The organism is Amycolatopsis sp. NPDC051071 (assembly GCF_040682875.1).
Taxonomy (GTDB): Bacteria; Actinomycetota; Actinomycetes; order Mycobacteriales; family Pseudonocardiaceae; genus Amycolatopsis.
The window spans coordinates 113,858-158,913 of sequence record NZ_JBFBBY010000001.1; the positions used below are offsets into that span (position 1 = coordinate 113,858).

Annotated in this window: 39 protein-coding genes and 1 tRNA gene (1 of these 40 cut by a window edge); 15 read left to right on the forward strand and 25 right to left on the reverse strand. The window is 67.3% G+C overall.

Annotated elements, in window-relative coordinates:
* Window positions 1-900: the 3' portion of a D-arabinono-1,4-lactone oxidase gene (locus AB0M65_RS00565; protein WP_364019146.1), read on the forward strand. Its footprint begins 405 nt before the window's first position; only the last 900 of its 1,305 coding nucleotides appear in the window; the start codon falls outside the window, past its left edge; the stop codon is at window positions 898-900.
* Here the strand turns inward: AB0M65_RS00565 and AB0M65_RS00570 are convergent.
* From AB0M65_RS00570 to AB0M65_RS00590, 5 genes are all read right to left on the reverse strand, one after another.
* Entirely contained in the window at window positions 897-1,844 is a 948-nt protein-coding gene (locus AB0M65_RS00570; protein ID WP_364019149.1) for a ribose-phosphate diphosphokinase, read from the reverse strand. The two genes, AB0M65_RS00565 and AB0M65_RS00570, sit on opposite strands and share 4 nt — an antisense overlap.
* 100 nt (window positions 1,845-1,944) lie before the next feature.
* Window positions 1,945-2,595, reverse strand: a complete 651-nt coding sequence (locus AB0M65_RS00575) for an NAD(P)H-binding protein (protein ID WP_364019152.1) — start codon at window positions 2,593-2,595, stop codon at window positions 1,945-1,947.
* Window positions 2,596-2,639: 44 nt separating this feature from the next.
* Window positions 2,640-3,290, reverse strand: coding sequence for a hypothetical protein (locus tag AB0M65_RS00580; protein WP_364019155.1), 651 nt, complete (start codon window positions 3,288-3,290; stop codon window positions 2,640-2,642).
* 393 nt (window positions 3,291-3,683) lie between these two features.
* Complete coding sequence (locus AB0M65_RS00585; protein WP_364019158.1) at window positions 3,684-5,951, reverse strand: serine/threonine-protein kinase; 2,268 nt, start codon at window positions 5,949-5,951, stop codon at window positions 3,684-3,686.
* On the reverse strand, window positions 5,942-8,188 hold the full coding sequence (locus tag AB0M65_RS00590; RefSeq protein WP_364019161.1) for a serine/threonine-protein kinase: 2,247 nt from the start codon (window positions 8,186-8,188) through the stop codon (window positions 5,942-5,944). Before AB0M65_RS00590 ends, AB0M65_RS00585 begins: the two co-directional genes overlap by 10 nt.
* A 118-nt stretch (window positions 8,189-8,306) precedes the next feature.
* Here AB0M65_RS00590 and AB0M65_RS00595 point away from each other — a divergent pair, with 118 nt between their 5' ends.
* The 4 genes from AB0M65_RS00595 (at window position 8,307) to AB0M65_RS00610 (ending at window position 12,583) form a co-directional block, all read left to right on the forward strand.
* The gene (locus AB0M65_RS00595; protein ID WP_364019164.1) at window positions 8,307-9,377 is read left to right on the forward strand and encodes a CoA ester lyase; all 1,071 of its coding nucleotides are present in this window, start codon (window positions 8,307-8,309) and stop codon (window positions 9,375-9,377) included.
* Window positions 9,374-10,228: a CoA ester lyase gene (locus AB0M65_RS00600; protein WP_364019167.1), complete on the forward strand. Its 855-nt coding sequence runs from the start codon at window positions 9,374-9,376 to the stop codon at window positions 10,226-10,228. The genes AB0M65_RS00595 and AB0M65_RS00600 overlap by 4 nt, the downstream gene beginning before the upstream one ends.
* A gap of 578 nt (window positions 10,229-10,806) precedes the next feature.
* The gene (locus AB0M65_RS00605) at window positions 10,807-11,934 is read left to right on the forward strand and encodes an AAA family ATPase (RefSeq protein ID WP_364019170.1); all 1,128 of its coding nucleotides are present in this window, start codon (window positions 10,807-10,809) and stop codon (window positions 11,932-11,934) included.
* Entirely contained in the window at window positions 11,927-12,583 is a 657-nt protein-coding gene (locus AB0M65_RS00610; RefSeq protein WP_364019173.1) for a DUF4276 family protein, read from the forward strand. The genes AB0M65_RS00605 and AB0M65_RS00610 overlap by 8 nt, the downstream gene beginning before the upstream one ends.
* A 47-nt stretch (window positions 12,584-12,630) precedes the next feature.
* Here AB0M65_RS00610 and AB0M65_RS00615 read toward each other — a convergent pair whose 3' ends face one another.
* The 8 genes from AB0M65_RS00615 to AB0M65_RS00650 are packed head-to-tail and all read right to left on the reverse strand — an operon-like array spanning window position 12,631 to window position 20,986.
* Window positions 12,631-14,010 (reverse strand): amidase, encoded by a 1,380-nt coding sequence (locus tag AB0M65_RS00615; protein ID WP_364019176.1) that lies wholly within the window; start codon window positions 14,008-14,010, stop codon window positions 12,631-12,633.
* A gap of 50 nt (window positions 14,011-14,060) precedes the next feature.
* Window positions 14,061-14,819: an SDR family NAD(P)-dependent oxidoreductase gene (locus AB0M65_RS00620; RefSeq protein WP_364019179.1), complete on the reverse strand. Its 759-nt coding sequence runs from the start codon at window positions 14,817-14,819 to the stop codon at window positions 14,061-14,063.
* Window positions 14,816-16,237 carry an aldehyde dehydrogenase family protein gene (locus AB0M65_RS00625; protein ID WP_364019182.1) on the reverse strand — a complete coding sequence of 474 codons (1,422 nt, stop codon included), beginning with the start codon at window positions 16,235-16,237 and terminating at the stop codon, window positions 14,816-14,818. The genes AB0M65_RS00620 and AB0M65_RS00625 overlap by 4 nt, the downstream gene beginning before the upstream one ends.
* Complete coding sequence (locus AB0M65_RS00630) at window positions 16,230-17,003, reverse strand: ATP-binding cassette domain-containing protein (RefSeq protein WP_364019185.1); 774 nt, start codon at window positions 17,001-17,003, stop codon at window positions 16,230-16,232. Before AB0M65_RS00630 ends, AB0M65_RS00625 begins: the two co-directional genes overlap by 8 nt.
* Window positions 17,000-17,746 carry an ABC transporter ATP-binding protein gene (locus tag AB0M65_RS00635; protein ID WP_364019188.1) on the reverse strand — a complete coding sequence of 249 codons (747 nt, stop codon included), beginning with the start codon at window positions 17,744-17,746 and terminating at the stop codon, window positions 17,000-17,002. Before AB0M65_RS00635 ends, AB0M65_RS00630 begins: the two co-directional genes overlap by 4 nt.
* Window positions 17,743-18,555, reverse strand: a complete 813-nt coding sequence (locus AB0M65_RS00640; RefSeq protein WP_364019191.1) for an ABC transporter permease — start codon at window positions 18,553-18,555, stop codon at window positions 17,743-17,745. The genes AB0M65_RS00635 and AB0M65_RS00640 overlap by 4 nt, the downstream gene beginning before the upstream one ends.
* Complete coding sequence (locus tag AB0M65_RS00645) at window positions 18,555-19,499, reverse strand: ABC transporter permease (RefSeq protein ID WP_364019194.1); 945 nt, start codon at window positions 19,497-19,499, stop codon at window positions 18,555-18,557. The genes AB0M65_RS00640 and AB0M65_RS00645 overlap by 1 nt, the downstream gene beginning before the upstream one ends.
* Window positions 19,496-20,986, reverse strand: coding sequence for an ABC transporter substrate-binding protein (locus AB0M65_RS00650; RefSeq protein ID WP_364019197.1), 1,491 nt, complete (start codon window positions 20,984-20,986; stop codon window positions 19,496-19,498). The genes AB0M65_RS00645 and AB0M65_RS00650 overlap by 4 nt, the downstream gene beginning before the upstream one ends.
* Before the next feature lie 60 nt (window positions 20,987-21,046).
* Here AB0M65_RS00650 and AB0M65_RS00655 point away from each other — a divergent pair, with 60 nt between their 5' ends.
* Entirely contained in the window at window positions 21,047-21,790 is a 744-nt protein-coding gene (locus AB0M65_RS00655; RefSeq protein ID WP_364019200.1) for an FCD domain-containing protein, read from the forward strand.
* A gap of 193 nt (window positions 21,791-21,983) precedes the next feature.
* Here the strand turns inward: AB0M65_RS00655 and AB0M65_RS00660 are convergent, their stop codons facing one another.
* The 5 genes from AB0M65_RS00660 to AB0M65_RS00680 form a co-directional block, all read right to left on the reverse strand.
* Entirely contained in the window at window positions 21,984-22,586 is a 603-nt protein-coding gene (locus AB0M65_RS00660; protein ID WP_364019203.1) for a class F sortase, read from the reverse strand.
* Between the two features lie 4 nt (window positions 22,587-22,590).
* Entirely contained in the window at window positions 22,591-23,259 is a 669-nt protein-coding gene (locus tag AB0M65_RS00665) for a hypothetical protein (protein ID WP_364019206.1), read from the reverse strand.
* A 492-nt stretch (window positions 23,260-23,751) separates the two neighbouring features.
* Entirely contained in the window at window positions 23,752-24,084 is a 333-nt protein-coding gene (locus AB0M65_RS00670; RefSeq protein ID WP_364019209.1) for a hypothetical protein, read from the reverse strand.
* Between the two features lie 17 nt (window positions 24,085-24,101).
* On the reverse strand, window positions 24,102-25,142 hold the full coding sequence (locus AB0M65_RS00675; RefSeq protein ID WP_364019212.1) for a PLP-dependent transferase: 1,041 nt from the start codon (window positions 25,140-25,142) through the stop codon (window positions 24,102-24,104).
* Window positions 25,143-25,167: 25 nt separating this feature from the next.
* Window positions 25,168-28,404, reverse strand: a complete 3,237-nt coding sequence (locus AB0M65_RS00680; protein WP_364019215.1) for a penicillin acylase family protein — start codon at window positions 28,402-28,404, stop codon at window positions 25,168-25,170.
* Between the two features lie 194 nt (window positions 28,405-28,598).
* Here AB0M65_RS00680 and AB0M65_RS00685 point away from each other — a divergent pair, with 194 nt between their 5' ends.
* Window positions 28,599-28,973, forward strand: coding sequence for an FKBP-type peptidyl-prolyl cis-trans isomerase (locus AB0M65_RS00685; protein ID WP_364019218.1), 375 nt, complete (start codon window positions 28,599-28,601; stop codon window positions 28,971-28,973).
* A gap of 65 nt (window positions 28,974-29,038) precedes the next feature.
* Here AB0M65_RS00685 and AB0M65_RS00690 read toward each other — a convergent pair whose 3' ends face one another.
* The 3 genes from AB0M65_RS00690 to AB0M65_RS00700 all read right to left on the reverse strand — a co-directional run bounded on the left by AB0M65_RS00690 (window position 29,039) and on the right by AB0M65_RS00700 (window position 30,941).
* Window positions 29,039-30,082 (reverse strand): XRE family transcriptional regulator, encoded by a 1,044-nt coding sequence (locus AB0M65_RS00690; RefSeq protein ID WP_364019221.1) that lies wholly within the window; start codon window positions 30,080-30,082, stop codon window positions 29,039-29,041.
* Window positions 30,079-30,690, reverse strand: coding sequence for a hypothetical protein (locus AB0M65_RS00695; protein ID WP_364019224.1), 612 nt, complete (start codon window positions 30,688-30,690; stop codon window positions 30,079-30,081). The genes AB0M65_RS00690 and AB0M65_RS00695 overlap by 4 nt, the downstream gene beginning before the upstream one ends.
* 168 nt (window positions 30,691-30,858) lie before the next feature.
* Window positions 30,859-30,941 (reverse strand) — tRNA-Leu (locus AB0M65_RS00700).
* 129 nt (window positions 30,942-31,070) lie between these two features.
* On the opposite strand from AB0M65_RS00700, the gene AB0M65_RS00705 reads away from it, so the two are divergent.
* The 7 genes from AB0M65_RS00705 (at window position 31,071) to pknB (ending at window position 40,554) form a co-directional block, all read left to right on the forward strand.
* Window positions 31,071-32,330 carry a DUF3662 and FHA domain-containing protein gene (locus tag AB0M65_RS00705; RefSeq protein WP_364019226.1) on the forward strand — a complete coding sequence of 420 codons (1,260 nt, stop codon included), beginning with the start codon at window positions 31,071-31,073 and terminating at the stop codon, window positions 32,328-32,330.
* Window positions 32,331-32,488: 158 nt separating this feature from the next.
* Window positions 32,489-32,956 (forward strand): FHA domain-containing protein, encoded by a 468-nt coding sequence (locus tag AB0M65_RS00710; protein WP_364019228.1) that lies wholly within the window; start codon window positions 32,489-32,491, stop codon window positions 32,954-32,956.
* Entirely contained in the window at window positions 32,953-34,344 is a 1,392-nt protein-coding gene (locus AB0M65_RS00715) for a PP2C family serine/threonine-protein phosphatase (RefSeq protein WP_364019229.1), read from the forward strand. Before AB0M65_RS00710 ends, AB0M65_RS00715 begins: the two co-directional genes overlap by 4 nt.
* On the forward strand, window positions 34,344-35,822 hold the full coding sequence (locus AB0M65_RS00720; protein ID WP_364019231.1) for an FtsW/RodA/SpoVE family cell cycle protein: 1,479 nt from the start codon (window positions 34,344-34,346) through the stop codon (window positions 35,820-35,822). The genes AB0M65_RS00715 and AB0M65_RS00720 overlap by 1 nt, the downstream gene beginning before the upstream one ends.
* Window positions 35,819-37,282 carry a penicillin-binding protein 2 gene (locus AB0M65_RS00725; RefSeq protein WP_364019234.1) on the forward strand — a complete coding sequence of 488 codons (1,464 nt, stop codon included), beginning with the start codon at window positions 35,819-35,821 and terminating at the stop codon, window positions 37,280-37,282. Before AB0M65_RS00720 ends, AB0M65_RS00725 begins: the two co-directional genes overlap by 4 nt.
* Before the next feature lie 3 nt (window positions 37,283-37,285).
* Window positions 37,286-38,593, forward strand: coding sequence for a serine/threonine-protein kinase (locus AB0M65_RS00730; RefSeq protein ID WP_364019237.1), 1,308 nt, complete (start codon window positions 37,286-37,288; stop codon window positions 38,591-38,593).
* Window positions 38,590-40,554, forward strand: coding sequence for a Stk1 family PASTA domain-containing Ser/Thr kinase (gene pknB, locus AB0M65_RS00735; protein WP_364019270.1), 1,965 nt, complete (start codon window positions 38,590-38,592; stop codon window positions 40,552-40,554). The genes AB0M65_RS00730 and pknB overlap by 4 nt, the downstream gene beginning before the upstream one ends.
* Window positions 40,555-40,598: 44 nt before the next feature.
* Here the strand turns inward: pknB and AB0M65_RS00740 are convergent, their stop codons facing one another.
* From AB0M65_RS00740 to AB0M65_RS00755, 4 genes are read right to left on the reverse strand one after another with little or no spacing between them, the layout of a single operon-like run.
* Window positions 40,599-41,132 carry an AAA family ATPase gene (locus AB0M65_RS00740; protein ID WP_364019240.1) on the reverse strand — a complete coding sequence of 178 codons (534 nt, stop codon included), beginning with the start codon at window positions 41,130-41,132 and terminating at the stop codon, window positions 40,599-40,601.
* Window positions 41,132-41,776, reverse strand: a complete 645-nt coding sequence (locus tag AB0M65_RS00745; protein ID WP_364019243.1) for a hypothetical protein — start codon at window positions 41,774-41,776, stop codon at window positions 41,132-41,134. Before AB0M65_RS00745 ends, AB0M65_RS00740 begins: the two co-directional genes overlap by 1 nt.
* Window positions 41,764-42,576 (reverse strand): ATP-binding cassette domain-containing protein, encoded by an 813-nt coding sequence (locus AB0M65_RS00750; protein ID WP_364019246.1) that lies wholly within the window; start codon window positions 42,574-42,576, stop codon window positions 41,764-41,766. Before AB0M65_RS00750 ends, AB0M65_RS00745 begins: the two co-directional genes overlap by 13 nt.
* Entirely contained in the window at window positions 42,573-43,217 is a 645-nt protein-coding gene (locus tag AB0M65_RS00755) for an aminodeoxychorismate/anthranilate synthase component II (protein ID WP_364019249.1), read from the reverse strand. The genes AB0M65_RS00750 and AB0M65_RS00755 overlap by 4 nt, the downstream gene beginning before the upstream one ends.
* 110 nt (window positions 43,218-43,327) lie before the next feature.
* Here AB0M65_RS00755 and AB0M65_RS00760 point away from each other — a divergent pair, with 110 nt between their 5' ends.
* A complete protein-coding gene (locus tag AB0M65_RS00760; RefSeq protein ID WP_364019273.1) occupies window positions 43,328-44,647 on the forward strand; it encodes an FAD-dependent oxidoreductase in 1,320 nt (439 codons plus the stop codon).
* Window positions 44,648-45,056 lie beyond the last annotated feature (409 nt).

Here is a 45,056-nt window from a genome sequence, read left to right on the forward strand (position 1 = left end):
GCACTCGAACTCGTCCTCGCCGACGGCACCGTGGTCACCTGTTCGGCGGGCGAGCGCCCCGACTTGTTCGCCGCCGCGAGGGTCGGCCTCGGCGCGCTCGGCGTCATCAGCACGGTCACTCTCCAGTGTGAGCCGTCGTTCCTGCTCTCCGCGCAGGAGCGGCCGGAACCACTCGAACAGGTTCTCGAAGGTTTCGACCAGTTCGCCGACGAAAACGACCACTTTGAGTTCTACTGGTTCCCCTACGGCAAGAACGCGCTGGTCAAACGCAACAACCGGCTCCCGGCGGGCAGCGAACACAAACCGCTGAGCAGGGTAAAGGAATTCGTCGACTACGAGATCACCGAGAACGTCGCGTTCGGCGGCCTCTGCCGTCTCGGCCGCGCGGTACCGAAACTCGTACAGCCGCTCGGCAAGTTCGCCTCGAACATCCTCTCCGCCCGCGAGTACAGCGATACGTCACATCGCGTCTTCGTGACCCATCGCGGCGTGCGGTTCGTCGAGTCGGAATTCGCGATCCCCCGCGAATCGCTGCTCGACGTCTTCGCCGAACTCCGCACGCTGGTGCCGAAGCTGGAGAACCCGGTCGCGTTCCCGGTGGAGGTGCGGGTCGCCGCCGCGGATGACATCTGGCTCTCGACCGCGAACGGCCGCGACTCCGCCTACATCGCGATCCACCAGTTCCTCGGCATGCCGTACCGCGAGTACTTCGCCGGATTCGCGGCCATCGTCGGCGAGGTCGGCGGCCGCCCGCACTGGGGCAAGATGCACGACCTCGACGCCGCGACCCTCCGCTCGCGTTACCCGCGGTTCGACGACTTCCAGCGGGTGCGCAAAGAGGTGGACCCGGCCGGGATCTTCGCGAACACCTACCTCGACCGGGTCCTCGGCACGATTTAGGCCGAGTCGAACAGCGCGCTGACCGACTCACCGTTGTGGATCCGCCGCATTGCTTCCGCCAGCGCGGGCGCGATCGAAAGGACCCGCAGCTTCGGGCTCTGCTCCTCGGGTGGAATCGGCACGGTGTTCGTGCAGACGACCTCCAGCACATCCGGCTGGCTGCCGATCCGTTCGAGCGCGCCGCTGGAGAACAGGCCGTGGGTACAGGCGACCCGGATCGAGCGCGGCTTCAGTTCCCGCAGCTTGTCGAGCAGTTCGAGCACCGTGCTGCCCTTGGCGATCTCGTCGTCGAGGACGATCACGTCGCGGCCGGTGATCTCGCCGATCACCGAGCTGATCTCGACCCTGTCGTCGGCGAAGCGCTGCTTCGCGCCGGCGGCGACCTGAACTCCGAGCAGCCGGGCGAAATGCGCTGCCTCCTTGGCGTTGCCGAGATCCGGCGAGACCACGGTCGTCGAGGAGAGATCGTACTGGCGGAAATGCTTGGCGAGCTCCCGCAACGCGTGCAGGTGGTCGACCGGAACGCTGAAGAAGCCGTGCACCTGCGGCGAATGCAGGGTCATCGCGAGGACGCGGTTGGCGCCGGCGGTCACCATCAGGTCGGCGACGAGACGGCCGCCGATCGAAATCCGCGGTGCGTCCTTTTTGTCCGAACGGGCGTACGAATAATGCGGCATGACGACGGTGATCCGCTTCGCCGACGCGCCACGGGCGGCGTCCAGCATCAGCAGTAGTTCGACGAGGTGTTCCTGCACCGGCCGCACCAGCGGCTGGATCAGGAAGACGTCGCGCTCGCGGCAGTTCGCCCCGAGCTGGACCTCCAGGCAGTCGTTGGCGAACCGCTGCACCCGCACGGGATGCAGCGGGACGCCCAGATGAGCACAGATCTCTTCGGCGAGCGCGGGATGTGCGCTACCGCTGAAAACCGCGATGTCCTCGCGCAAGGACCTACTCCGTTCAGTTAAAGACGGATTACGTCCACACACTAGTCGAGGTACTTTTTCCCGCCGAGGCTTCGTCCGGCAGAGATCGGCGCGGCGGTTTTCACAGCGCGGAAACAGCCTGAGAGATAGCAGTATCACCCGAGATCGTGGTGAGGATACGTCCCGCCGTCGACGGATGGTCGAGCAGCGCGACAAGGATCGCGGCGACGTCCTGCCGGGGAATGGGGCCACGCTCGGTGGATTCGGCGATCAGGATCTTGCCGGTGCCTTCGTCGTTGGTGAGCTGCCCGGGTCGCAGGATCGTCCAATCGAGATCCCGGGCACGCAGATCGTCCTCGGCCGCTTTCTTGGCTTTGAGGTACATCCGGAAATCGTCCGGTACGTCCGCGGTCTCCCAGATGTCGGCGTTGATGGAGCCGACCTGGATGTGCCGCCGCACGCCCGCCTGTTCGGAGGCCGCCGCGAACAGCGCGGCGGCCGCTCTGTCCACAGTGTCCTTGCGGTCGGTCCCGCTGCCAGGGCCGGCGCCTGCCGCGAAGATGGCGGCGTCGGCGCCTTCGAGCACCTTCGCCACGGCGTCCACATCGGACTTTTCGAGGTCGAGGACGACGGCTTCCGCACCGATCGCTTCGAGGTCGGCGACGTGATCGGGATTGCGTACGATCCCCACCGCCTGATCACCGCGCCCGGTGAGGAGTTTCTCCAGCTTCAGCGCGATCTGTCCGTGTCCACCGGCAATGACTACTCGCATGGACCTAGGACACCACAGCGGAGCGAAGCTTCTCCGTTGAGGGTCTACTCGACTTCGGCAGGGGCCTCGGTGGCGCGCAGCAGCTGGTCGTAGACGATCTCGTTGACCAGGCGCGAAACCGGGTCCTCGTCCAGGATCATGCGCTCGTTGTGACCCTCGAGGTCGAGGTCGGTCACCGCGTTGGGGTCGGCGCTGACGATGCCGAGCCCGTAGGCGCGGGCACGCGGCAGGCAGTTGCCGACGTAGTCCTCCGTCAGTACGGCTGGCGATGGGAGCACCATCGCGGCCTCGCCGTAACGTGCGAACGGGACCGCGGAGGCCATCGCGGTGCGCCAGTGCCGGGCGACCGCGAGGACACCGATGATCTCGGTGGCCGGCGCGGGTGCGGTCGCGGCCAGCTCTGGCCATGTCCAGGTGTCGACGGTGGCGCGATCGACGACGGGACCCATGCCCATCGCGATGCGCTCCGCGTGCACGTCGGTACGGAGCCGGGCGACCACGCAGATCTTGCGGCCGAGCACGGTGGTCTCCGGCAACACGATGCCGTTCCAGCCGAGCAGGACCGCGGCCTTGCGTGAAAGCTCTTCGACGCTCGCGGGCAGTTCGATCGGCGGCACCACCCGGCTCGGCAGTGACCGGCTGCGCTTCGCGCCACCGGCGACCGTCGAGCTCTCCATGTTCGGCGTAGCCGCCACGTTCCGCCTCCTTCGAACCTGGTTTCCCTAAGGCCCTGTTTGCGATGACTCCGTATACCCCGTGCCACCTCGGTGGAAGCGGCACATGAACTGTCTAACAGGGCAGGGAGGCGGCGGCGCCGGACAACGGGAGTGGCTGCGATCGGCGGCGCCTTGTCATCGGTGACCGGTCGGTAGGCGGTCGTCGGACTTCAGTCCGACCGTGCCGCCAACCGAGTGAGAGCGAGGTAAGTGGTGTTACCCGGCGTCTCCGAACGGTCACGGGTATGGACCGGCCGCCACCGAACACGGCGATGGCAACGGAAGTAAGCCCTTACTCCATTCAGCCCAGTGAATACCCATTCCACTGTGGACTTTCCATGGCCTCTCGGAGCGGGCTTTCGCAGGTCAAGGTCATCCGACCGTCGCGTTCCGGAGAAGATCTTCGACGCCCGGCGTCCGCCACTCGTCCATCACGACGATCTGCCTCTCCGCAAGGAACCAGATCCGCTGGGTCACCTGCGCGTCGCCGTCGCCACCGCTCTGTCCACGAGGAACACACTGGATCGTCCACTCCTCATAGGTCGCCATCGCGGTGCCGATCGGTGCGGTGGCGGAAACCTTCCGCTCGGCGTCACCCTCCTGGCGGAGGTCTTTACGACCGGCGGCGTTGCAGGCGCGGCCTCCCGCGCTACGGCGATAGAAGCCACCCGGCCGGTACGGCGGCTGTTCGGCCGACTGCTCGGTGTTGTCCGTGAGGAGGAAGTACTTGCAGTTGAAGTACTTCTTCGGGTCCGGGCAGCTCGAATCGACGATCACCTTCTCCAGCCCCTGCGAAACCGCCGTCCAGCCCGGCGGCAGGTGCAGGGTCAGCGCACCGGCCGAGACGTCGGTGTAGCCCTGAGGCGGCGGAGCGGTGGACGCCGAGCCCTTGACGGTCTTGCCGCCGGTCAGGCCCGCGACGAGTTCGGGTTTGAGCAGCTCGGACATCTTGTCGTACGGGAGTTTCATCGTCTGGACGCCGCAGGCGGTCTCGAAACCGAGGCGGTTGAAGTTGATCGTGAGCTCGACTTCGGCGGGGGTGAAGCTGGGGAACACCTTGAGTTCGCCGGGCCCGGCGAGGTCGGCGGGTTTGATCGGGATCCAGGTGGTGAGCCCGCAGCCCTGGTTGTGGTCGGGCCAGAGGAGATCGCTGAGCTTCGCCATCCCCTCGTCCGTGAATGTCCCGGGGCGGAAAAGGTCCGCGGGTGCGACCGGATTGCCGCTGGTGAGGTCGATCAGCACGACGGAACGACCCATGTTCCAAGTCGAATGTGGAGCGTTGTCGAGGCCGTGTTCGTAGCGGACCGAGAGGTAGCGCTCGTTCTGCATCCGGACGTCGACCTGGGTGTTGAGCACGTACGGGCCGCGTTCCGGCTCCAGTTTGGCGGCACCGGGTCCGGTCTCCCGGTTCCACGCGTCGATCGGCGCGGTCAAGGCGTCGTTGACCCGTTTCGACCAGGCCGCGTCGGGGCCGCCGGTCACCTCCGGGTACTGCCCGCGGAACTGGAGGGTCGTGCCGGGCACCGTCCCGGCCCTGGTTTTCATGGCGACCTTGAGCGCGACGGCCTGCTGTGTCGTCGGCGGTGGCTGAGGCGGGGTGCTCGGTTCGGAAAAAATCACGACGGAACCGACCACTGCGGCCGTCGCCGCGACGACACCGATGGCGATCTTCAGTCCGGCCGCGATGCCGCCGGTCGACGCGGCCACCGCACCCGTACCGGCGGCGGCGACCCCGGGCGCGGCGGCGGTCCCGGCGCCGAGCAGGGCCAACGGCGTCATCGCGGCGAGCAGGCCGGTCGCCTTCGCGAGCCGTGACCAGCCTTTGCGCTCCCAATCGTCGCCGTAGCCCGCGCGGGCGACGCGTTCCAGTTCGCCGACGAAGGTGAGTGCGTCGGCAGGCCGTTTCGAAGGGTCCTTCGCCATCCCCAGCGCGACGATCTCGTGCAGTGGCTCGGGTGCTTCGCCGAACGGGATGGGCGCGTGTTCGTGCAGCGTGCGGAGTACTTCGGTGTCGTCGGACTGATAAGGCCGGTGCCCGGCGACGCACTGGAAGAACACGCAGGTCGCGGCGTAGACGTCGGTGGCGGGGGTGGCCTGGCCGCCTGCCCACTGTTCGGGTGCCATGTACGCCGGGGTGCCGACGCTCGGGCCCCGTTCACCGGCAAGGACGGCCGTGCCGAAGTCGACCAGTTTGCTCTCGCCGGTGTCGGCGACCAGGACGTTGGCCGGTTTGTAATCCCGATGGACGACGTGGGCGGCGTGTGCCGCGGCCAGCCCGAGCAGCGAACCCTTCAGCACGGTGAGGGCGGCTTCGGGTTCGAGGGCGCCTTCCGCCTGTAGCACCGAGCGCAGCGAGACGCCGTTGATCGCCTCCATCACGATCGCGGCGCCCTGCGGTGTCTCGAAGAACTCGTACAGCCGGACGACGTGCGGGCTCGAAACCCGGTGCAGTGCCAGCGCCTCCTGCCGGAACGCGCTCAGATACGCCGGATCCGCGGCGAAGCGGGAGAAGAGGTACTTGATCGCGACGACGTGGCCGGTGCTGCCCTGGCGTGCCAGTACCACCCGGCCGAAGGTGCCCGTCCCCAGCTGTTCCAGTTCGGTGAAGCCGGGCAATCTCCACTCGTCGTTCAGTGCCACCGTGCCTCTTCCAGGATCTTGTCGAGTCCTGGAGTGTTCCATTCGTCGACGATCACGAGCTGCGTCTTCGGCAGGAACCACACCCGTTGGGTGACCGTCCCGCCGCCGGAACACGTCAGCCGCCATTCCTCGTACGCGGCCTTCTTCGTTCCGATGGGCCGAAGCTCCTTCATCTGCAAGACGGGTGAACCCTGCGTTTCGTTAGCTGCTCCGATCGAATGACACGCACGCGGACCTGTCGACCGGTTGTAAGGCTTGCCCGGTTCATACGCCGGAGTGGCCGGATCCACCCGCGAGTTGTCACTGAAGACGACACTCGCGCACTGGGCCGGCTGCGCCCCGCCGCCCGCGCACTGATCCGCCGTCACCAGGTAGCGCTCGGCGAACGCGCTGGTCAGCAGCGACCATTTCTCCGGCGTGGTGATGGTGAAGGCGCCGACGTCGTCCTCTTTGGTCCGTTGTCCCTGCGTGCCGCCGGACGAGAGGCCGAGCAGTTTGGTGACCGCGGGACTCATCAAGCCGGAAAGCCGGTCGTACGCGACGGTGACCTCCGTCGGATCGCAGACGCGCGGGTAACCGAGGGCGGAACCGTAGACGAAGAACCGCATCCCGTTCGCGGTGGGCGCCGCCTGCACGATGGAGTCGTAGTCGAAGGTGTAGCGCTCCGACATCGAGGTCGCCGGGAGGTGCTCGACGTCGTTCCGCGCGCCGGCGAGGCAGTCACCCGGTCTGGCCGCTTCGAGGATCCGGTCTTCCACCATCCGCATCCGCGAGGCGGTGCCGTCGACGTTGTCGAACAGGTGCGCGGTGGAGACCTGCTCGCCGGTCGTCAGGTCGATGACGATCGGGCGGATGCTGAAGCCGCCGTGGTTGCCGAACTGCACGGAGTCGATCGAGCGTTTGTAGACGACCGACACGAGCTTGTCGTCCTTGCGGAGGACCTCGGCCTCGGTCTTCATATGCGGGACGTCGCCGTCGGGTTCCTTCTGCGGCTGGTAGCTGTCCGGCCAGAAGTTCTCGAGCCAGGCGTCGATGGGTGCCATCAGCGCCTTGTTGGCCCGCTCCTCGGCGGCCTTGTCCTTCAGCCCGCTGATCCGGACGTACTTGCCGTTGTAGTCGTAGCCGTTGAGTTTCTCGTCGCGCGTGAGGAGGTCGACCTGCATCGCGGCGAGTGTCGTCGTCTGCGGGGGTGCTTCGTCGTCGCTATTGGCGTTGACCACCACAACCGTGCCGACGGCGGCCGCGGTGACGGCGGCGATCGCGGCGGTCACCTTGAGACCCAGCGCGATCCCGCCGCCGGTGGTGGCCGCGACACCACCCGCCGCGCCGCCCGCGATGACCGGCGCCGCGGCCGTTCCCGCGCCGAGCAGGGCCAGCGGCGACAGCGCGACCAGGACGCCGGCGCCCTTGGCGAGCCAATGCCAGCCGTTGCGCTCCCAGTCGTCGCCGTACGCCTTCCGCGCGGACGACTCCAGTTCGGCGACGAACTCGGCGGCGCCCGACGGACGCTGCTGGACGTCCTTCGCCATACCGCGTGCGATCAGGGCGCGGACCGGTTCGGGGACCTCGCCGAACGGGATCGGCGCGTATTCGTGCAGTGTGCGGAGCACTTCGGTCTGCTCGGCCTCGTACGGCCGGTGCCCGGCGACGCACTGGAAGAACACGCAGGTCGCGGCGTAGACGTCGGTGGCGGGCGTGGCGACCCCGCCTGCCCACTGCTCGGGCGCCATGTAGGCGGGGGTGCCCGCGGCGACGCCGGTCTGCCCGGAGAGCACGGCGATGCCGAAGTCGACGAGCTTGCTCTGCCCCTCACGGGTGACCAGGACGTTGGCGGGTTTGTAGTCGCGGTGGACGGTACCCGCGGCGTGCGCGCCGGCGAGTCCGAGCAGTGACCCCTTGAGGATGGCCAGCGCGGCTTCGGGTTCGAGCTTGTCCTGGCGGCCGAGGATCTCTTTCAGGGAGATCCCGTGAATTGCTTCCATGATGATGGCGGCACCTTGTGGGGTCTCCACGAATTGGTGCAGGCGGGCGATATGCGGCCCCGAAACGCGGCTCAGTACCTGTGCCTCATGGCGGAATTCGGCCAGCCGCCGCGGGTCGGCCGCGAACCGCGCGTACAGGTATTTGATGGCCACGACCTGGGCGGATTCGTCGTGCCGCGCCAGTACGACGCGGCCGAAACCGCCCTCGCCCAGCGCCCCCAGTTCGGTGAAACCCGGCAAGGCCCAGTCGTCCACAGATTCCTCCGCGATTCCCGATCGTGTGTGCTTGGAGGTGAGCTGCGCCGCAGCGGTTCCCCACCTTCCGGGTTTAGGGTTACTCGTCGGTCACATAGTCCGTTGCGATGGAGGAACGATGCGTTCGCCGAAGGATTTCTTCGCCCCGCTCGCGGTGGGGGCGCCGGAACCGCTCCGCCAGATCCCCGTGCCTCCTTCGCGGATGATCCACTTCTTCGACCCCGGTAACGAGAAGATGGCGGCCAAGGTCCCGGATCTTGCCAAGAAGGTCGACGTCCTGCTCGGGAACCTCGAGGACGCGGTGCGCGCCGACCGCAAGGAGGCCGCGCGGAACGGGCTCGTCGCCATCGCCAAGGCGAACGACTTCGGCCGGACGCAGCTGTGGACGCGCGTCAACAGCCTCGACTCGCCGTGGGTGCTCGACGACCTGATCACGCTGGTCACCGAGATCGGCGACAAACTCGACGTGATCATGGTGCCGAAGGTCGAAGGCGCACAGGACATCCACTACGTCGACAGGCTGCTCGCGCAGCTCGAAGCGCGGGCGGGGCTGACGAAACCGCTGATGGTGCACGCGATCCTCGAGACCGCCAGCGGCGTCGCGAACGTCGAAGAAATCGCCGGGGCCAGCCCCCGGATGCAGGGCATCTCACTCGGCCCGGCCGACCTGGCCGCGAGCCGCCGGATGAAAACCACCCGGGTGGGTGGCGGGCACCCCGGCTACCTCGTGCGCACGGACCCTGCCGGGGACGACCTGAACGAGGGACGCACGACGTATCAGCAGGACCTTTGGCATTACACCGTCGCGCGGATGGTCGACGCCTGCGCGGCCAACGGGATTCTGCCGTTCTACGGACCCTTCGGCGACATCCGCGACGTCGTGGCCTGCGAAGACCAGTTCCGCAACGCGTTCCTGCTCGGCTGTGTGGGCGCCTGGAGCCTGCATCCCGTGCAGATCGACATCGCCAAGAAGGTGTTCTCGCCTTCTCCCGAGGACGTGGCGTGGGCGCGGCGCGTGATCGCCGCGATGGGTGACGGCACCGGCGCCGTGATGATCGACGGGAAGATGCAGGACGACGCCTCGGTGAAGCAGTGCCGGGTGGTCGCCGAACTCGCCGACGCCCTGGCCGCCGACGACCCCGAACTCGCCGCCGCCTATGACGCGGCCGTCAAGGAGGCTTCCGAATGAATCCCCGACGTTCCGTCCTGTACATGCCGGGCGCCAACGAAAGAGCACTCGAAAAGGCCAAGACGCTCGACGCGGACAGCCTGATCCTCGACCTCGAAGACGCCGTCGCGCCCGACGCGAAGGAAGCCGCTCGTGAGCGGGTTTGCGCTGCCGCGTCGTCGAAGGAGTACGGCAAGCGCGAAGTGACCATCCGCGTCAACGGCCTCGACACCGAATGGCACGACGCCGACCTCCGCGCCGCCGCGCAAGCCGGTCCCGCCGCGATCGTGGTGCCGAAGGTGAACTCGGCCGCCGAGGTGCACAACATCGAGCGTGCGCTGGAACTCGGTGGCGCACCCGACCACACGAAGATCTGGGCGATGGTCGAAACCCCGGTCGCGATGCTGCACGCCGAGGAGATCGCGGCGGCGTCCGAACGGCTGACCGTGCTGGTGATGGGCACGAACGACCTGGCGAAGGAACTGCACGCCGAGTTCGTCCCCGGCCGCGCGCCGCTGCTCGGCGGGCTCTCGCTGGCGCTGCTGGCCGCGCGGGCGACCGGCAAGGCGATCCTCGACGGCGTCTACAACGACGTGAAGGACCTCGAAGGCTTCGAGGCGGAATGCCTGCAGGGACGCCAGCTCGGCTTCGACGGCAAAACGCTGATCCACCCTTCGCAACTGGAGCCGTGCAACCGGATCTTCGCGCCGTCCCCGGAGGAGATCGAGCGGTCGCGGAAGATCATCGCGGCATTCGAAGAGGCGAAGGCTGCCGGGCAGGGCGTCGTGACCGTGGACGGGCGGATGATCGAGAACCTGCACGTGGACAACGCGCGACGGATACTGGCGCTGTCGGAGGCGATCGGGGGCTAGCCGGGACGGGCGGCCAACAGACGTCTCGCGGACAGATACCGCCAGAAACCGAAACTCAGCTCGGCGATCACCTTTCCTGGCGACGGTGACGTACTCGCGGCACAAGGACGTGGGAAGATCGTCGTCGCTCGGAAGACCCAGTGTGGCTTCCCGGCCGCGACTGCGTGACCCAATGCCCGGCCTTAGGCGTTGCGCAGGACCACTTCCAGGTGGGAGAGGTCATGATGGAAGGCGGCGGATACCGCTGTGTTCCATTCGTACAACCGTATGGCCGGCTCTCGGTCCTGGTTCGCCGCCTGCAAGTAGACCACGAACCTCGGCCTCGGCAGCCAGGTCTCGATCCAATCCCCTGCGCGAGCGCTGGTCACTCTGATAGCTCCTCTGCTAAAATGGCCGACGAATAGCCCCGGATGGTCCCTGACCTGTCGGTCATGTCACCGGGGCTTTGATCTTTCTGTTGCCGGTCGGCAAAGTAACGCCCTTCGCGGAGCGCAATCAGATGTCGAATCGCGCGATGGAGTGACTTGCACGAACCGGTGAATCGGCAACTTTCCCGGACGATTGCCTAAGCTGTGCGCATGACCCGACAGCAGCTGACGTCTATCGAGATCGAGGGGTTCACCTCGATCCGTTCGGCGCGCGTCGAACTGGGTGCGATGAACGTGCTCATCGGCGCGAACGGCGCGGGCAAGAGCAACTTCGTCCAGGCCTTCGAGCTTTTGGGCAGGATCAGCGAAGACCTGCTGAACCTGTTCGTGGGACGTAACGGCGGCGCGTCGGCGCTGATCAACGACGCCGCGGACACCCTGCGGATCAGCCTCAAACTGGAGTCGCCGCCCAACAGCTACCAGGCTCTTCTGGCGGCGGCACCCGGCGAAGAACTGATCTTCGACGAAGAGGTCATCTCGTACCACGGCCCCGGCCACGGACAGCCCTGGACGAGATCGATCGGACGCGGACATCGGGAAAGCCGTCTCAACGACGTCGTCGAAGAGCGCGGGAGCAACTCGGTGGCTTCGCACATCACCGAGCTGCTTCAAGGCTGCCGGGTCTATCACTTTCACGACACGAGTGTCGATGCTCCGGTGAAGCGGCTGGCTCCGACCGCGGACAACCTGGCCCTGCGCGCGGACGCGGGCAACATCGCCGCGGTGCTGCTGCGGCTCCGTGACAGCGAAGACCGGGCGGACAAGGTCGCGTATCGCCGGATCGTCGGCGCGATCCGCCTCGTCGCGCCGTTCTTCCGCGACTTCGTCCTCCAGCCGGACAGCACCGACCGCATTTTGCTTCGCTGGCAGCAGCAGAATTCCGAAACCGTCTTCTCGGCGAATCAGATGTCCGACGGGACCCTGCGTTTCGTCTGCCTGGTCACGTTGTTGCTCCAGCCGGAACTTCCCGCGCTCGTCGTGCTCGACGAACCGGAACTCGGTCTGCACCCGTTCGCCATCGTCCAGCTCGCGGATATGCTTCGGGTGGCTTCCACGCGCAGTCAGGTCTTGATCGCGACCCAGTCGGTGACCTTGATGAACCAGTTCTCCGCGGATGATCTGATCATCGTCGAGCAGCGAAACGGTGACTCTGTCTTCACCCGGCCCAACAAGGTCGCGCTGGAAACCTGGCTCGACGAGTACTCACTCGGCGAACTCTGGGAAAAAAACATCATCGGCGGTCAGCCGGGATCGTTGGGCAGCGTTCTCGATGCCTGAGCTGAAGCGTCTACACCTGTTGGTGGAAGGCCAGACCGAGGCGACCGTCGTCCGTGACCTGCTCTCCGGACACCTTCAGCGTCAGGGCTGGTTCGTCACCTACTCGACGGTCCGCACTCAAACGGCGGCGGTGACCCACCGCGGCGGTGTCACCTCCTGGCCGAAACTGCATCGAGAGATCAAGGAACTGCTCGCCAGTCCACGTCTCACCGTGCTGACGACCTTGTTCGACTACTACGGCTTCCCGCCGGACGCGCCGGGAATGGCAACCCGGCCGACGGGTATCGCCACCGGCAAAGTCGAGCACGTCGAGGAGGCGCTGCGAGTGGCCGTTGGCGATCACCGTTTCGTACCGCATCTCGTGCAACACGAGCTGGAATCCTGGGTCTTCGCCGCTGGTGATCAGCTCGCGTATCTTCGTGACGACCCGGAACTGGCCGAGCGGATCAAGCAGGACTGCGCTGAAGCCGGTGGCCCGGAATTGGTCAACGACGACCCGAGGAACGCGCCCTCGAAGCGCCTCGCCAGGTACTGCCCCGGCTACGTGAAGACGCTTGAAGGGCCGCTAGCGATCGCCGAGCTGGGTATCGAAGGCCTGCAGGCCACATGCCCGCACTTCGCCGCCTGGCTGTCGCGATTAGTCCTCTAGTTGCGGTGGTTGCGTGTGCATCTATCGCAACCAGAGGACTAATCGCATCAGGGCCAGGGGCGTGGAGTGGGGCGAAGGGTTTCGTAGGCGGCAGCGGCGCGAAGGACGTCGAGGTCTGCGAAGCGGCGGCCGCTGATCTGAAGGCCGATGGGCTGGTCGTCGCTCGTGTGGCCGCAGTTGATCGAGACCGCGGGCTGGCCGGACATGTTGTACGGCACGGTGAACGCGATGTGCTCGAACGGACGGCGTGGGTCGTTGGTCGGTGAGGGCCAGGCCGCGGGCGGGGCCGAGACCGGGCAGGTCGGCGACAGGACGACGTCGAAGCGTTCGGTCTCGCGTAGGGCCGCGACGGCGATGGCGTCGATCTGCGCGAAGCCGCGATAGGCATCGACACCGCTGACGTCGGCGCCGCCGGCGGCCCAGTCGGCGATGTACGGCAGGACCTTCGCGCGGCGTTCTTCGGGCAGCGCCGACATGTCCGACCAGGCTCGGACGCGCCAGAAGGTGTCGAGGCCGTCGAGCATTTCGCGGCGCAGGAAGGGCGAAACTCGCTCCACCACCGCACCTGCGGCTTCGAAGGCCCGTGCGGCCTCGGTGACCGCCGCGAGGATTTCCGGCGACACCGGTAGCCCGACGCCCGGATCCAAATGCAGCCCGACCCGCAGCCCCTTGACGTCGGCGGATAACGAAGTCCAGTCGAGCGAGGCGGGCGGCAGCGAAAGGTGGTCACGACTGTCCACACCGGACAGAACGCTCATCAGGAGTGCGGTGTCGGCGACGGTCCGTGTCATCGGCCCGGCGACGCGGCCGAGGAACGGCGGATCCACCGGCACCCGGCCGAAACTCGGTTTAAGCCCGACCAAACCACACCAGCCGGCGGGCAGCCGGATCGAGCCGCCGATGTCGGTGCCGACGTGCAGCGGGCCGTAACCGGCGGTGGCCGCCGCACCGGCACCGGCGCTGGAACCGCCGGGCGTGCGCGCGGTATCCCACGGATTCCGCGCCGCGGTGTGGAAACTCGACAGCCCGGACGTCAGCATCCCGTAGTCCGGCATGGTCGTCTTACCCAGCAGGACACCGCCGGACTCGCGCACGCGTGCGCCCGCCGGGGCGTCTTCGGGCGCGGGTGCCAGTGCGGTCGCCGCCGTGCCGAGCGGGACCGGGGTGCCGCGGGTCGCGATGTTCTCCTTGAGGGTCAAGGGAACGCCGTCGATCGGGCCGAGCGGTTCCCCCGCGTGCCAGCGGCTCTCGGATGCCTTCGCGTCTTCACGCGCGCCACTCGGGTCGTACGCGTACAGCGCGTGCAGTTCGGGTTCGCGCGCCTCGATGCGGGCGAGAACCGCTTCGGTGACTTCGACCGGCGACAACGTTTTCGCGCGGTACTGGGCGACCAGTTCAACGGCGGTCAGTTCAGGCAACTCCGGCACAGCGAGGCTCCTTAGTGGTTGGTTTCGCAAGGCCTTCCGAAACCGACCACTTAGGTCGCGGGCGGTTCGAAGCGGCCGTCTACCGCGGTCCAGCCGCCGTCCACCGCCATCACGGAGCCCGTCACGAACGACGACGCGTCCGACGCCAGGTAGACGACGGCGCCGGCGAGTTCGTCCGGACGCGCCCAGCGGCCGAGCGCGCCCTTGGTCGCGTAGGCGTCGTACCAGCCGGGATTCGCTTTGATCTGCGCGGTGAGCGGGGTCTCGACGACGCCGGGTGCGATCGCGTTGACCCGTACCCCGGCCGGGCCGAACTCCGCGGCGGCCGTGCGGAACAACTGCACCAGACCGGCTTTCGTCGCCGCGTACGGGCCCTGACCGGGCTCGACGGTGGTGCCGCGGATCGACGAGAACCCGATGATGCTGCCCCGGCCGCGCTCGACCATCCCGGCGCCGAACGCGCGGACGACCTCGAACGTCGCACCGAGGTTCAGCGCGATCACCCGGTCGAATTCCTCGCGCGAGTACTCCAGCAGCCGTTTGCGCACGTTGGTCGCGGCGGTCAGCACGACGACGTCGATCTCGCCGAGTTCCGCAGCGGCCCTGGCCGCGGCGCCGTCTTCCAGCAGGTCGATCTCGTACGTCTCCCCCGCGCCGGTTTCCTTGGCTGCGACGACATCGCGGTCCGCGACGATCACCTCGGCGCCGTGCGCGGCCAGGGCCCGCGCGGCTTCGCGGCCGATGCCACTGCCGCCGCCGAGTACGACGGCCCGCCGTCCGTCGAGCCGGAACAGGTTCTCGTAACTCAAGGTCGCAGCACCGCCATTCTCGTCACGGTCAGTTCTTCGACCGCGAACCGCGGCCCTTCCCGCCCGATCCCGGAGTCCTTCACACCGCCGTACGGCATGGTGTCGGATCGGAAACCAGGCACCTCGTTGACCACGACGCCACCGACCTCCAGCTCGTCGAGCGCGCGGAACGCGGTTTTCAAGGAAGTACTGAACACGGAAGCGTGCAAGCCGTAGCGAGACGCGTTGACCGCGTCGAACGCTTCGTCCACTCCTGCCACAGTCCGGACGCAGACGACCGGGCCGAAGATCTCCTCGTCCCAGCATTCGAGGCCGTCGGGCACGCCGAGCAGCACCGCCGGACGCAGCACTGTGCCGTCCACCCCGCCCCCGATCACCCGCGCACCGGCCGAAGTCGCTTTGTCGACCCACTCCTGAACGCGTCGTGTGGACGCCGCGTCGATCAGCGCCGAGACCCGAGTCTTCTCGTCACGCGGATCCCCGGTGACGACCTCGCCGAGCCGCGCCAGCACGCGTTCGGTGAACTCCTCGGCCACCACCTCGACGACCAGCACCCGCTGCACCGAGATACACGCCTGCCCGGACGCGTAGAAGCCACCACGCAGCACGGCATCCGCGGCCGCGTCGAGATCCGCGTCCTGCGCGACCACCAGAGCGGCGTTGGAACCCAGCTCCAGCAACGTCTTCGTGGGCGCGGCGGCGCGCGCGATGCGGTGCCCGACCAGCGCGGATCCGGTGAACGACACCGCACCGACGCGCCGGTCGGTGACCAGCGCCGAGCCGACGGCCGCGTCACCGGTGACCAACTGGACCATCGCGGGCAGGTCGGTCAGCGAGCGCACCAGACGCACGAGCCACAACGTCGCGAGCGGCGTCTGAGGCGCGGGTTTCACCACCACCGGGCAGCCTGCCGCGATGGCGGGCGCGATCTTGTGTGAAGCCAGCAGAAGCGGATAGTTGAACCCGGCGATGCCGACGACGACACCGATGGGCTTGCGCTTCCAGAACCCGACGAGCCCGTCGCCGGACGGCAGCAGGTCGAGCGGCACGGTCTCCCCGTGCAGGCGCGAGACCTCTTCGGCGGCGGCCTGCCAGGTCACGATCGTGCGGGCGACCTCGACGCGGCAATCGACCAGCGGCTTCCCGGTCTCCAGGACCAGCAGCCGCTCGAAATCCTCGCGCCGCCGTTCCAAAGCGGCGGCGACGTCGTTCAACAGCGTGCGCCGAGTACGCGAAGGCAGGGCCGCGACCTGCTTGAACACCGCGACGGCCTCGTCGATCGCGCGTGTCGCCAGCTCCGGCGTCCCGACCGGCGCCCGGCCGATCTCGCTTCCGTCGTACGGAAAAGACACCGGCTCGGTGTCCACTGTGGATATCCAGCCGTCGCCGATCGGCAGCCCTTCTGGGTGCTCAAGCATCGTCGCCTCCCCGCAACCGCGCCAGCTCGGCCCGCAGATTCGGCGCGGCCGCCAGCAGTTCCCTGGTGTACTCGTGCTCCGGCGCGTCGTAGACCTGGTCGACGTCACCCATCTCGACGATCTCCCCACGCCGCATCACCGCGACCCGGTCGCAGACGTGCCGCACCACGCCGAGGTCGTGCGAGACGAAGATCAGCGTCAGCGAATACAGCTCGACCAGCGACGCGAGCAGGTCGAGGATTTGTTTGCGCACCGAGACGTCGAGTGCGCTCACCGGCTCGTCCGCGATCAGGACGCTCGGGTTCGGCGCGAGTGCCCGCGCGATCGAGATCCGCTGCCGTTGCCCGCCGGAGAACTGGTGTGGATAGCGTCCGGCGGCGTCTTCGGGCAGGCCGACCGCGTGCAACAATTCCTTGACTCGCGCGGGATCCCGGCGTCCCAGCGGTTCGGAGATGATGTCGCGGACGCGCATCCGCGGGTCGAGCGAGCCCATCGGATCCTGGAAGACAATCTGGAGTTCCGACCGCAGGAAGCCGAGTTTGCGCTCCGGGAGCGTGTCGACGCGCTTGCCCTGGAACGAGACGCTGCCCGCCGTCGGCTTGTCCAGCGCGGCCAGCAGTCTGACCAAAGTGGACTTCCCGGAGCCCGACTCGCCGACGATTCCGAAGCGCTGACCAGCATCGACGTCGAAGGACACCCCGCGCAACGCATGGACATCGCGGCGAGTGTAGTAGTGGCGTTCGAGGTCCCGCACTTCGATCATCATCGGCTCGCCTCCAGATCCGAAGCAGCCAAAAGCTTCTTGGTGTACTCGTGCTTCGGCGCGGTGAGGACGTCGCGCGTGGTGCCGGACTCGACGATCTCGCCGTCCAGCATCACCAGCACCCGCTCACACACCGACGCCACCACGGCGAGGTCGTGCGTGATGAACAACAAGGCACTCTCCCGCTCACGAACGCCGTCGAGGATCAGCTCCAGGATCCGCGCTTGCACGGTGACGTCCAAAGCGGTCGTCGGCTCGTCGCAGATCAGCAGTTTCGGGTTGTTGGCCAACGCGATCGCGAGGACGACGCGTTGCCGCTGGCCGCCGGACAGTTGATGCGGATACGCGCGGGAAGTCCCTGGCAGGCCGACGGAATCCAGCAGGTCCGCCGCCGCCGCACGGTGCTTCCCGCCGTCGCGATGGATCCGCATCGGCTCGGCGACCTGCGCGCCGACCCGCATCGCCGGATTCAGCGCTGTCATCGGTTCCTGGAACACCATCGACAGGTCGTTGCCACGCAGCCGCGACAGTTCCCTTTCCGGTGCGCCGAGCAGTTCGCGACCGTCGAGTTTCACCGAGCCGGACGCGGCGAGTTCTTCAGGCAGCAGTCCCATGATCGACAACGCCGTCAACGATTTCCCGGAACCGGACTCGCCGATCAGCCCGACGCGCTCACCACGCGCGATGCCGAACGAGACACCGCGGACCAGGTCCGCGATCCCCAGGCCCTGGACTTCCAGTGTCATAGCCGCGCCGCCAATCGGGGGTCGAGACGATCGCGGAGGCCGTCGCCGAGCAGGTTGAAGCCGAGAACGGCGATGGCGATGGCGACGCCGGGTACGAGCGCGAGCCGCGGGTGCAGGGTCAGGAACACCTGGGATTCCTGCAGCATGCGACCCCACGACGGCGTCGGCGGCCGGGTCCCGAACCCGAGGAACGACAACGCCGCTTCGGCGAGCACGGCGATCGCGAACGACACCGAGGCCTGCACGATCAGCATTCCGAAGATGTTCGGCAGCACATGGCGCGCGGCGATGTTCAGCCGCGAACGCCCGGCCGACCGTGCGGCCAGCACGAACTCGCTGCTCATCACCTGCAGTGTCCCCGAGCGCGCGATCCGCGCGAAGGACGGGATGGTCGCGATGCCGATCGCCACCATCGCGGTCAGTGTGGTGGCCCCGAACACCGCGCCGAACATGATCGCCAGCAGCAGCGCGGGGAACGCGAGCACCAGGTCGTTGGCGCGCATGACGAACTCGCCGAGCCACCGCGACGACATACCCGCGAGGATGCCGAGTGGTGTTCCGATCAGGGCGGCGATCCCGACCGCGACCACGCCGACGTACAGCGTCGTCCGCGCGCCGACCATGAGCTGGCTGAGCACGTCGCGGCCGAAGCTGTCCGTGCCCAGCGGATTGGCGCCGCTGAAGTCGTGCAACCGGTTGGGCGCGTCGACGCGTACCGGGTCGAACGGCGTCCAGACGAAGGAAAGCAGTGCGGCGAGCACGATCAGCGCGACCAGGACGGCACCGATGAGGAGACTGCGATTACGCATCAGGAACCCCGCAGTCTCGGGTCGAGCACCGTGTAGAGGACGTCGACCACGAAGTTCACCAGCAGCACGCCGACCACCAAGACCAGCACGATCCCCTGCACGGACAACAAATCCCGCGACGCCACCGAGTCGAGCAGCATGCTTCCCAGACCCGGCAACACGAATACACGCTCGACGACGACCGCGCCGATCAGCAGTGTCGCGAGTTGCAGGCCGAGCACCGTCACCACCGGAACGGCGGCGTTGCGCAGGCCGTGCCGGAATAACGCCGGGAACGGACGGAGTCCTTTGGAACGCGCGGTGCGCAGGTAATCCTGTCCGAGTGTGTCGAGCACCGCGGACCGCACATAGCGGGTGAGCACCGCGCCTTGCACAAGTCCCAGTGACAACGCCGGAAGGACGAGGCCGCGCAGGAATTCGCCGGTGTCCTGCACTGGCGGCGTCCAACCGCCGGAAGGCAGCCAGCGCAACTGCACCGCGAAGATCTGCACCAGGATGATGCCGGCGAGGAACGCGGGGATCGCGACACCGATCTGCGAGAGCCCGGAAACCGCGGTGCCGTCGGCCTTCCGGTGTCGTACCGCGGCGAACGTCCCGGCCGGGACGGCGATCAGCAACGCCACCAGCATCCCGGCGCCGACCAGCCACAACGTCACACCGAGCCGGTCGGCCAGCGCCGGGCCGATCTCCTCGCGCGTGACGTACGAGCGGCCGAAGTCGCCTTGCAGGACACCGCCGATCCAGTCGAAGTACTGCGTCACCAGCGGCCTGTCGATACCGAATTCGGCACGGGTCTTCGCGACCAGTTCCGGAGTGGCGTTGACGCCGAGCGCGACCTGTGCCGGATCGCCGGGCAGCACGGCCATGAACAGGAACACCACGATGGACGCGACCAGCACACTGGCCACGAGGATCGCCAGACGGCGAAGGACCCTGACCGTCATCGCGGCGCCAATCCTGTGAGGTCGAAGGACTCGCTGACCTGGTTGCGCACGAACCCGGTCACCTTGTTCTTCGCCACGATCACATTGGGGAACAGGAAGAGCCAGTCCGCCGCGGCGTCTTCGGACAACCGCCGCGCGACCTGCCGCATCGCGTCGATCTGCTCCTGAGGCGTTCCAGCGTCGGCCTTCGCCAGCTCCTGACCGGCGGGCTTGCTGTCGTAACCCCAGTAGTACTTCGGCTTGCCGAAAGTGACGATGTCGCGTGCCTCGACGTGCTGAATGATCGAGAGGTCGTAGTCACGGTCGGTGAAAACCTGCTTGAGCCACACCGCCGGGAAATCCAGTGGCTCGATCGTCACGGTGACCCCGACGTCCGCCAGTTGCGACGCCACCACCTGCGCGGCGGACACGGCATATGGCAGGTTCGGAATCCGCAGCCGCAGTGACGGATTCGGCTGTCCCGCCTCGGCGAGCAGCGCTTTCGCCTTCGCGGGATCGAACGGGTAGGCCTGGGAGAGGTCCTCGTACCAGGGGTCCGTCGGCGGGACCATGCTGCCGATCAGCGTGCCGCGCCCCGCCCACGCGGTGTCGAGCAAGGCTTTGCGGTCGATGGCGTAGGACAGCGCGCGCCGCACGCGGACGTCGTTCAGCGGTGGGCGCGCGTTGTTGAACGCGAGCGTGACCTCACTGTTCGTGGTGCCTTCGACGACGGTGAACCGGTCGTCGCCCTGGAACTGCGGGATCGAATCCGGCACGGTGATCGCGGAGATGACGTCGATCCCGTTGCTGAGCAAGGCGTTGTTGAGCGCCGTCGGATCTTTGATGTACTTGAGGACCACCGTGGAGTACGCCGGTTTCCGGCCCCAGTACGCGGGATTCTCCTTGAGCACGATGGAGTCGCCGCGCCTGCGCGAAGAGACGGTGTACGGGCCGGTGCCGATGGGCTTGTTCGCCAGATCCGCGACGCCGGTGGGGGTGAACATCGCGCCGAGCCTGCTGGTGAGGCTGAACAGCCAGCCGTTACTGGGTTTCGTGAGCACGACGCGGGCGTGATCCGGCGCCACGACGTCGACGCGATCGACAACGTCCATTGTGGACTTGATCGACACCGTCCAGTCGGTTTTCACCCGCAGCAGCGAGAACTTGACGTCCTCGGCGGTGAACGGGGCACCGTTGCTGAACTTCGCGCCGTCACGGAGCTTGAAGTCGTAGGTCTTGCCGTCTTCGGAGGCTGTCCACGATTCGGCCAGCAGTGGCACGATCTTCCCGTCCGCGTCGAGTTTCACCAGGCCCTCGTAGACGTTGTAGAGCAAGGCCTGTGGGATGGCGGCGCCGTCGGTGCGGGTGAAGTCGAAGTTCGCGGGTTCGGCGGTGTACCCGACCGCGAGGGTGCCGGGGTCCTTGGCGACGGTGGCACTCGAACCGGCGGAGCAGCCGGACGTCACCAGCAGCAGAGCGAGTGCCGCCGCGTGGATCCGGACTTTCATCCTGCCCCCTGACCGGTAGACTGGTCTGACCAGTAAACCAGACGAGACGGCAGGGTCAAGATGGAATTCGAGCCGGTCTCCCCTGTCCGCGCGTACCAGCGTGTCGTCGAACAAATCGAGGAAGCCGTGTTCAGCGGCCGGATCAAACCGGGCGACCGGCTGCCGAGTGAACGCGAACTGATGGTGCAGTTCGACGTCGGCCGCTCGACCGTGCGGGAAGCACTGCGAGTACTGCAGGCAGCGGAAATGATCCGCTCACGCCCCGGCGATCCACGCGGCCCCGAGGTCTTGGCCGCCTCGCCCGCCGCACTGCGCCGGTCGATGCACCGGCTGGCGCGCGCCGACCACATCGGCCTTTCCGATCTGCTGCAATTCCGCATGGTGCTCGACGGTTCCGCACATCTGCTCGCCGCGCAGCTCAGGACCGAAGACCATCTCGCGGAACTGGACGCGGCACTGGCGGCGATGCGGACGGGCGTCTCGAAGGGCTTCGCCGAATTCAGCCACGCGGACGTCGCGTTCCACGAGGCCATCGCCCGCGCGACCGGGAATCCGCTGCTGGTGATCAGCGGCGAGGTCGTCCGCGGCGTCGTACTCGAACTCATCGAGGACAAACTGGAGCACGCCGACGACCGGACCGCGTTGATGCGCACTTGGCTGGCGCATCACGAAGAAGTACTGGACGCGATCCGGGACTCGGACGGCGCGCACGCGTCGCGGCTGGCGAAGCAAGCCCTGTATGACAACTACGCCGATTACGTCCCCGAAGAACAACGTCATCTCCTGCTGCCGCTTCTCGCGTAGCTCGCTCACGGGTGTTGCGAAGCCGCCTTCGCGAGAGATCTGGTTTCGCGGCCGCGGGATCCGGCGCCGTGTCGCGGCTGCAGCGGGGCTTTCGCAGGTGATCCGGGCTGCCGACCCCCAAAGTAGTGAAGGCCTCCTTCCCAACCTTGACGGTAGGGAAGAAGGCCTTCACGGACTATCGGCAGTGCGTAGGTCAGGCGACCAGGTTCGCGTAGACGATGATGTTGTCCTTGTAGCTGTGTTCTTCCTTGTCGAAGACACCGCCACAGGTGATCAGCCGCAGCTGCGGCTTGTCGGTGTTGCCGTAGACCGCGTCCTCGGGGAACTTGTCCTTGGGAACCTGGTCCTTCTTCTCGACCACGAACTTCAGGCTCTTGCCGTCGCTGCGGTCGACGATGATCTCGTCGCCGGGGCTGACGTCCTTGAGCTTGTAGAAGATCCCCGGCTGCTTGTTGCCGTCGACGTGCCCGAGCACGATCGCCGGGCCGACGTCACCGGGCACCGGCGAAAGCTGGTACCAGGCGGCCTGCATCGGTTTCTTCGCCGAAGGGACGGCCATCTTGCCGTCCTTGTTGACCGCGACCGCGATCAAATTCGACTCGGCGCCGATCTTGGGGATCTTCACGTTCGTCGGACGGGTGCCGTTGAACGGCTTCGTGACCGGGACGGTCGATTCCGGCGGCGCCTGCTGTGCGGCGGGCGCGGGATCGTCGGTACCGCAACCGGTCAGTGCGAGGGAAAGGATCAGGGCGGCCGCGACCGCGCGGCCGCCCTTCCTCAGAAACTTCGTCGACATTCGATCAGGCCGCGGTGGCGCCGAAACCGGTCTCGATGCCGCCCTTGGGGGCGTACTTGACCTGCTTCTCCGGCTTGCCAGGGGTACCCGGGGTGCCCGCGCCGCCGCCGATGGCCGACTCGAACTCGATGTCGCCCTTGCCCGCCTTGCCGTCACAGGTCCAGGTGAAGGTGCTGGCGTTGCCCTTGAAGGACTTCTTCACCTTCACGATGTAGACCCAGTAGCGGCCGTCGTCCTCGGCCTGGTTGCTGTACAGGGTGTCGAAGTCCGGCGCCGAAACGTTCGACGGCTCGCCCGACTCGCAGGCGATGACCAGCGCGCCGACACCGTTGTCACCGATGTAGCCCGCGCCGACGTTGTCGACGTAGGGCTCCTCCGGCGGAGTGGTCGGCTTCTCCGAGGTGGAGGTCGGCGACGGCTTGCCGGAAGTCGGCTTGCCGCTGGTCGAAGTCGGCTGCTGCGACGACGAGCCCGGAGTGCTCGGCTCGGTCGAGGCCGTGGTCACCGGACCGCCAGAGTAGGACGGCTCCGCCGGAGCGGAGGACGACGTCTCGGACGAGACCGGAGGAGTCGTCGTCGTTTCGTCCTGCGCCGAAGCGGCAGGCGTCACGGCCAGCGAGATGACGGCGCCGGCCAGCACCGCGCCCGCGAGGCGGCCCAACGTCTTCTTCAAAGTGATCTCCCAGTGGAAAGTATCGCAACGCACGGTGACCCCCACCCTGCGGCCACCCGAGGGAAAATCCCACTTTCGGGTGACAGCGCGATACTGCCGGAAAATCACCGGTCTCAATAGCCGATAAGCGGTGACAAGAACCACTGGGAAAACCGGTAACAGTAGAAGGTGCCCACTCGATACAAGGGCCCGGAAGGCGCTCAGCAGAGGGGAAATCCTCGCGGCGACGAAGGAATGTTAACACCCATACGGCCGGAACGGTTGCCTTGCGGAAGCATTTTTCCTCTTCCGCCGGACGTCGCGAAACCGCCGGTTTCCGTGGCCGAATCGCTGTCTTCCTGCGAATCCTCACTTCGACCTGGTGCATTTACGCGCTCGCCTGCTCGCGGTGTGTCACCCTCTGGCCGTTGATTCACGCGTTCGGAGTACCCATTGGTGAAGTATTGACCGCCACGAGCGGCAGATCGGTGCTCAGCAACACCAAGATCACGATTAGAACACCAGGAACAGGGCCACGCCGACGGAGATCGCGCCGAGAAGACCCGAACCGAGCAGCCACGGCCCTGGGGACGTCCGCCGTCGCACCGCCCGGCCCCCACCGACGGCCGCGACCAGGAGTCCGACGCCGAACCCGATCGCGGGGATGAAGGTGGCGAAGGTCCGGTTCTCGGGGGTGCAGACCCAGACCTTGTCGTCCGGGCAGACGATCGCCGCGAGTTCGGCCAGCAGGCCGACGGCGACCAGCGCGAGGAAGCCGATCACCAGTAGCCAGAACAGGCCCCACAGCAACCGGCCGAGCGTCCGAGGCTGTCTTGTTTCCTCCACACGACCAGGTTAAGGCGCTACCCGAGCGCCGAGGTCAGATCCGTCCAGAGATCTTCCGGATCTTCCAGCCCGACACTGAACCGGACCAGCCCGGCGGGCACATGCGCGTCGCCTGCCAGCCACGCCCGCCGCTCGACCAGGCTCTCCACCCCGCCGAGGCTGGTGGCCGCGCGGATCAGCCGCAGCGAACCGATGACCTTGTCGGCGGTCTCGGCGTCCGGGAGTTCGAAGGCGATCATCGTGCCGGAGCCGGGATAACGCACCCGGGTGATCGCGGGGTGGTCCAGCAACCGCGCCGCCAGCAGCGCGGCCGTGCGGGTCTGCTCGGCCAGCCGGACCGGCAGCGTCCGCAGGCCACGCAGGGCCAGCCACGCTTCGAGGGCTCCCGGCGTCGCACCCATCCTGGTGCGCGCGTCGCGCAGGTCCTTCGCGACGGCTTCGTCGGCCGCGACGGTCAGGCCGAGCAGCAGGTCGCTGTGGCCGCCGATGAGTTTCGTCGCGCTGTGCACGACGATGTCCGCGCCGAGTTCGAGTGGCCGCTGCCCGAGCGGGGTGGCGAACGTGTTGTCCACGGCGACCAGGCCGTTCGCGGCGGCGGCGATCGTCTCGATGTCGATGACGTCGAGGGTGGGGTTGGTCGGGGATTCGAGCCAGAGCAGGTCGGCGTCCGCGGCGGCGACCCACGCGTCCGTGTCGTCCGGCGCGATCTCGGTGACCACCAGACGGCCGGTCCGGTGCGCGTGCGCGAGCAGGCCGCGCGAGCCCGCGTAACTGAACGTCGGGACGCAGACCTTCGCGCCGACTCGCAGCGTGTCCACCACCGCGCTGAGTGTCGCGATCCCCGAGGCGAACGCGGTGGCGTGCCCGCCTTCGAGCGCGCCGATCGCGGCCTCCAGTGCTTCCCAGGTCGGCGTGCCGTTCTCGCGTGAATACGCGCGATCGGCGCCGGCGTCGAAGGTGCTGGCCGCGACGATCGGCACGTTCAGTGGTTCGCCGGGGCCCTCGGGGCGGCCGGCCGCGACGGCGAGGGTGCGGGGTGACCAGTCGTTCGTGTTCACCCCGCCACCGTAAACCGTGTCCTCGCTAGTGGGCGTACACCTCGAATTCGTAGAGGGAGTAGCCGTACTTCGTGCCGCGCTGAACTCCGGCCATCCGTACATAACGGCCATCCGTGGCGTCGAAGGCGACATTGTCCTGTCCACCGTCGCCGTCCGCTATGGACGCCGCGTCCCGCCAGTTCGTCCCATCGGACGAGACCTGCACCTTGTACGCCTTCCCGTACGCGGATTCCCACCGCAGGACCACGCGGGAGACGGGCCGCACCGAGCCGAGGTCGACGGTGATCGACTGGTTGTCGCTCCAGTCACTCGCCCAGCGGGTCGAGGAGTCGCCGTCGATCGCGTTGGACGGCGGCGAGTTGTACCAGCCGGTTTCGTGACTGCTCGCGCTGACCGACCGGCCGGTGGCGAGGTTGGCGATGTTGTCGCCGCGCTTCGCCGGGAACTCGACGACCTGCTGGAACGTCGGCCGGTTCTGGGTGCTCATCTTGTCCTGCGTGATCCCGCCGAGTGCCCGGTGGATGATCGTGTCGGCGCACCACTGGTCACCCGCGGCGCAGTCGCCGTCACCCGGGTACACGGTGTTGGCTGGCTGCGCGGCCGCCTGCGTCAGCGAGTCGAGCAGGATCTGACGGCAGGCGTTGACGTCGCCGCCACCGCAGTATTTCGCGCCCAGCGGTCCGGCGACGTTTTCCCCGAGGACCGACCGGATGTCCTTGTGGACGTAGCCCCACCAGCCCGACTGGTACGACGAACCGGCGTGCGACTGGCCGACGTGTTTGCCGGGCACCTCGTTCTGCCATCCGGACGGCGATTCGTTGATCTTCAGCACACCCACCATGGCGGCGTAGGCGGCGTCACCCATGCCGGGTTTGAACTGGGCGTTGACCAGCAGCGGCCACCAGGCGTCCATGACGCGGATCGCGTCGGCGTTCGCGTAGGCCTTGCTGCCGGGTGAGGTCTCCGAGCGCAGTCCGCCCGCGGCGAGCCACGTCTTCAGCTTCGCCACCGCGTCCGCGGCCGGACCGGTCACGGGTGCCTTGTCGATCACCTTGAACAGTTCCGGCAGCACCTTCTCCGCGCGGAGGTCGGCGAGTGCCGCCTCCTCCATGGCCTGCGTGAGGTTCACCCGCGTCACCCTGGTGCCGCTGGAGACCAGCTTTTTGACCCGCGCGTCGATCAGATCGCCGCGGTGCACGGAACTCTTGTCCGCGCCGCTGGCCGCATAGCCGCCTGCCTGGGCGTTGTTCCAGCTGATGTAGTAGTCCTGGTTGATCGACTGCGGATGCTGCGAGGACGGCGTGTAGTTCGCGAGGTTGCCCTCGGGATTCCAGCCCTGCCAGTCGAAGCCGGCGTCGGCCTTCACCGGCATGGCCGGGTCGACGTTCGGGTTCCGGACCGGGTTCGAGCCGGAGTTGAAGTACGCGACGTCACGGGAGTCGGCGTAAAACCAGTTGTAGGTCTGGTTGACGTCGGCCGCCGCGATCTGGAAGTCCCGCGCGGACTTGATCGCGTCCGGGTCGTTGAACTTCTGGAAGCCGATGATCGTGTCGATCTCATGCTGGAACGTCGACCGCAGTGACGCGTACGCCACCGGTTTGCCGCCGACCAGCGCCCGGCTCGACACCGGGCCGTACTTCGTGCGGAAACTACGCAGGGTGTAGGAACCTTCGGCGGTCCCGTCGGCGATCGTGGGCTTCCAGGCGTTCTTGCGCTCGACGACGTCGAACGGCAGGCACTGGCCGCGGAACTTGTAGAAAGTGGAGTTTTTCGTCGGCGCGGAACCGTTTTGCTCACACAGTTCGACGGCGTAGGTGTCGGTGATGTCCTGCGACGCCGACGTCGCGCTCCACGAGTAGTCCTTGCCGCGGCCGAGCAGCACATACATGCTGATGCCCGCGAAGGAGGCGCCGCGGGCGCTGATGCCAGGGCCTTGGAGTTCTTGCAGCATCAGCAATTGCGGCGCGAAGTAGCCGGCCTGCGGGCCGAAGACGGCGACCGGATGCCCGCTCGCGGTCTTGGCGCCGGAGACGACCAGCGCGTTGGACATGCCGTGCTTCTCGGACAGGAGATTGCCGGGGAGGACGCCGTTGTCGAAGATGCCGCGGACGGCCTTCTGGTCTGCGGGTGCGGGGACGTCCACCTTGGCGGGTGTCGCCGTCCCGGCGGAACCGGTCGGGTCGAAGACCAGTTGCTGGCCGGAAACCGATCCCTTGTCCGGTATCGCGGCGCCCTGCGGATTCGCCGGCGCTTTACCGTAGTCGAAGTTCTGTCCATTGTGGAGGGTCTTGACGGCCTCGGGGTCGTCCTCGGAACGGAGGCTCTTCCAGACCTTGTCGCCCTGCTCCAGTCCGTACTTCTCCTGCATCGCCATCTTCGCGATGGCGTTCTGCACCTCACCGCCACCGCCCGCGCCGAACTGCGCGCCGACCACCGCGGCGAGCACGACGAGGTCGGTCAGCTTGAACGGGTCGATGGTCCCGGCGTTGGTGATCGCGTCGACGTGCCCGGTGAGGACGTACTCGCCGGGGAAGTAGCGGCCACTGTGCGAATCGGAGATGTACTTGTTGACGCCCTGGACGTAGGCCTCGGCGTCGGCCTTGCCCTGCGCACCACGCGGGCCACTCGCCGCGGCGTTGTCGATCTGCTTCTGCAACTCCGGCTCGGTGTACGGCGCGGAGGCGAAGAAACTCTGTTCGAGTTCACGGTTGCCCTGTGCACCACCGGCGTATGAGGTCAGCTGGCCGCGGCCGACGCGGCGCATGATGTCCATCAGCCACAGGCGGTCCTGCGCGGCGGCGTACCCGGCGCCGTACATCGTGCCCGGCCGCGTCGTGCCGACGATGCGGGGAACGCCGGTCGCCTTGTCACGGGTGATCGTGACGTCCGAGCGCGGTTTGATCGAACTCTCGACCTGACCGGACGGGACGCCGAACGAGGAGTCGTTGAAGAACTGGTTGATCTTGTCGGTGGTCAGCGTCTTGTAGCCGTCGGCGAGCGAGGCGTACTTGCCGAGCTGATCGGCCGAGTGCGCGGGACGGGTGCCCAACGCCTTGTGCGCCAGGATTTCGGCGAGAGTGGCGTTCCCCTTGGTGCCGGGCGGCAGGATGTCGCCGCACTGGCCGCCGCAGTAGTCGTCGAGGGCGGCCGCCACGACGGAGTCCGCCTGGGGTTCCGCCGCGTTCGCCTGTACTGCCGGAACGGTGCCCGCCACCAGCGTCAACCCCGCCAATGTCGTCAGGACCCGTATGCCTCGTCGCATGAAAGACCTCCGTCGTCGGAGAGTGACGAGGCGCACACTACCCACGGGTATCCGAATTTGTGAAGACTATTCGCGTTCTTGCCACCGTTCGGCGGAACACTCGCCCCGCGGACCCAGGACCAGCGAATGTACTCCCCCTTCTTCCCCGCCGACGCCCTCGGCGAAGAAGCTTCGCTTCACGTATCTTCCTGGGCATGCCTTTGGAAAAGCCTCAGATCGACCGTCCGGAGGGCGCCGCGCCCGCCGACCTGGTGACCACCGACCTGACCGTCGGCGATGGCAAGGAGGCGAAGGCCGGTGACACCGTTTCGGTGCACTACGTCGGTGTCTCGCATTCGACCGGCGACCAGTTCGACGCGTCGTGGGACCGCGGCGAGCCGCTGCGCTTCGGCCTCGGCGGCGGCCAGGTCATTCCCGGCTGGGACCAGGGTGTCGCGGGGATGAAGGTCGGCGGCCGTCGTCAGCTGGTCATCCCGCCGCATCTCGCTTATGGTGAACGTGGTGCCGGCGGTGTCATCAAGCCGAACGAAACCCTGATCTTCGTCGTCGACCTCGTCGGCGTGAACTGACCCCCAGAACACGCACGGGCCCCGGTGGACATGGATCCACTGGGGCCCGTCTTACGCCGCCTTCATCAAACCGCTTGCAAGCGTCGCGTTGGTCGCGCGAACGGGTTGTCGGCAGAGTCTTCTGAGAAGCCGGCCAGCTCAGCGATCTCTCCATCGGTGAGACCTTTGGCTCGCAACGTATCGCCGATCGCTGTGACGAGCTGCGGAATCTCCGGCGCCAGACGATCACTGTCCGGTTCAGCGGTCTTCCATCCGCGAGCGTTCATGGACTTGTAGAAGCTCGTACGATCTGTCGCCGAAACCTGCCTGAGCGAGTAAGCACGCTCGAAGAGCGCTTGCATCGAGACTCCCCAGACTCGCTTCATGTCTCGTAGGTGTCCGAGCGTCACAGGACGGAGATCCGGCTTGATCACGTGAGCGGGCATCAAAAACTCCGCCGCGAATTCGCTGGCTTCCCGTTCGGGCTCCTCGGTCGCGACTCCGTTGTGGAGCACGAGATGACCGAGCTCGTGAGCCAAGGTCAGCCGTTTGCGATCGACCGGGGCGGCCGCGTTGACCAGCAACACGGGGTGATCGCCGACCCATTGGGAAAGCCCGTCGATACGAGAGGTGCCGAAGTCCTCTTCCAGGATCACGCAGCCAGCGGCCTCAAGCCATCGGACCAGGTGTCGCACCGGTCCGATCGGCAGCCTCCACTGAGCACGCACCATCAGCGCCGCCTGCGCCGGAGTCGTATCGATCGGATCAAACGTCGGGACCGACTGCTCCGCCCTCATCGACACCTCCTCGAACAGCACAGACACGTGCAACCGGTACGCGTTCAGCCGCGCTTCCAGCTTCCGCCACGCGGAAGCTTTGGTCGTTCGTTGACGCCTCATGTGCGCGTCCACCGCGAGCGCACCCCGAACTGCATGATCCCGCGTCAGGAAGCGCGTCGACACGCCCAAGGACAGCGCGAGCCGGTTCATCACGTCGTCATCAGGCATACGTTGATCGTTCTCGTAACGGGACAACGCTGCCTGCGTAACCTCGGCCATGGCACACAGATCCGCCTGCGTCAGACCGCGGGCGCGGCGAAGTGTTTCCAGCACGTCGCCGATTCCACTCACGTCGCTTCGTCCTCCTCGTCTCGGGCCGTGGCCTCGTACAGGTCGATCTGGGGCAGCGAAGGATCCACGGGAGTCCAGGTGATTTCCGTGCCCTCGGCGCCGGACGCCTCAGCATCTACCTCAACAGCCCAGATCGCATCTTTGTCCAACCCGTCGCGCAGGGAGACGATTGTGCCGCCGATCACTCGCTCCTCGGAATCCCAGCGATAACCGAAGCCCAGGCGGACCTCCTCCAATCCTTCCAGAGTCTCGGACTGCGCCCAGAAGGCCAGTGCGGATTTCGTGGCGTATGACCTGATGCGATCTCGACCTGTGTGTCGCTTCACGCGAGCGCGGTAGCGGAGACCGACAGCGACTTCGCGCGTCACGCCCTGGTCCAGCAGCTCGACCGAATCGATGTCAGTGAGACCTCGGCGCAGGTGCGCCCAAAGACGATCGTGTATCCAGTTCGACAGCCCGCGGTCGCTACTGTCCGCGACCCAGCTGGGGAAGGCATCGCGATACTCGGCCAAGTCGGTCCTGGCCGCGCTTGTGGCGTCGACCAGAGCACCGACGACCTTGTCGCCAAGGTCTTGCAGGACGTCCTCGGCCAGAGGGTAGGAAAACATGCCAGAAAATATACCGGCTGCGTCTGCGCAACAACCAGCACAAACGTGTGCAAGAGTCGAACCTGGGGCCCGTCTTACGCCGCCTTCGCCCAACGGCCAGGGCCGCCAGGCCCGAGGCCGAAACGAAAGAAGGCCCCATCGCGGAGCGAAGGGGCCTTCGAACAAGAGTGGGCGAGGAGGGAGTTGAACCCTCACGTCCTTTCGGACACACGGACCTGAACCGTGCGCGTCTGCCATTCCGCCACTCGCCCGAGTGCTTCATTCTCTGACAGCTCGCAAAGCGTAGCAGGGAGGATTCACGGGTTTCACCGGGGGCCGTGTCCGACTGGCCGGACCCGGATAGGATCGCAGGGGAAGCACAAGTGTGAGGAGGTTGCCCGGTGGGCCGCGTGGAGCGCTTTGATAGGCGGCTCGAGAACCTCGTGGGCAATACCTTCGCGCGCATGTTCGGTGGCAACGTCGTCACTCAGGAAGTGGCGGTGGCGCTTGAGCGCGAGAGCGAGGAGAACGTTCGTGAGCTGGCCGGTGGTCGACAGCTCGCTCCCAACCACTACATCGTGTCGTTGGGGCAGGCTGATCACGAGCGCATGGCCGGAGACGAGCGACGGGTCACGTCGGTGTTGGCGGAGGCGGTCAAGGAACACCTCGCCGAGCACGGTTGGGACACCTATGGTGACGTCGTAGTTTCGCTCGAGCGCAACGAGGCGCTGCATACTGGACAGTTCAAGACCCGTTCGTCCGTCGATCCCGACGTCACTCCCCATGGCGCCGAAGGTCCGTCACGGTCGGCACGACCCAGCAACGCAGGAGACCCAGCAATGAGCCAGCCCCCCGGCTACGGCCAATACGACCAGGGTGACCCGTACGGCCAGCAGGGCCAGTACGGCTACGGACAGCAGGCTGGCCAGCAGCAGCCCGGGTACGACCAGGGTTATGGCGGCCAGCAGCAGGGCGGCTACGACCAGGGTTATGGCGGCGCTCAGCAACCCGGGTACGACCAGTACGGCGCCGGTCAGCAGCAGCAACAGCCCGGATACGACCAGGGCTACGGCGGCGCCCAGCAGCCCGGCTATGACCAGTACGGCGGACAGCAGCCTGGCTACGACCAGGGTTATGGCGGCGCTCAGCAGCCAGGTTACGACCAGTACGGCGCCGGTCAGCAGCAACAGCAGCCCGGATACGACCAGGGCTACGGCGGCGCCCAGCAGCCCGGCTATGACCAGTACGGCGGACAGCAGCAGCAACCCGGCTACGACCAGTACGGCGCCGGTCAGCAGGCCTACGGCCAGCCCGCGGCGGACCCGTACGCGCAGGGTGGCGGCTACGGTGGCCAGCCCGCGGCCGGTCGTCAGCTCGCGGCGAGCCTGCAGCTGGACGACGGCTCGAACCGCTCGTACTCGCTGAAGCAGGGTGGGAACGTCGTGGGACGTGGCCAGGACGCCGACTTCCGGCTCCCGGACACCGGGGTCTCGCGTCGTCATCTGGAGATCACCTGGGACGGCCAGAGCGCGACGCTCGCGGACATCGGTTCGACGAACGGCACGACCGTCAACGGCACGCCGGTGCAGACGTGGCAGCTCGCCGACGGCGACGTGATCCGCGTCGGCCACTCGTCTCTCGTATTCCGTACGCAGGGCTGACCGGCGGCGTCCGGAGGGGGTACCGCAGAATTGCGGTGCGGGACCTCGAGTGGATCGGCACTTCAGGTCGTGCGGAGAGCGAGGCAGTTCGGAGCCGACCATCCCGGACAGCAGGGGCTCTCCGCGGCGTACAGGAGACACGGGAGCGGACACAACAAGTGCCAGAGCTGGTCGTTCAACTCACCAGGGTGGGCTTTCTCGTGCTGCTCTGGCTCTTCGTGTTCGCCGCGTTGCGCGTCGTCCGCTCGGACCTCTACGCGGCCTCCGGGCTGCGTGTCGCCATCCCGACGTTCGGTCGCAAGAAGAAGGAAAACAAGAAGCCGCGCGGCGGGAAGTCGCCGCAGCAGCTGTTCGTGACCCATGGTGCGCTGGCAGGTACCAGGATCGCCTTGGACGGCAGGCCGATTCTCATCGGCCGTGCCGACGACTCGACTCTGGTGCTGGATGACGACTACGCGTCGACCCGGCACGCCCGGATCGCCCTGCGCGGGGAGGATTGGTACGTGGAAGATCTGGGCTCGACGAACGGGACGTACCTCGACCGGGCTAAGGTCACGGCACCCCTCCGGGTCCCGCTCGGAGTCCCCATCCGGATCGGCAAAACGGTGATCGAGCTTCGCCCATGACTCTCGTCCTCCGCTACGCGGCTCGCAGCGACCGGGGCCTGGTGCGTTCCAGCAACCAGGACTCCGTGTACGCCGGTCCCCGCCTGCTCGCCCTCGCCGACGGTATGGGCGGCCACGCCGCCGGTGAAGTGGCCAGCAAGGTCGTCGTCGCCTCTCTCGCCCCGCTCGACGACGACGAGCCCGGCGACGATCTCCTCGCTCAGCTGCGCGAGGCCGTCCAGAACGGCAACGCGGCCATCGCCGAGCTCGTCCAGCAGGACCCGGACCTCGACGGGATGGGCACGACCCTGACCGCCGTGTTGTTCGCCGGTTCGCGGATGGGTGTCGTGCACGTCGGCGACTCGCGGGCGTACTTGATGCGCGGCGGCCAGTTCTCGCAGATCACGCGGGACGACAGCTTCGTCAACGAACTTCTCGAACAGGGCCGGATCACGCCGGAAGAGGCCGCGGTGCATCCGCAGCGGTCGCTGCTGCTGAAGGCGCTCACCGGGCACGAGGTCGAACCGAGCCTGACGGTGCGGGAAGCCCGCGCCCACGACCGGTACCTGATCTGCTCGGACGGCCTGTCCGGCATGGTCAGCGATGAGACACTCGCCGAGGCCATTCAGATCCCGGATCCGCAGGCCTGCGCCGACCGGATGATCGAGCTGGCGCTCAAGGGCGGCGGCACGGACAACGTCACGGTGATCATCGCCGACGTCGTCGACGTCGACTTCGGCGACGACGCGCCCATCGTGGGTGGCGCCGCCGGTGACGGCAGTGACGAGTTTCACCAGGGCGACTCCCCCGCCGCCCGTGCCCGCGCGCTGACCCAGCCGTCGCCGCAGCCGCGGCCCGAGGTCCAGCCCCAGCAGGAGGACCCCAAGGTCAAGCGCCGGAGGCGATTTCGCTGGCTGGCGGGAGCAGTGGTCGTCCTGATCGTGCTGGCCGCGGCGGCGATCGCCACGCGGTATTTCGTGCTGAGCCAGTACTACGTCGGCGAGGGCTCCGGCGAGGAGGTCGTGATCTACCGCGGCGTCCCCGGCAGCATCCTTGGTATCGACCTGCACTCCTACGAGCAGGGCTCCTGTCCGCCTGGCGGGCTGTGCACCGACAAGCTGCTGGTGCCCGCCCTCCAGGAGGACGCGCGCATCGCGGTGAAGAACGGCGTCAAGAAGGACACCCTCGACGACGCCCGCAAGTACATCGACGACTTCCTGCGGCCGCATAAGCAGCTGGCCGACTGCAAGCCTGCCGGCGGTTCGTCTTCCACGCCTCTTCCGTCGTCGCCTCCGGTGTCGTCGTCGGCGGCTCCCCCTTCTGCCCCCGCCTCGCCGAGCTCGGCGAACCAGCCAGCGGGGAGGGACTGCTCGACGCCGGCCACGGCAGCACCAGGAGGCGGTAACTGATGAGCACGCCGCTCGCCGATCCGGCTTCGGCCCAGTTCGCCACGAACCCTCCGCGCGAGCTGCCCACCCGGCGCGGAACCGAGCTCGTCCTCCTGGCGTTCGCGACGTTCATCGTCACCATCGCGCTCGTGCTGGTGGAGGCGAACCAGGAGCAGGAACTCACCAGCTCGATCATCTGGCTGGGACTGTCCTACCTCGGGGTACTGACGGCCGCGCACCTCGCGGTCCGCCGCTGGGCGCCCTACGCCGACCCGGTGATCCTGCCGTGTGTCGCGCTGCTCAACGGCCTCGGCCTGGTGATGATCCACCGGATCGACCTGGCGCTGGCGGAACGCGCCGTCCAGCAGGGCAAGGAGTACACGCCGGACGTCACCAAGCAGGTGCTGTTCACGGCGATTTCGCTGGTGCTGTTCGTGGTGGTGCTGATCGTGATCAGCGATCACCGCACGCTGACCCGCTACGGCTACACCTGTGGCCTGGTCGGCATCGTGGCGCTCGCGCTGCCCGCGGTGCTGCCGTCGAGCCTGTCCGAGTCCAACGGCGCGAAGGTCTGGATCAAGCTGCCGTTCTTCTCGATCCAGCCCGGCGAGTTCGCGAAGATCCTGCTGATGATCTTCTTCGCCTCATTCCTGGTGACGAAACGCGACCTGTTCATGGTCGCGGGCAAGAAGATCGTCGGCGTCGAGCTACCGCGTGCCCGTGACCTCGGCCCGATCCTGATCGCGGCGGCCGCCTGTCTCGGCGTGCTGGTCTTCGAGAAGGACCTCGGGACGTCGCTGCTGTTCTTCGGTGTCACGCTGGTGATGTTGTACGTCGCCACCGAACGGGTCATCTGGGTGGTGCTGGGGGTCGGCTTCTTCGCCGTCGGCGCCGTCATCGCCTACAACCTGTTCACGCACGTCCAGCAGCGGGTCCGGAACTGGATCGACCCGCTCGCCACCTACGACGACGACGGCGGCGGCTACCAGGTCGCGCAGGGCCTGTTCGGCCTCGGGACGGGGGGCGTCGGCGGGACCGGCCTCGGCGCCGGACGGCCGGATATGGTCCCCGAGGCCAAAACGGACTTCATCACCACCGCGATCGGCGAGGAACTCGGTTTCATCGGTCTCGCCGCGATGCTGATGCTGTACTTGATCCTGGCGATGCGCGGGATGCGCAGCGCCCTCGCCGTCCGTGACACCTTCGGGAAGCTCCTTGGCGGTGGTCTTTCGTTCGCACTCGTCATGCAGATCTTCGTCGTCGTCGGCGGCGTCACGAACCTGATCCCGAACACCGGGATCACCGCACCGTTCCTCTCCCGCGGTGGTTCCTCATTGCTCGCGAACTACATCCTGGTGGCCCTCCTGCTCCGCATCTCCGACGCCGCACGCAAACCCGCCGCGCGGCCGAAGCCGCAACAGCCACAGGCGCCGATCGCGGAAGCGCATACGGTCATGGTCCAGCGGCCGTCCGCGAACGGTGAGGGGAGCGCCTCGTGAACACCCCGCTTCGCAAGGTCGGCGTCGCCATGCTCGTCATGGTGGTGCTCCTGCTGGCCAATGCCACCTACATCCAGGTGGTCAAGGCCGACGACTACCGCACGGACTCCCGCAATCTGCGCGTGCTCTACGAGGAGTACTCCCGCCAGCGCGGCCTGATCGTCACCCCCGACGGCGTCGCGCGCGCGAAGGTCGACCCGTCGAACGACAAGTACAAGTTCATCCGGACCTACGCCGACGGCCCGATGTACGCGCCGGTCACCGGCTACTACTCGATCAACTACGGCTCCGGCGGGCTGGAGCGCTCCGAGGACGAGGTTCTCAACGGCTCCGATCCCCGGCTGTTCGTCCGGCGCCTGTCGGATATGGTCACCGGCCGCGACCCGCGTGGCGGCAACGTGCGGCTGACGATCAACCCGGCCGTGCAGAAGGCCGCGTACGACCTGATGACGCAGAAGGGCTACACCGGCTCGGTGGTCGCGATGGAGCCCAAGACCGGGCGCATCCTCGCCATGGTCTCGACGCCTTCGTACGACCCGAACAAGCTCGCTTCGCATGTCGGCAAGGAGCAGATCGCGGCCTGGTCCGGATGGCGCGACGACCCGAAGAAGCCGATGCTGAACCGCGCGATCTCGGAGACCTACCCGCCCGGTTCGACGTTCAAGCTGATCACGGCCGCGGCCGCGCTCGAAGACGGCAAGAAGCCGGACACGCAGATCAACACCGCGCCCAACGTGAAGCTCCCCGGCACGCAGACGACGCTGGAGAACTACGGCGGCGCCCCGTGCAAGGGCACCACGTTCGCCGACGCGTTGCGGTACTCCTGCAACGTCCCCTTCGCCGAACTCGCGGGCGAGCTCGGCAAGGACAAGTTGAACGCGACGGCGAAGAACTTCGGCGTCGGCGAGGACCTGACCGTGCCGATGCGGGTCGCCGGCTCCGGCCTCGGCCCGCTTGACTCGAAGGCGGCGCTGTTCCAGAGCGGCATCGGGCAGCGTGACGTGCGGCTGACGCCGTTGCAGGATTGCCTGCTCTCGGCGACCGTCGCGAACAACGGCATGGCGATGAAACCGCAGCTCGTGCAGTCGCTGCTGGCGCCGAACCTGTCGACCATCGAGGACTCGACGCCGACCGAGCTGACCGGTGACGCCGCGCTGTCCAGTGCGAACGCCGCGATCCTGCGCGACATGATGCTGGCGTCGGAGGAGAACACGAAGGGCGCGGGCAAACGCCCCGACATCCAGATCGCCTCCAAAACCGGCACCGCCGAGCACGGCAACGACCCGAAGAACACCCCGCCGCACGCGTGGTACACCGGCTTCGCGCCGGCGATGGACCCGAAGATCGCCGTCTCGGTGATCGTCGAGTCCGGCGGTAACCGCGGCCTCGAAGCGACCGGTGGCACCGTGGCCGCGGAGATCGGCCGCGCCGCCGTCAACGCGATGCTCGGGGGTGGATAGCGGATGCTGTCCTCGGGTCAGCTGCTGGCCGACCGGTACAAGCTGACGAACCGGATCGCCGTCGGCGGGATGGGCGAGGTCTGGCAGGCCAGTGACACCCGGCTGGACCGGACGGTCGCGGTCAAGATCCTCAAGGCGGAGCTGTCCGGCGACGCCGAGTTCCTGCACCGGTTCCGGACCGAGGCGCGGATGACGGCGTCGCTGAACCACCCCGGCATCGCCGCGGTGCACGACTACGGCGAGACCGTCGCCGACGAGCTGTCCATCGCGTACCTGGTGATGGAGCTGGTCGAAGGTGACCCGCTGGCCGCGATCATCTCGCGGGAAGGCCGTCTGAACGCCGAGCGCACCTTGGACATCCTCGAACAGGCGGGGAACGCACTGCAGGCCGCGCACGAGACCGGTCTGGTGCACCGCGACGTCAAACCGGGCAACATCATGGTCACCCCGGCAGGCCAGGTGAAGATCACCGACTTCGGCGTCGCGAAGGCCGCCGACGCCGCACCGGTGACCAGATCCGGCATGGTCATGGGCACCGCCCACTACATTGCCCCCGAACAGGCGCTCGGGCATAACGCCGAACCGGCGAGCGACGTCTACTCGCTGGCCGTCTGCGGTTACGAATGCCTTACCGGGCACCGGCCGTTCCTGTCGGAGAACGCGGTCACCGTCGCGATGATGCATATCCGCGACCTCCCGCCGCCGCTTCCGCCGGACGTGCCGCCGGGTACCCGCGCGGTGATCGAGGCGACCCTGATCAAGGACCCGAGACAGCGGTACAACAGCGGCGGCGAATTCGCGGCCGCGGTGGCCGCCGTCCGCGCCGGGCTCCCCTTGCCGACACCGTCGGGGCTGGTGAACGTCGCCTACGCGACGGGACAGGCGCCGGTGATGCCGCAGGGACCGCCCGGCCCGCTTTCCCCGCCGAACCCGATGGTGGTGGTCGGCCCGGCATCGCATCCGGCGATGCGTCCCGTCACCGGCCCGCCCCCGATGGCCGTCAGACGACTGCCCACCGGGAAACGGCCACAATGGGGCTGGTGGGTGCTGCTCGCGGTGATCCTGCTCGCAGTACTGGTGGCAGGCGCCTTTCTCATCGCGAGACTGATCGGTTCGGGCAACGAACAACAGCCGAGCGGCGTGGAGACGAGTGAGCAGGCACCGCTTCCGGGTAAGAAACCCGCGGGCCCGCCGCCGACCTCCGCGTACCCCGCGGTGCCGACGGAGGGCGGCACCGGGGAATCGGCCGGGCAGGCCAATCCAGGCATGATGAGCACACCTTGGACGGAATGGAACGGCACGCAGAGATGAGCACACCAAGACTGCTCAGCAACCGCTACGAGCTGGGCGACACGCTCGGCTACGGAGGCATGTCCGAGGTCCACCACGGCCACGACGTGCGCCTGGGCCGGGAGGTGGCGATCAAGATCCTGCGTGCCGACCTGGCGCGGGATCCCCAGTTCCAAGAACGTTTCCGTCGCGAAGCACAGAACGCGGCGGCACTGAACCATCCGGCGATCGTCGCCGTCTACGACACCGGCGAGACGAACACCGAGTTCGGCACGCTGCCTTACATCGTGATGGAGTTCGTCGAAGGACGGACTCTGCGCGACATCGTGAAGACCGAAGGACCGATGTCACAGAAGCGGGCGATGGAGGTCATGGCCGACGTCTGCGCGGCGCTGGACTTCTCGCACCGGCACGGCATCGTGCACCGCGACGTCAAGCCCGCGAACGTGATGATCACGAAGAACGGCGCCGTCAAGGTGATGGACTTCGGCATCGCGCGTGCCATGCACGACGGCCAGTCCGCGATGACACAGACCGCCGCGGTGATCGGCACGGCGCAGTACCTTTCGCCGGAGCAGGCCCGCGGTGAGTCCGTCGACGCGCGTTCCGACGTCTACGCCGCGGGCTGCGTGCTGTACGAACTCGTCACCGGAGAACCGCCCTTCACCGGCGACTCCCCGGTCGCGGTGGCGTACCAGCACGTGCGGGAGGACCCGAACCCGCCGTCGTCGGTCAACCCGGCCGTGGCGCCCGAGCTCGACGCCGTCGTGCTCAAGGCGCTCGCGAAGGGTCCGGCGAACCGCTATCAGTCGTCGGCGGAAATGCGTTCGGACCTGGTCCGCACGCTGTCCGGCCAGCGGCCGTCCGCGCCGATGGTGATGTCGGAGGACGAGCGCACCCAGGTCATGGACTCCGACCGCCGGGTTCCGCAGCGTTACGACAACTACGAGGACGACGCCGAGGATCCCGCCGCGAAGAAGAAGCGTCGCGCGTGGCTGATCGCCGGCCTCGTCGTCTCGCTGGCGGCCGTGGTGCTGCTGATCATGTGGCTGTCCAACGCTTTCCAGGACACCAGCGCGGAGAGCAAGGCGATCCCGAGGGTGGTCGGCCAGTCCGAGGCGACGGCAAGGGACGCGCTGCGCACCGCCGGCTTCAACACGCAAGAGGTGAAGCTGGTCGTCTGCGGTGTTCCGGACGCGAACGGTGCGATGGCCTGCGACGAGGACCAGATCAGCCAGGTCCTCGCGATCAACCCGCCGGAAGGCGCGATGACGCCGACCTCGACGAAGATCCTGCTGACCATCGGCGGCAAGCCGGGCAAGGTCAAGACCCCCGATCTCAAGGGCAAGTCGCAGAGCGACGCCGAGACGGCGCTGACCACCGCCGGCCTGCAGCGGGGTACGGTCACCGAGGAAGAGACCGACGACCCGAACCAGGCAGGCAAGGTACTTTCGCAGAACCCGGCCGCGCAGGCAGACGTCGACCAGGGTTCGAAGGTCGACATCAAGATCGGCAAGTCCAAGGAACTGAAGACGGTTCCGAACTACAAGGGCAAGACGCAGACAGAGGCGGAGGCCGGGCTGAAACAGGCCGGGTTCTCCACGTCGGTCACCACGACGAGTTCCACTGAGCCCAAGGGCACGGTGGTCGACCAGACCCCGAACGGCGGCAAGGTCGCCGTCGGCAGTGTGGTCAAGCTGACGGTGTCGGACGGCAGCCAGGACACCTTCGACATGCCGAACCTGAAGGGCATGACGGAGGAGCAGGCGTTCCGGCAGCTGCAGCAGCTGGGCTGGACCGGAAACGTCAACACGCAGGCCGACAAGGGCGGCGACCCGGACGACGCGGGCAAGGTCAGCAAGACCAACCCGCAGGCCGGTTCCAAGGTCGCGAAGAACGCACCCGTGACGCTGTTCATCATCGAGGGTGACACTTCGCCGACGTCGAGTTCACGGACCATCCCGGGACTCCCGACTCCGTAGCCGACAGCCGATAAAGGCCCCGCACGATTTCGTGCGGGGCCTTTTCATGCCAGGGCCACGAGAAGTTCCTGATAGGCCGCCTGGATCTCACCGGCGCGGGTGTGGACGATCTTGGCTTGCGGTCTCGACTCGGCGAGTGCCACGACCCGGTGGTACATCGCCGCGAGCTTCTCGGGCCCGCCCAGCATTTCGTTCACTTCGACGTGGGCGGGTTCGGCCGCCACCCGGGTACGGTCGGCGAACCGGCGAAGGACGTTCTCCAAGGTGTCGAGCAAGACGACCTCGTGAAACTCCGCGCTGGTCTCGTCGGCGAGAACTTCGAGGCGTTCCAGAAAGTCCGTGCTGCCAAGGTACTGCGGGACGATCACGTCGTACCCGGCCGTCAGGTGCGTACGAGCGGCGCTCAGGGCAATGCCGTGGGCGAGCACCCCGGCCGTCGCTGGGTCGTCCTTCCAGGCTCCGAGGAGGCTCCGGAGCCGGTCGAGGTTCAGCGTCAGCGGACGGTCGTCGGCATACAGCCGGGCCAGCGTCGACTTTCCGCAGGCCGGTGGCCCGTTGAGCACGATCAGGCGAGGCATCAGGCGTTCCGGCGGAGCAGGTGCCCGACGACCGTCACGCTCACGAGGAGTCCGGCGATCGCCGCCACGACGGCCACCGCGAGCGGACCACCCGGCGGTTGTTGCGAGGTCAGCGCGCGCAGCAGCGGGTTGGCCAGCGGCAGCCACTTCACCAGGAGCACGGCTGCGAGGGCGAAGATCGCCGCCAGCACGGACCAGCCGACGCGCGGGATTAGCAGCCGTGAGCAGGGCAGGCCGATCGCGATCCCGAACAGCGTGCACACCAGGTGCGTGGCCGCCCCGATGGCGAGGGTGCCGATCGGGAAGCCGCCGGACCGGATCCCCGACCACGCCAGTGTCACGAGGGTCAGCACGACGGCGCAGCCGAAGACGGCCAGCGTGGCACCGCCGAGGACCGATCGCCGGCGGCGTGCGTGGCTGAAGGTGATCAGCCGCTGGACCGGGTCTTCGATGTCGAGCATCGCGATGGTCAGCCAGCAGGAGACCACCAGGAGTGAGCCCGCGCTGATCCCGTACTGCGGCAGCAGCGGCGACTTCGGATCCGTGTAGAGCACGGTGTTGAGCGCGAGATAGGCGAGGATCGCGGGAAGATAGCGCTGGGAATGGCCGAGCAGCGCGAGGTAGTAGCGGGTCATGGCGAGCACGGCGCCACCTCCCGGACCGAGAAGCCCCGGTTGAGCGCGCGCAGCAGGACGGCGTCGGCGTGCCCGGCTTCGACGGTCAGCACGATCCGTCCGCCGTCGGCCACCGCCTGGCGGACGCCGGGTTCCGCCGCCCAATCGCCGTCGGGCCCGTGCAACACGATCCTCGTCGCCGTCTCGGCTTTCACCGCGACCTCGACGCGGGTCAGGCGTCCGGCGTCCATCCGGAAGACGTCGTCGGCGTGGGCGTGCACGGCGGCCGCGCGGTGGTCGGTGAAGACGACGCTCGCGCCGCGGTCCTTGGTCTCGGCCACGATCTCGCCGAGCACGTTGTGCGCCTCGACGTCGAGGCCGGACCAGGGCTCGTCGAGGATCAGCAGGTCCGGCTCGGCGAGGACGGCCTGCGCGAGGCCGACCTTCTGGGCGTTGCCCTTCGACAGGGTCCGCAAAGGCGCGTCCGGCCCGCCGACCAGCGCCAACCGCTCCAGCAGCGGCTCGATGGACGACAAGTCGACATATCCGTCCATTCGGGCCATATGCCGCAGGTACGCCCGGGCGCTCATTCGCTGTCCGGCCGGGAAGCGGTCCGGCAGGTAGCCGACGCGCGGGCTGCCGACGACGGTTCCCGCGGTCTCGCGAGAGAGGGCCGCAAGAATCCTGAGCAGCGTCGATTTCCCCGAGCCGTTCGAGCCAAGGATGCCGAGCACGCGGCCCGCCGGGACGTCGAGGTCGACGTCGGCGAGCACGGGAACGCCGCGACCGTAGCGCTTACCGACTCCTTCGAGCCGGATCAGCGACGTCACGCAGCGGCGGCCTTCTGCAGTGCGCGGGTCGCCTGTTCGAGTTCGTTGACCGTGGCCTCGGCGACCGGGTGCCCGGCCGACGCCATCCAGTTCGCCAGCATCCGGTGCCCGCCCTGGGTGAGCACGGACTCGGGGTGGAACTGGACGCCCTCCAGCGGCAGCTCGCGGTGCCGCATGCCCATCACGATCCCGGAGTCGGTCCGACCTGTGATCTCGAACACGGCGTCGTCGATGGTTTCGGGCAAAACGGTCAGCGAGTGGTATCGCGTGGCGGTGAATTCCGCAGGCAGTCCGGCGAGCACTCCGGCGCCCGAATGGTGGACAAGGCTGGTCTTGCCGTGCAGCAGTTCGGGGGCGCGGTCGACCGTGGCGCCGAAGACGACACCCAGTGCCTGGTGGCCGAGGCAGACGCCGAGCATCGGGATCCGTGCTTCGGCGCATTCGCGGATGACATCCATGCTCTGACCAGCACGTTCCGGGGTTCCGGGGCCAGGAGAGACGAGGACCGCGTCGAACTCGCCGAGCTTGTCGACCTCCACCACGTCGTTGCGCCAGACGGTGCAGTCGGCGCCGAGCTGGGCCAGGTACTGGACCAGGTTGTAGACAAAACTGTCGTAGTTGTCGACGACGAGCACGCGCATGCCGCCAGCTTAGCGCTCCCAGCAGGTGGACCGTACGCCAGATCACAATGATTGTTAGGGGAACCTAACTTACCGTGGTAGGGGTGAGCCGTTCTCTTCGTGTAGCCATCGTGGGTGCCGGTCCGGCCGGCATCTACGCCGCCGACATCCTCGACAAGTCCGACGCTGACGTGACGATCGACCTGTTCGAGCGCATGCCGGCGCCGTTCGGGCTGATCCGGTACGGCGTCGCGCCCGACCACCCGCGGATCAAGGGCATCGTCACCGCCCTGCACAAGGTGCTCGACAAGCCGAATGTCCGGCTGCTGGGCAATGTGGACTACGGGACCGATCTCAAACTCGACGACCTGCGCCAGTTCTACGACGCGGTCATCTTCTCGACCGGCGCCATGGCCGACCGGCAGCTGGACATTCCCGGCATCGAACTCGACGGCTGCTACGGCGCCGCCGACTTCGTCTCCTGGTACGACGGGCACCCGGATGTCCCACGCACTTGGCCGCTGAACGCGACGTCGGTCGCGGTCCTCGGTGTCGGAAACGTGGCGCTCGACGTGGCGCGAATCCTCGCGAAGACCGCGGACGAGCTGCTCACCACCGACATCCCGGACAACGTCTACCAGGGCCTCAAGGCCAGCCCGGTCACCGATGTGCACGTGTTCGGGCGCCGCGGCCCGGCTCAGGCGAAGTTCACGCCGTTGGAGCTGCGCGAGCTGGACCACTCGCCGAACGTCGAGGTCATCGTGTACCCGGAGGACATCGAGTTCGACGAAGGCAGCATCACCGCCCTGCGGGCGTCGAAGCAGATCGACATGGTCGTGAAGACACTGCAGGAATGGGCGATCCGCGACCAGGGCAACCGGCCGAAGCGGCTGCACCTGCACTTCCTGCACTCGCCGTCGGAGGTCGTCGGCGCCGAGGGCAAGGTGACCGGGCTCCGCACGGAGCGCACCGAACTGACCGGTGACGGCACCGTGCGCGGCACCGGGGAGTTCCACGACTGGGACGTCCAGGCCGTCTACCGGGCTGTGGGCTACCTGTCTTCGCATCTGCCGGAAATCCCGTTCGACCACACCACCGGAACCGTGCCGAACCAGGCGGGCCGGGTGCTGGACATCGACGAGGACCAGGTCCCGGGCGTCTACGTGACCGGCTGGATCAAACGCGGCCCCATCGGCCTCATCGGCCACACCAAGGGCGACGCGGCCGAAACGATCGCGAGCCTCCTGGCCGACGCCGACAACCTCGCGACCCCGGCCGTGGACGATCCCGACGCGATCCTCGGCTTCCTCGCCGAACGCGGCGTCCCCTTCACCACCTGGGACGGCTGGGGCAAACTCGACGCCCACGAGAAATCCCTCGGCGCCCCGCACGGCCGGGAACGCGTCAAGGTCGTCGAACGCGACGAAATGACCCGCATCTCGCGGTCCTGAGTCGCTCCTGAGTCGCTCCTGAGTACATGAAGGCCCCCTTCCTTGCGCCTAGCGCACGGAAGGGGGCCTTCGCCGCTGATCGGCCGGTGGAGTCATTGAAGGCCTCGCCACTCACGACCCCGCCCAGGTCACGACCGGGCCGGTGAGGCGGCACCGTGTGGATTTCGGGTCACCCAACGAGCCAAAATCCACACGGTCAGGGACGCGGCCGCCATCGACCTAAGCCTCGGCCCCCGCGACCCAATGCCCTCGTGGCCGGTTGTGGACAACTGCCGGGCATGTCATGAGGGGTCCCCATAGGACAAATTTCGTCCTATGGGGACCCCTCATGTCACTCGGGGCCGGCGGATAAAGCCCGAAAACGGGGGGCGACCGTCTTACAGCCGGGGGTGGTCACCGCGCCAGTCCG

Coding starts and splice junctions, on each gene's coding strand:
- AB0M65_RS00630 (WP_364019185.1), bottom strand. CDS start 17,003: ATGATGATCGAAGTGCGGGACCTCGAACGCCACTACTACACTCGCCGC.
- AB0M65_RS00640 (WP_364019191.1), bottom strand. CDS start 18,555: ATGCGTAATCGCAGTCTCCTCATCGGTGCCGTCCTGGTCGCGCTGATC.
- pknB (WP_364019270.1), top strand. CDS start 38,590: ATGAGCACACCAAGACTGCTCAGCAACCGCTACGAGCTGGGCGACACG.
- AB0M65_RS00720 (WP_364019231.1), top strand. CDS start 34,344: ATGAGCACGCCGCTCGCCGATCCGGCTTCGGCCCAGTTCGCCACGAAC.
- AB0M65_RS00625 (WP_364019182.1), bottom strand. CDS start 16,237: ATGCTTGAGCACCCAGAAGGGCTGCCGATCGGCGACGGCTGGATATCC.
- AB0M65_RS00695 (WP_364019224.1), bottom strand. CDS start 30,690: ATGTTTTCCTACCCTCTGGCCGAGGACGTCCTGCAAGACCTTGGCGAC.
- AB0M65_RS00680 (WP_364019215.1), bottom strand. CDS start 28,404: ATGCGACGAGGCATACGGGTCCTGACGACATTGGCGGGGTTGACGCTG.
- AB0M65_RS00610 (WP_364019173.1), top strand. CDS start 11,927: ATGCCTGAGCTGAAGCGTCTACACCTGTTGGTGGAAGGCCAGACCGAG.
- AB0M65_RS00740 (WP_364019240.1), bottom strand. CDS start 41,132: ATGCCTCGCCTGATCGTGCTCAACGGGCCACCGGCCTGCGGAAAGTCG.
- AB0M65_RS00650 (WP_364019197.1), bottom strand. CDS start 20,986: ATGAAAGTCCGGATCCACGCGGCGGCACTCGCTCTGCTGCTGGTGACG.
- AB0M65_RS00600 (WP_364019167.1), top strand. CDS start 9,374: ATGAATCCCCGACGTTCCGTCCTGTACATGCCGGGCGCCAACGAAAGA.
- AB0M65_RS00605 (WP_364019170.1), top strand. CDS start 10,807: ATGACCCGACAGCAGCTGACGTCTATCGAGATCGAGGGGTTCACCTCG.
- AB0M65_RS00645 (WP_364019194.1), bottom strand. CDS start 19,499: ATGACGGTCAGGGTCCTTCGCCGTCTGGCGATCCTCGTGGCCAGTGTG.
- AB0M65_RS00655 (WP_364019200.1), top strand. CDS start 21,047: ATGGAATTCGAGCCGGTCTCCCCTGTCCGCGCGTACCAGCGTGTCGTC.
- AB0M65_RS00685 (WP_364019218.1), top strand. CDS start 28,599: ATGCCTTTGGAAAAGCCTCAGATCGACCGTCCGGAGGGCGCCGCGCCC.
- AB0M65_RS00635 (WP_364019188.1), bottom strand. CDS start 17,746: ATGACACTGGAAGTCCAGGGCCTGGGGATCGCGGACCTGGTCCGCGGT.
- AB0M65_RS00575 (WP_364019152.1), bottom strand. CDS start 2,595: ATGCGAGTAGTCATTGCCGGTGGACACGGACAGATCGCGCTGAAGCTG.
- AB0M65_RS00730 (WP_364019237.1), top strand. CDS start 37,286: ATGCTGTCCTCGGGTCAGCTGCTGGCCGACCGGTACAAGCTGACGAAC.
- AB0M65_RS00595 (WP_364019164.1), top strand. CDS start 8,307: ATGCGTTCGCCGAAGGATTTCTTCGCCCCGCTCGCGGTGGGGGCGCCG.
- AB0M65_RS00715 (WP_364019229.1), top strand. CDS start 32,953: ATGACTCTCGTCCTCCGCTACGCGGCTCGCAGCGACCGGGGCCTGGTG.
- AB0M65_RS00755 (WP_364019249.1), bottom strand. CDS start 43,217: ATGCGCGTGCTCGTCGTCGACAACTACGACAGTTTTGTCTACAACCTG.
- AB0M65_RS00660 (WP_364019203.1), bottom strand. CDS start 22,586: ATGTCGACGAAGTTTCTGAGGAAGGGCGGCCGCGCGGTCGCGGCCGCC.